The following is a 50377-nucleotide window of genomic DNA, read 5'->3' as shown; positions in this document are numbered from 1 at the left end:
TCTAACGGGTAACAGTTCACTACGAAGCAGAACGTCCTTCTTCTATCCGTCTTGCAGTTTTATCTTGGAACCCCGCTTAACAAGAAGCGATGCAGTCCCCCGATCAGACACACGCCCGCTGTTACAAAAAACGCAATGAAGTAGGAATGGTGCCAATTCCCCAGCAAGCCTGCCAATACTGGGCTCAATACCGCTCCGATCGACAACACCGCTGAGTAAATACTAAACACGCTCCCGTACAGCTCGCGGGGTGAATGGACCGTCAAAATCGTCGCAAAAGCTGGGAACAGCATACCAAAGCACGCACCGAAGAAAAACATCATGACGTGAATCGGAATAGCCAGCCCGATTGCCAGGGCGTACAAAAGAAGGCTAAGTACGCCCAGTCCAGCAAACGTTCTCGTCTCTACTGGGACGCGATGCAGCCAAAACTGCAACAGAATCGCAAGTGCCCCCAATCCTTTCAAGCTGAACAATATGCCGGTGACTGCCGGGGACAGTCCTTGTCTTTGGATGAGCAAGGGCACTTCATAGATGATCGTTCCCTGGGCGTAAATGATCGCAAATCCCCCAAGAAACGCTGGGTACAGCAGTCGATTTTCCAGGATGGCGGTAAGGCTCTGCTTTCCTCCCCCTTTCATCCGTGGCGCGGACGGCGTGCTTCCCTCTACTCTGTCCGGCAACATCATCCAAGCGAAAACGCCAGCAATGATCATCATGTAGCCGAGAATCACGAATGATTGACCATAACCGAACTGCACCGCCAAAAAGCTACCGACTGCCGGGGATACGATACCTGCCGAGGTAAGGACCAATCCTTTTTTCCCCATGATTTCACCCTGCTCAAGTGCCGTCTTCCCAGTTTCTCCGAGCAAGGCAGAACAAGCAGGAGATACAAACGCCATCAAAAACCCAAGCATCAGCCGAAAGGTAAAAAAGCCCGCAGTATTTTGCACGATGCCTTGACCAATCAGCATCACTCCAGCCAAAATCAAACCACCTGCGATAAACCATTTTTTCGGAAAGCGATCGAGAAAAGGCCCGGCGATCAGGTTGCCCGTCAAATTACTGATCGCATACCCGCCGAGTACGAAGCCGATCATCGCAGCGGATACACCCAATACGTTTAAATACGGCGCAAGAAGAGGCGTCTGCGCGTGCATGTCAAAGGCAACAAGAAACAAAACTACTAACAGGAGAGCCCTCAAAGCATTCCCTTCCTCTCTAACGGCCTGTCTTTGTCCCAGTATATGAAGGGAATTGTACAAGTAGGATAATAAAAGAAGAGGGAACATTCAGAATAAATGTAGCGATTATTTTTGTATTACCGTAATATTTATTGTAATACCGTAATTGTTTGAGCAGGAGGTGACTCATTGGAGCACATTTACAAAAAAATACGTGCGTTACGTGTGCAGCAAGAGCTTACTTTAAAAGACTTAAGTGAGAAATCAGGATTCTCCGTCAGTTTCTTATCACAAGTAGAGCGTGGCAACAGTTCGCTCGCTATTACCTCTCTGCAAAAAATTGCTGAATGCCTAGGTGTCCCCATTACGTACTTCTTTGAAGTAAAAGAAGATGTCACGTACCACACGCCCATTGAAAAGCGTCAAACGTTACAGATTGAAGGGTCACCTATGAAGTACGTTCGAATCGGCGGGAATTTCCCCGATAGGGCGCTTGAGCCCCTCCTCAACGTGTTGCCACCCGGACAGATGAAGCATGTCGCCTTTCAGCATCCCGGTGAAGAGTTTTACTACGTCGTAAAAGGATGTGTCACCATCGTCGTCGACGGAACGGAATACCATCTCGAACAAGGAGACACGATCCACTTCCCTTCCTCCCTCCTTCATACGTGGTACAATCCTTCCGCTGATGAAGAAGCCGAGATCCTGTCCGTTTTGACGCCTGTCATTTTTAGAAGCTAACTCAACGAGTCCCCTCAGCATTGTCTACCAATAAAAAAGGGTGATCTGGATGCAAGAAAGACTGGAAAAGCTGCACGCGTATATGGAAAGCAGGAAACTGGACGCATTGATTATAACGCATCCCAAAAACGTGTACTATTTTACCGGATTTTTGTCGGAGCCACATGAACGCTTTATGGGTCTCGTTTTGGTGAGAGGCCAATCCCCCTTCCTCTTCGTTCCACTGCTGGACGGTGAGAAAGCACGGGTGGCATGTCCTGGCATCCCGATTTATACCTATAACGATTCACAGGATGCACTAACCGTGCTTCAGCAATTGCTGCCAACTCCCCTCTCCCATCTTGGTGTGGAGAAGAATCATTTGACAGCGAAAACGTATGAGGCACTCATATCGATGGTGCACGCTACAGAAGCAGTGGATGTCGGAGAATTACTGTGTAGTATACGCGTGGCTAAAGATGAAACGGAAATCGCTACGATCAAGCGTGCGATTTGGGTGATGGAGGAATCTCTACGCCGTACGCTCCCTCTGATTTCCGTAGGGATGACGGAATTGGACGTCGTCGCAGAGCTGGAATACCAGATGAAGAAGCTAAAAGCCCAAGGCCCATCCTTTTCCACGATTGTGCTGGTTGGAGAAAGAGCAGCACTGCCCCATGGAGACCCAGGTGATCGAGTGATTCAGGCGGGAGAGGTTTTGTTGATTGACGCAGGGGTCTATGTCGATGGCTATGTATCAGACCTAACTCGTACTTTTGTTGTCGGTCAACTGGGTGCAGAATTGCTAGATATGTACGATATGGTCTTGCAAGCGAATCTGGCCGGGATACAGGCCGTTCGACCAGGGACTCCGATCGCAGATGTTGACCTAGCAGCACGAGCGGTCATTGCGGATAGAGGCTATGGGGAATTTTTCATCAATCGGGTAGGGCATGGGATCGGATTGGAGCTTCATGAAGCCCCGTATGTTCACAGCCAGGCAGCAGGAGAACTCATCCCAGGCATGGTCTTCACGATTGAGCCGGGCATTTACAACACGAAGATCGGTGGCATCCGCATTGAGGACAATGTGCTCGTCACGAAGGATGGCGTAGAAGTATTGACGTCTTTTCCCAAAGAGTTACAAATCATCGGATAAATGATAAAAGAAAAGGTTGGTGTCGTTCCTTTGAAAGTGCTGGAAACAGATCGCCTCATCCTCCGCTGGCAAACTGCCGAAGACGCTGATTTTGTTTTGAAACTGATGAATGAACCTTCTTGGATTCGATTTATTGGCGATCGTAATCTTCGTACGACAGAAGACGCCCGCAACTATATTTTGAATGGTGCTGTCGGGATGTACGAGAGTCATGGCTTTGGTCTGTATTTGGCAGAGTTGAAGGAAGGAAATGTTCCGATCGGCTTATGTGGACTGATCAAAAGAGATTCATTGGAAGATGTCGATATCGGCTTTGCCTATCTGCCCGCATATTGGGGCAAAGGCTACGCGTATGAGGCAGCCTCTGCCGTTCTTGCCCACGGAAAAGAAGTTGTCGGCTTAAAGCGCATTGTAGCTATTACCAACCCTGATAATGCATCTTCTGCCAAGCTCCTGAAGAAAATCGGTCTGCAAGAAAAAGGGGTGATTACCCTTCCAAATGATGCGAAGGAGCTCACGTTTTTTGCCATCGAGTTCTAGTCCATGCTGTCCAAGTGAGTCGTGGAATTGGTGAAATGGATCAGACGTCCGTATTCGTTATACTCCAACAAGTGGATGCCTGTGTCGCCTGTGCCAAAATAAATGTCGTGCAAGACAGGCAGTTGCAAGTAGCTTTCGATGATTCTGGAAATCATGCCGCCGTGGGAAACAATCGCAATTCTTTTATAGGAAGTGCTCAGATGTCTGATCGCGGAGTAGATTTGCTCCCCGCGTGCGCGGAATTCGATCTTGCTCTCGCCATCTCCGCCCAGCCTTTCGTGCGGCAAGATTCCCCAAGGAAATGGGACTTCCTCTAAGGGCTTGCCTGCCAGGTCTCCATTATTGTGCTCTTGCAGCTCGGGTATGTACTGAACGGGACAACCTACTGTGTCAGCCAAAATAGAAGCGGTCTCACTGGCTCGCTTGAGTGTGCTCGCCCAAATAAAGTCTGGAGGAAACTGCTCCAAAACGCGCGCTGCCATGCGCCGTGCCTGCTTGCGCCCTTCATCTGTCAAAGGAAAATCTGCCTTACCTTCATGTACATTCAAAATGTCAGCTTCGGATTGTCCGTGCCTAATTAACAAAATTTGCATTGTATTGCCTCCTCATGAGGGGATAAAGAGGGCCTCACCGTAATCGGGAGGCCCTGCATTTCCTTTTTTAATTAAGAATGGACGGTTTTCAAACCAAGAGAACTCTCATGGAACTTGATATTCGAGTACTTATCCATCGCTACACGCAGCTGGTACTCGCTCTCAAACAGCATAACCGGACGGCCATAACGGTCAGACACGGTTCTATTCTTTACAGCATCGAGGTCTGCTTTCTCCCCTTCGAGCCAGCGAGCGATTTGATACGGCATACGAGTCAGCATGATGTCTACCCCGTACTCGGCTTTCAATCGGTATTCCAGTACCTCGAATTGCAGCACGCCTACTACGCCAAGAATCAGCTCTTCCATCGGATGTGTACGGAACAACTGTACCGTTCCTTCCTCGGTCAACTGCATGATCCCTTTTTGGAATTGCTTGTGCTTCATCGCGTCCTTCACCATCACCTTGGAGAAAAACTCTGGCGAGAAGTGCGGCATTTCTTCGTACTCAAATGATTTTCCGACACAGAGTGTATCCCCGATCTGGAAAATACCCGGGTCAAAAAGACCGATGACATCTCCAGCGAACGATTCGTCGACTATTTCACGGTCCTGTGCCATAAACTGTACAGGCTGTGCCAATTTGATGTCTTTGCCAAGACGGACGTGCTTGACGGCCATCCCCCGCTCAAACTTGCCGGAGCAAATACGCAAGAAAGCGATGCGATCTCGGTGAGCCGGATTCATATTGGCTTGGATTTTGAAGATGAAGCCGGAGAACGCGTTCGTATATGGATCGATCAAGCCTTCTGTACTCTTCTTCGCAGAAGGTGCTGGCGCCATTTGCAGGAAGTTGTCCAGGAATGTTTGTACACCGAAGTTATTGATGGCACTACCGAAGAAAACAGGCGTCAGTTGCCCCTGGTTGATCAGTTCAGGATCGTATTCATCTCCTGCAACATCCAGCAGGGAAATTTCGTCCTGCAATTGCTGCCACAGTTCTTGACCGACACGATCCCCAATCAATGAATCTTCTGCTCCCTCTACAGGGAAAAAGGAGATTTCCTCGTGCTGTGTATTGCTTTGATACAGCTCGACACGAGACTTCATGCGGTCAAATACGCCGCTGAAGTAGCTACCCATCCCAATCGGCCAGTTCATCGGATAAGAACGAATACCCAATACGCGCTCAATTTCTTCCAAGAGCTCGAATGGATCTTTTCCGTGACGGTCCAGCTTGTTTACGAACGTAAAGATCGGAATACCCCGCATCCGACAGACCTTGAACAGTTTGATCGTCTGTGCCTCTACCCCTTTTGCTACGTCGATAATCATCACAGCAGCATCAGCAGCCGTCAGCGTACGGTACGTATCTTCACTGAAGTCCTGGTGACCAGGTGTATCCAAAATGTTGATATGGTGCCCGTTGTATTCGAAATCCATTGCACTGGACGTAACGGAGATTCCACGCTTTTTCTCGATCTCCATCCAGTCGGAGGTAGCGTGCTTGGAATTTTTGCGCCCTTTGACCACCCCTGCTTCACGGATGGCTCCGCCGTAGTAGAGCAGCTTTTCGGTCATTGTCGTTTTACCCGCATCCGGGTGGGAGATGATGGCGAAGGTACGGCGTTTTGCTATCTCATTTTCCCATTGGGGATTGGATTGACTCATCTTCATTCTCCTGTCATCGCAAATAAGTAACCACTTTCGTTTCCTCTACGATTATACCGACAAATGCTTGTCGCTTCCACCTCGTAATTTTTCATGTACGATCGGCCAAAATAATTATTTCATGGATGATCGTGTAAGGCCACGCCAAAGGCTTTGCATAGCCAAGTTTCCTAATAAACGTTATAATATTCAGTAGTAAAAATTTTTTGACTGCATGATTTACATATTGATTACCAGGATATGACAAACCTATAGGAGGAACCCTATGTCAACGACTGTCGAAACACGTGCGGCCGAATTCCGTGACTATGTGAAGAAAATAACCAGCTACTCGCAAGCACTGAGCGTTCTTTATTGGGACAAGGCTACACAAGCACCTCGCAATGGAATGGATGCCCGTTCCGAAATCATCGGGACATTGGCAGGCGAACAATTCAAGCTGGCGACATCTAAAGAAATGGAAGCGCTATTGGCGGAGCTAAGTGAGCCATCTGTTCTCGAAACATTGGATGAAATTACGCGTCACAGTGTGCTTGAGTGCAAAAAAGAATTTGACCGCAACAAGAAAATTCCTGCTGACAGGCATCAGGAGTACGTCGTATTGACCGCCAAAGCAGAAACGGTGTGGGAAGAAGCCCGTGCCAACAACGACTTTTCCCTGTTCCAGCCGTACCTGGAGAAAATCGTGAACTTCCAGCTCGAGTTCATCGAGTATTGGGGTCATGACGGCAAAAACAAGTACAACACCCTCTTGGACATGTATGAGCCTGGCATGACTGTCGATCAGCTCGATCCGATTTTCGCCACCCTGCGCGAGAAAACCGTCAAGCTGGTACAAGCGATTGCCGACTCCCCGAACAAGCCGGACACATCGTTCTTGACGAAAAACTTCCCAGTGGCTGACCAAGAAGCCTTCAGTCGCTTCATCCTAGAAAAAATCGGGTACGACTTCAAGGCTGGTCGCATGGATCGCAGTGCACATCCGTTCTGCACGACCTTCAATCCGGGTGATGTTCGCATTACGACGCGCTATGACGAAAATGATTTCAATTCCGCGCTCTTCAGTTGTATTCACGAGGCTGGCCACGCGATGTACGAGCAGAACATCAATCCAGACCTGCTGTTCACACCTCTGTGCGATGGTACCTCCATGGGGATTCACGAATCCCAATCCCGCTACTGGGAAAACATGGTCGGACGCAGTCTGCCATTCTGGGATCACTTTTTCGCTGACTTGCAAAAAGCATTCCCTACCCAATTCGAAGGCGTGTCTGTAGAAGATCTGCATCGTGCGGTCAACGCTGTTACTCCTTCCTTTATCCGGACAGAAGCAGATGAGTTGACGTACAATCTGCATGTTATGATCCGCTACGAAATCGAGAAAGGCTTGATCAATCAAACTATTCAAGTGGCTGATCTGCCGAAAATCTGGAACGAAAAAATGAAAGAATACCTAGGTGTCGAGCCACCGACAGATGCGCTTGGTGTCCTTCAGGATGTACACTGGTCAGGCGGAATGATCGGCTACTTCCCTACTTACTCGCTGGGTAATGTGTATGCGGCACAATTCGTCCACGTTATGGAGAGTGAGATCAGCGGCTACGAAGAGTTGATCGCAAAAGGCGATTTCGCCCCGATCCGTGAGTGGCTCAAGGAAAAAATTCATCAATACGGTAAAATGAAAAGTCCTCGTGAACTCGTTCAAGCGATTACAGGCGAAGGCACAAATGCGGCTTACTTGATGAATTACCTCGAGAAAAAATATACAGACGTATACAAGCTGTAAGCATTTCTACCCTTGCTAGCAAATGTTCTCCCTCCTTCTTGGGACAACATTTGCTAGTTACTTTTTGTAACCTACGTACATAAAAGTGCATCCTTCCCCCCTCGGATAAATGCTAGTACACTGCACACTATACATGAGATTCCTATTGTCTTGAAAAAGGAGTGTTATCGATTGGCTATCGATCTAAAAGGTAAAACAGCAATCATTACAGGAGCAGGCAAAGGCATTGGTCGTGCTACTGCCATTGCTTTGGCAAAAGAAGGCGTGAATCTTGGCCTCTTGGCTCGCTCAGAGGAAAACTTGAAGCAAGTAGCCAAGGAAGTAGAAGCATACGGCGTGAAGGTAGCGATTGCGACAGCAGACGTTTCCAACTACGATGATGTCACGACAGCCGTTACCTCTATCAAAAATGAACTGGGTCAAATTGATATCCTGCTCAACAATGCAGGCGTCGCTAAATTCGGTAAATTCCTGGAGCTGGAAACGAGCGAATGGGAACAAATCATCCAAGTCAATTTGATGGGTGTGTACTACGTGACTCGCGCAGTACTCCCTGGCATGATTGACCAAAACTCCGGTGACATTATCAACATCTCCTCCACTGCTGGACAAAAAGGGGCTCCTGTCACCAGTGCGTATAGTGCATCCAAGTTTGGTGTTCTTGGTCTGACTGAATCGTTGGCTCTCGAAGTGCGCAAACACAACATTCGCGTAACGGCGCTTACTCCTAGCACAGTAGCAACCGATATGGCAATTGACTTGGGACTGACCGATGGAAATCCTGAAAAGACCATGCAGCCTGAGGATATTGCTGAGTTCGTAGTCAGCCAGCTGAAGCTGAACAAACGCATCTTTGTGAAATCCGCTGGACTGTGGTCCACCAATCCATAGAAATGACACAGCAAAAAAGCGAACAGAGTCCGTTGGTACAGGCGGACTACTTTTCGCTTTTTTCTTTGGGAAAGGATTTGCCCTGTGAAATCGCTTCCTTTTTGTTCACGTTCTATCCACGATTTCTTCACGCCTTATTCACACCTACCCAACCAAAAATGCCCTCAACAGGAGTATGATGAACATGTAAAACATTTCCACAAAGTGGAGGGTATTCTTATGATACAAATGCTGTCGAATTGGTTGTGGGGTAATGAAGAACAAGAAGTCGTTCCATTCGAGACGAAAAGATACGTCCGGAATGAATTGGAGCAATTCGCCTTCAATGAGCCACAGCAAGTGCTGCCGTATCCGCATCCCCAATTATAAGATCCATTACTTGATCCAATATAACTTGAAGCTGCCGAATCTGGCAGCTTTTTTTGATCCTTTCTGAAAGCGCTCACTGATGTGCTACAATGTGGTAAACAGGAGGGGTTCGCTTTGGTCGAGTTCACAGAAAAATGGTTGCCCACATACATTCGCCGCGATTTGGCGGTCTTATTTTGCGGTATCAATCCAGGACGTATATCGGCTACGACGGGTTTCCACTACGCCAATCCAGCCAACCTGTTTTGGCGCGGATTGTACGAAGGAGGCCTGACACCTCACAAGCTGTTGCCCGAGGAAACCGCTACCCTCTTGAACTACAACTATGGCATTACCGATCTCGTCTCACGTCCTACCCGCTCCGCAACAGACCTGCGTAACGAGGATTATGCCGAAGGGGCAGAGCTGTTCGTTCAAATGATCCAGACCTACCGGCCTCGTGTTATTTGTTTTAACGGAATTACTGCTTTTCGTCACGCGACCCGACAAAAAAAAGAAGCCATTTCACTGGGGCTGCAGCCAATCAGGTACTTTGGGACAGAAGATTGGTCTGGCAGCTATGTGTTTGTCGTGCCGTCTACCAGTGGGGCTAACGCATCTTTTACACGCGAGGAACGGATCGCCAAGTTTTCTGAGCTCAGTCATTTTTTGCGCGAGATGAATTGGCACCCTCTTCCCTCGCCTGCTATGTAGATCCTTCAGTGTCAACCACTCCTCTTCTTCCGTACAATACTTGTAGCTCTGTACGCAAGGAGGGGCATCAGCAGTGGACGACCTCATCAAAAAAATCCAGAACAAATACGACACGACTGTTCTGCATCACAAAACCATTCGGGATACATCCAAATCTCTCGTCATTTACTTGGAAACAACCACTGGCAAATTCATCGGAAAAGCTTTTCCTCCACAAAAGGAACGTTTACATTTCATGCTGAATGCAGAAGCGCATTTGCGCAAAAACGGCGTACTCATCCCCGACGTTCAACGTACCAAGAATAATAAGCGTTACATAACCCATAAAGAAAAGCTTTTCGTTCTCCACCAAAGGCTATCCTGGCCAAATATTGCGTACAACTCCCCTATTCGAATGGAACGAGTCGGCATGGTATTAGGCAAATTTCATGCGAATTCTCTCGGTTTTTCCTCCAAGCATGGCAAACAATACAACGGCGCAGAAACATGGTCCGAGGAGTACAAGACAGACTTAGCTGCCCTTGATAAGTGGGAGCTCCGACATGCTGGAAAGAATGATCAAAAATACGCTGCCATCGCGGAATACCTTCCTTTTTTTAAAAAAGCGGGGATGACAGCCAAGGAACATTTGCTATCCTCTCCATACTTCTCGAAATGGAAAAAGGAACCACTGACCAACCACTTTCTCTGTCACGGAGATTTTAACAATGGGAATTTGCTCGTCAGTAATCAAAGAATTGCGATCATTGACTGGGAGGACGTTCGCTACGATTTTCCGTCCAAAGACATTGCGCGTATTCTATCCCTTGCTATGCGAAAAAAAGATCAGTGGAACGAGGAATTGTTCTCTCATATATTGAGTGGCTATCTCCAAGAAAATCCACTATCGATTGAGCAGCTGCATTTGCTCTTTGTCGATCTCGCTTTCCCGCATATCATTGAACGTTTTTTACGCAAGAAGCTGTATGCCCAGATGAGCCTTGCTGAGATTCAACAGTTTTGCAATAGGGAAGCACTCAAGACCGCCTTTATGTTAGACGAACTGAAGGCCCACGTATCTTAGACACAAGGCTATAGCCTGTCTATACACATGGGCCTTCCATATTTGACTCGCGAATACCTTTACGGCTGTGCCTGCTTCACCAATGAGCTTTGCTGGCGCGTATATTGAATGAGGTCTGCCGCCATCTCGTAATAATTGAAAGGTGTAATCAGATAGATGCCATTGAAGTAACTAACGGCCGTATCGACCAATTCCTTCGCGATTGCGATTCCTTCCTGTCGGGCGGCCTCTCCCTGTACCTTTTTCATGCGTTCCAGCGCTTCTGCCGACAGCTTGATTCCCGGCACTTCATTATGCAGGAACTCCGCATTGCGTGAGCTGGTCAGCGGCATGATCCCGATAAAGACAGGAATGCCGATATGCTTCGTCGCCTCGTACACATTTCGAATGGACTCTGCATCGTACACAGGCTGCGTCATAATGTAATCCGCGCCTGCCTCGACCTTCTTTTCCAAGCGGGCAACGGCAGCATCCATATTTCTGACATTCGGATTAAAGGCTGCGCCCACGATGAACTGAGCTTTTTGCTTTAACGGACGTCCTGAGAACGAAACACCCTCGTTCAACTGCTTCACCATGCGAATCAGATCAAACGAGGTCACATCAAATACCGAGCTGGCACCTGGCAAGTCACCAAAGCGCGATGGATCGCCAGTAATCACCAATATTTGGTCGATCCCCAAAGCATGCAGCCCCATTAAATGCGATTGCTGCCCAATCAGATTGCGGTCCCGGCAAGCAATGTGCAAGAGCGGATCGATTCCATGTCTGCCCTTCATGAGTGCCCCGAGAGCCATGTTGCTCATCCGCACTGTTGCCAGCGAGTTATCCGCCAACGTAATAGCGTCCGCTCCTGCTTTGTGCAGCTCGCAGCAACCGTGGAGAAACTGGTCTGCATCCAGATCTCGCGGCGGATCAAACTCGACAATGATTGTCGTTGCTGTTTTTACGCGCTCGACAATGCTCGGTTTCTCCCTCTCCCTCGTGTTCTGCACAGAAATCGAAGGACGATCTCCTGCTACGTTGGTCGGGTTCACACGCGCTTGCGGCTCAAGTGACTCCAGTGCATCCGCAATCGCCTTCACGTGTGCAGGTGTGGTTCCGCAGCATCCGCCAATCAACCGTACTCCCTGCTCACGCAAGCGAAGCGCACTCTGTCCAAAATATTCAGGAGATGATTTAAAAGCGTATTCTCCGTCCGTCATTCCCAGACGCCCCGCATTCGGAAATACCGATAAAAGTGCATCTTCTGGAATCACTGTATTTTCAAACGAACGAAGTAATTCAGCGGGACCAAGGCGGCAGTTTAGTCCAATCACGTCAGCGCCTGCAGCTTTCAGCTCGGAAAAAGCATCAGTCAACGCGTAGCCATCACGTGTGCGCCCTACTTCCAAAGTGGCTAACTGGGCGATGACAGGTACATCTGTGAGCGGACGGATGACTTCGATCGCCAGAAGCAGCTCCTCCAAGTCCAGAAACGTCTCCAGAATCAGTCCGTCTACCCCCGCATGCAACAGCGCAATGGCCTGTTCCTCATACTGGTCACGGTATTCATCCAAAACCTTTTTCTTCACCCGTCCAGCCAATATCGATCCGATGCTCCCAGCTACATAAGCATCATCCTGTGCGGCTTCCCGAGCAATGGCGACTGCGAGTCGGTTAATCCGCGCTACCTTATGCTCCAAACCGTAACGGCTCAACGCATCTCGGTTGGCAGAATACGTATTTGTCTCCAGGAAACGTGCACCGGCCTGATAGTAGGACGTATGAACGTCATGCACCAAACGCGGGTTGGACAAACACAGCTCCTCAAAGCTGACGCCAACCGGGACGCCCAGCCCGTGCAGCTGGGTCGCCATCGCTCCATCTCCGACTAGCAGATGGTCTTTCAAATAGGCTCGTAAATCTTTCTTGCTCGTCGTCAACTCAATCCCTTCTCTCCCATTTTCATTTATCTATTAGACCTCAAAAATAGATGGACCTGCATTGAAATAACGCGCTTCTGGGTGAGCAAATACCATCGCCGATACGGAAGCTTCTGGTTCCATCATGAAGCCCTCTGTCAACTGAACGCCGATATCCTCTGGACGCAACAGACGGAACAACTGCGCCTGATCCTCCAGGTTCGGGCAAGCAGGGTAACCGAAGGATACACGAATGCCCTGATATCTGGCACCGAAGCGCTCGAGCATCGTCATCTCAACCGGATCCGGTATGCCCCACACGTCGCGCATGACGTGATGAATTCGCTCAGCAAATGCCTCTGCCAGCTCCAATGCCATGGCTTGGAGTACGTGAGAGCGCAAGTAGTCACCACGCTCTTTTAGCTCTGTAGATTTTTCGCGAATCCCTCCCCCAGCCGTTACGGTCAGGAATCCGACATAATCCATTTCCTTGCTCTCCACTGGTCGCAGGAAGTCGGACAGGCAGAGATATGGTTCTTCCAGCTGACGCGGGAACGAAAAGCGCTCCAACAGCTTGCTGTGGTCTTTTGGATCATAGATCAAAATATCGTTACCGTCTGACTGGGCCGGGAAGAACTGATACACACCGTGTGTCGTAATGGTTCCTTTTTCCTTCGCTTCATTTAATAGCTCTTCCACAATGCCGTACAGTTCCAGTACCTTTTCGTCGCCAGCCTCTATCATTCTATCTACATTTCCGCGAACACCGAGATGCTTTCCGAGGAGCATCCGTAGGTTCAAATACGGCTGCAGGTGGCTGATCGGGTATTGTCGCAGGACATGTCGATCACAATCTGGCGGCAGATGGATCGGAACGGTTCTGCTGATGGCTGAGCGAGCTGGCAAAGTTACTTTTTTCTCCTCGACAACAGGCTGAGCCGTTGCGACTGCTTCCAGCAAATGCTGCTGTTCCTCTACCAAGCGATCACGTTCTTCCGGATTTTGCAGACGATTCACGAGATCCAAGCCATCCATGGCATCCTTTGCGTATAAAACAATTCCGCGGTATTCTGGTGCGATCCGGTTCGATGTGAACTTGCGCGTCAGCGCTGCACCACCAACCATCATCGGAACATCGATGCCAGCAACACGCAGGTCTTGTGCAGTAATAACCATTTGCTGCGCGGATTTTACCAATAGTCCAGACAGACCGATGGCATCTGGCTTTTCTTCTCTGCATGCGGCAATCAGTTGCTCTGGCGGTACCTTGATCCCCAGGTTAACGACATTGTAGCCGTTGTTTGACAAAATAATTTCCACGAGGTTTTTTCCGATGTCGTGCACATCGCCTTTGACGGTCGCTAGCAAGATTTTTCCTTTCGCGGCAACATCGTTTTTTTCCATGAATGGCTCCAGAAACGATACGGATGCCTTCATGACTTCCGCGCTCTGCAATACTTCTGCCACGATCAGCTGGTTGCCGTTGAACAGGCGCCCTACCTCTTCCATCCCAGCCATCAACGGACCGTTGATGATCTCGAGCGGTGTGTATTTATCCAAAGCCAGCTTCAGGTCTTCCACCAGACCATCCTTGGAGCCTTCGACTACATATCGGGCCAAACGTTCTTCGAGAGTTAGCGAGGAGACTTCCACACTGACTTCCTTTTTCTTTTGGCGATAAAATTCGGTGAAGGCTGCCAATGTCTCATCCGTTGTCTCGAATAGAAGGGCTTCTGCCAGCTTTCTCTCGCCTTCTGGAATCGAAGCGTAGCGCTCCAGCTTTTCCGTGTTGACGATGGCGTAATCAAGCCCTGCGAGAGTCGTGTGGTACAAGAAGACCGCATTCAGCACTTCCCTACCCGCAGCAGGCAAGCCGAAGGACACATTGCTCACACCTAAAATCGTCTTGCACGCTGGCATGGCTTGTTTAATTAAGCGAATTCCTTCTACGGTCTCTTTTGCAGAGCCGATGTATTGTTCATCCCCAGTCCCTACTGGAAAGACGAGTGGGTCGAAAATAATATCCTGTGGCTTCACGCCGTACTGGTTGACGAGAATGTCGTACGAGCGCTGCGCGACCTCCAGCTTCTTCTCGCGCGTGACAGCCATACCCGCTTCCTCGATCGTTCCGACGACAACCGCGGCACCGAATTTGTGAATAAGCGGCACCACTTCCTCAAAGCGCTCCAACCCGTCTTCCAGGTTGATCGAGTTGAGAATGGCCTTCCCTTGCGAATAGCGCAGTCCCAGCTCCATGACTTTGGCATCTGTCGAGTCGATCATGAGGGGTGCCTTTACTTTTTTCACAATGAACTGTAGGAATTTTTCCATATCTTCGTATTCATCACGATCAGGGTCAGCCAAGCATATATCGATGACATGTGCGCCGCGCTTCACTTGGGCCCGGGCAATATCAGATGCTTCTTCATAGTGACCAGCTGCAATCAGATCACGGAATTTTTTGGAACCGATGACATTGGTCCTTTCCCCTACTAGCAGAGGACGATTGTCATCTTCGACGTAAACGACTTCAATCCCGGAGACCGCACTCAGCGGTTCTACAGCTGCGCCGCGCGGCTGGCAGTCTTTCAACGCTTCTGCCATCGCTTGAATATGGTCAGGTGTTGTTCCGCAGCAACCGCCAGCGACGTTAATCCAGCCCTGTTCAGCGAACGCCCGTATTTTCGAGGCCAATCCTTGTGGCGTTTCATGGTAATGACCATTCTCGTCGGGTAAGCCTGCGTTCGGATAACAACTGACTGCACATTGAGCAATTCCTGACAACGTCCGCAGGTGATCACGCATGAACTCTGGACCTGTCGCACAGTTCAGACCAATGGAGACTGGCTTGATATGCTCCAAGGAGATGTAAAACGCCTCGATGTTTTGGCCTGCCAGTGTCGTGCCCATCGGCTCAATCGTACCTGACAGCATCACCGGGAGCTCCTGTCCAAGCTCTGCAAAAGCTTTGCGAATCCCGATTCCGCCAGCTTTGACGTTCAACGTATCTTGCGAGGTTTCCAAAAGAAGAACATCGGAGCCCCCGAGAATCAGACCTTTTGCCTGGCGATAATACGCCTCTACCAGTTCTTCGAAAGTGACGCCACCTGTCAACGCAAGGGTTTTGGTCGTAGGTCCCATCGCCCCTGCTACAAAACGCGGCCACTCCTCTGTGGAATAGACATCCACCGCTTCTCTGGCCAAGCGGGCAGCCGCTATATTAATCTCAAGATCTTTCTCAGCCACATCGTACTCGGCCAAAACGATGGAAGCAGCACCAAACGTATTGGTCTCGACAATGTCTGCGCCCGCCTCCAAATATTTCTCGTGAATCGAACGGATCACATCTGGTCTGGTCAAGTTCAGAAGTTCATTGCAGCCATCATAGGCCTCACCACCGAAATCATCAGCAGTCAGATTCGCCTGTTGAAGCATGGTGCCCATTGCACCGTCCAGAATCAGAATTTTCCGGGAAAGCTGTTCGCGAAAAGTTGGTTTCATTGACGTGCCCCTTTTCTCCCTTGCATCGGCTTATTCTTCTATAGTTGGGTAAAAAAAAAATCCTCTTCTTTGAAAGAAGAGGATTTGTCAGCAGATACGAAAACGCCTGAGACATCCTCTTATCTTTCAAAGCACGTAGCTTTGCTGGAATTGGCACCGGATTTTTACCGGTTGCCGAGGCTTCATCAGGCCAGTCCCTCTGCCTCTCTGGATAAGAGTCGTACACTTGTCATTAAGTTGTTTTACGAAATGTCTTGAATGTTTGCAAGTATCTTAACACCCCTCTTGTCTCCCCGTCAATTGTGAATTGTCTATTTTTTACTGCACCTCTTCTCTTTCGCGCCCAATTTTGCCTAAGCTGGGCATCCGCCCAGTCCAATATCGGCATTCGTGTATAGACTGGAGTATAACGGAAAGGAGGGGAAACAAAGATGAGTACATCTTACTGCGGTAACGGTTTCTTCGGTGACTGCTTCGCAATCGTGCTCGTGCTGTTTATCCTGTTGGTAATTATCGGGTGTTCGTGTGACGACTGTTAGATAAGAGTTTAAAAAAGGCTATCCCAAAAGCCATCAGGAATGGCTGCGGGATAGCCTTTTTTTCTTGTTAGTCGACGATGATTTTGCCTGTCACGGCATCAAGGGCCATAAATTTGTTCGCAAGCTTTTCCTCACTCCACGGCACATACGCCAGCTTTGGTTGAGGTAATTTTTGCCCATCCACATCTTTCATCAAATAGACCAGCTTCAAAGGCATGACGCGTAAATACTCCTCAACAGCCTTGTCTTTCGAGATGATCTTGTCGGATGCTGGAAGCTCCACCAACTCGTGCGTCTCTCTATAGTTATCAAACTTTGTCACTTTGCCCGTAGACGGATCGACCGTTACCGAATAAGCCGCTTTTTGCTCGCGATCCTGTACAGGAATGCCATCCTTGCTCATGAAAAATCTGAATTCCCATTCGCCCGTTGACACAGGATTCGCTTCGCCTGGCTGTATAACTTGTGCCAATTGCACTTCTTTTACACCTGGATCGACGTATTTATGCAGAAAGCCGAATGCAGCCTCTTCCGCTTGCTGGCGTTTGACTGTCACTGCTGTATCGGAACGCGGTGTTCCCAGCCCGACGACACTGCCTGTTTCTGCAATAACTTCTACGCCGATATACTTGTCATTTTTATCATACCAGACGTATTCCTTGCGTCCATCGCGCTCACGTACACTCTCTCTGTAGGTCAAGCCTTCTACCTGTACGCCGAACTCCGCTTGCAGCAGTGCTTTTGCCTCATCCTTGGAGCGAACCTTGACGTATTCTTTCGGAGATTCGATCGGATGTGCTTTCTTCGTATTCAGCTGATCATAGGCAAGCCCGTTATCTCCCGTTCCATACACAATCTTGCCACTGGTCGCGTCGATATGCCACTCCGTACCATCTTCACGTCCTCGTTGCATGAAGGAAACAGCTGGCGTGTACTCCAGAATGGGCTGCCACTTCTCTCCTTGTTTTGATTCTGGCCGTATTCTCGGATTCTGCACGTATCGAAGCTTCATATGCTCACTCAGCTCTTGGATGGCTACCTCTTCTGACACAGCAGTCGATACATCTGGGTATCGTGACGGCTCGAATGGTACGGGCTCCTTCCTGAAATATTGGACGTGGCCAGAGTCAGTTGTTACTATGCTTATTTCATCAGACAACACAGGCAGTCCGTTATAGTATCGCAGGTACAATCCTGGATTGTTACCGTCCAACAACCGATAGTTCTCGCTATCAGCCCCGAGCAGTTTGTTCAGAAACTGTCGCTCTTGCTCCAAGGCTTTTGCTCCTTCTGCTTCTTTCCGGCTTGCTGCTTCCTTTTCATCCCTATACAGAAGCATATACGATTCCAGTGCTTGACCTTTTCCATAGATCACAAGAGAAACCTGATGCCCCTCCTTGTTCATTTTCCCCAAGATTACTAACATGCCATCGTGGTTCTTTTCTTTATCCAAAAGAAGAAGGGACGGGTTCAAATCGGGCACGGCATCTGTCAGCTTGGTGAAAAAATCTTGTTCACTCTTGTTCAATCGCCCGAAAAACGCGACTTGCTCACGTTGGTCAATTCCAACCGACAATACGTCGAACGGAACTGGCTGGCCGTTTTCCATACGTTGATAATTCACGCTCATCCATGGGCCTTTTACCATGTGCTCGTCGGTATAGATCTGAGTCTCGATGTGCTGATAGGACTTGCTTTCCTCTCCCAAGAAAACTTGAAGAAATGCTTTTGCTGCATTCTCCGCAGACTTGGCTGATGGCAATTTCGCATCCTTCTGTTCTGTCCGATCACCGATCATTGTAAAGCTCTCAATTTGTCCTGTCTGTATATCATAAGCAACATTGGCACGCTCAGTATCGCCTTCCAGTAAAGTTAGTTCACTGAATCCATAGCTTGTACGATCCACTCTTATTGTCATCTTGCTCAAGGCTGGGATCGTCTTTTTCAATGGTAAAACAGCCTCTTCCGGCGACACCTTTACGCTGTTCTGATTTGCCTCTGTATTCTTTTTATTCGTTGTAGTTGTTGCGACCGCATTCGTTATATTTTTTCCACTCGGCATCTGTGGGAACCAGCCTTGCTGATGCAAGCCCACGGCTGTTACCGCCAAGCACGCAGCCAGCGATCCAGCCATAAATAATCTGTTTCGATTCTTGTGTTTATTCTGTGCAATCGCACCTCTGATCCGCGATTCCATCTCTTTTGTAAATCTCACTTCCTCCACCGATTCCTCACTTGCACTCTGTACCGCTTCACGAATTTGCTTATCTACGTCCATTCCAATCCCTCCTTTTCACACAATGCCTTAAAATGCTTTCGGGCCCGGGACAATTGGGTTCGTACGGTATCTTCTGAAATATCCAACACTTGTGCAATCTCTTTTATCGACAAATCTTCATAGTAATGAAGTACCATGACTTTTCGGTACAGCGGCGAGAGCTTCATCACCTGCTCCGCTACTTGTACCTTGCTCATTCGTCCGATAACTGCCGATTCAACATTTGCCGTGTCTACTTTTTCCGGTGGTGTTTCCTCTTTGGAGAGGTATGTAGAAAAAATTTGGCGAAAGGACCACGAGCGCAAATATTTGCGGGACTCGTTGATTGCGATTCGGTAAAGCCACGTTTTTACGCTACTCTGATGGCGGAACTGATCCAGACCCCGATACGCTTTTAAGAACACTTCCTGGGTAATGTCTTCCGCGATTCCCCGATCCTTGACGATCAAATAAGCGAGCTGCACGATGTTGTCTCCGTACTCGCCCATGAGTCTCGTCAGCTTCTCCTCGTTAGTCAATTGAAGTGTCCAGTCCGCATCGCTACTTTTGGCACTTGCATTCACGCGCTGTTCACCTCCTTGTTCCGTGTTGATATGTATTTGATCCAGCTGGCTCGTTTTTGTGACAAGATTATCCAAATCTTTTATTCATCGTCCCCCTGCTACACTCGGTTGCCCCACTTTCATTGTCAGAGCACACTGCTTTTGCTATCATGAGGCTTATTGTAGAGCGAAAGGAACGATACAATCATGGATGCCTTGCAAGCACGTGAAAAAGACAAATTTCTGTCCTGTTTGGAGATCATAAAAGAACTATCCACATCCGATTTTGAAACATATTCCATCGTTAAGAATACCGAAACCGGGGAACATTATCTCCACTATTTTTTGTCCCACATTAACTTATCCGAAGGAGGCAGAAAAGACGATTACGATCATTTCCTGCCGATTGAATCCGACGATATTTTAGGGATTATGTTTGGCGAGCAGCCGTATCAGTTTCCGGAGAACTGGCGCTCCTCCTACTTGCGCAGTGGTAACGACAATCGATTGATTCCGTTCGATCCATCGGAAAATTTCGATCTGGACGAGGCCGCTGTTGCCGAGCTGGCCATGCTCGAAAAGCTGGAACAGTACAAAGAGCAAATGATGAACGCGGATAACCTCAGCGCGGAAGAAAGAGAAGAACTGACCAAGCAGTATTTCGCGGAATTAGATAAGATTTTAAAAAAACCTTTATCGAGGCCCTTTCAAGGGTGAGCGACCGCGTTTTAGTGGAATGTTTTTATGCGCTCCGGAAAAAAAACCGGAACAGTGAGTTGCATCCTGACAGACAAAACAGCTATAATTCTAGAGAAACAACGAATCGTTGATGAGGAAAGTACTCCTGGTGCGAGGACGAAAGCGAGTCGGGGACGGTGTGAGCCCGATGCCAAACCATGTGAGGAAGCGCCCCTCGGAGATGCAACCTGAACATCCTACGCCAGCCATCATGGGCAAAGGATCGTGTAGGGCTATGCCGGGACTGCCCGTTACAGCAGATCAAGCGGTTTTTTGCCTTCCTGTTTCATGGGAGGGAAAAACAACAAGAGTGGCACCGCGGGAGTATAACCTCTCGTCTCTTTTTCACAGGAGACGTGGAGGTTTTTTTATTTTTGAAAGGGGAATTTTCAAATGAGCTACAAACACCAAGTCGCTGAAAAGATTACCGCTACGCTCTCCTCGATGGGCGTAGACACACTGACCAAAGAAGCCGTATACGGCATGCTGGAAACACCACCAAACCCTGCGATGGGCGATGTTGCTTTCCCTTGCTTCCAATTGGCAAAAGCATTGCGCAAAGCTCCACCGATGATCGCAGCTGAGCTGGCAGGACAGCTCTCCGGTGCACCCTTGCGCGAATCACAAGCAGTGGGTCCGTACGTGAACCTGTTCCTGGACCAAGAAAATGTGGCAGAGCAAGTAATCGGAACCATTCTTACCCAAGGCAGCACATACGGAAACAGCAGCATCGGTCAAGGACGCAAAGTACCAATTGACCTCTCCTCCCCTAATATCGCGAAGCCGTTTTCCATGGGTCACCTGCGCTCTACCGTTATCGGTAACGCGATCGCCAACATCATGGAAAAGCAAGGCTACGAGCCAGTGCGCATCAATCACTTGGGTGACTGGGGAACGCAGTTCGGTAAACTGATCGTTGCGTATCGCCTCTGGGGTGACGAAGCAAAGGTAAAAGCAGAACCGATCAAGGAGCTGCTCAGCCTCTATGTCCGTTTCCACGAAGAAGTCGAGAACGATCCTACTCTGGAAGACCAAGGCCGTGAATGGTTCAAAAAGCTCGAGGATGGCGACGAAGAAGCACAGTATTTGTGGAAATGGTTCCGTGATGAATCTCTCAAGGAATTCATGAAGATCTACGACCTGATGAACGTAGCCTTCGACTCCACCCACGGTGAAGCATTCTACAACGACAAAATGGATCGCGTTGTTACGCTGCTCGAGGAAAAAGGTCTCTTGACTGAATCCGACGGTGCGATGGTCGTGAACCTCGACGAATACAATATGCCGCCATGCCTGATCAAAAAATCAGACGGCGCTACCCTGTACGCCACGCGTGATTTGGCTGCTGCCCTCTTCCGCAACGAATCGTACGATTTTGCAAAAGCACTCTATGTCGTTGGAAACGAGCAACGACTCCACTTCCAGCAGCTCTATAAAGTGTTGGAAAAAATGGGCTATGCGTGGTCCGCAGATATGCACCACATCCCATTCGGCATGATGCTCAAGGACGGCAAGAAAATGTCCACGCGTAAAGGGAAAGTCGTTCTCTTGGAAGAAGTGTTAGCACAAGCCATTTCGGATGTCCAAAAAGTTATCGAAGAGAAAAACCCAACGCTGTCCAATAAAGAAGAAGTCTCTCGTCAAGTCGGGGTTGGCGCAGTTATTTTCCATGACTTGAAAAACTTCCGCCTGAATGATGTCAACTTCTCCTGGGAAGAAATGCTGACCTTCGAAGGGGAAACAGGACCATACGTGCAATACGCACATGCGCGTGCATGCTCGCTCTTGCGCAGAGGTGGCTATCAGCCTGCAACGACAATGAACCTGGCTTCCGGTGCACTCGACAGCAAAGAGGCTTGGGCCGTTATTACCCTATTGAACGCGTTCCCAGAGGTAATCGAACGTGCTGCCGACAACTTCGATCCGTCGCAAATCGGCAAGTATGTGATTGACCTGGCGCAAACGTTCAACAAGTTCTATGCGAATGTACGCATCCTGGCTGATGAGGAAGATTTGAAAGCATCCCGACTCCAGCTCGTAGCAGCAGTCGTTGCTGTGCTGAAGGAAGGTCTGCGTCTGCTCGGTCTGGCGGCACCAGAAGAGATGTAAGAAAGAATACGAAAAGCCGGTTGCACTCCGCTTATGGGGAAGCACCGGCTTTTTTGATTGTCCTGTGTCATCATCAATCATCTGTGGAACTATGGTAGATGAAGGAGGTGAGCAACGATGGGAAGAAGTGTACATTTCGGCAAGACGGATTTTACCTTGCGTCTCACTGGCTTGCATACGCTCTTAGCCTTAAAGGGCACTATCACGTTACCTTATCAATCGATCAAGCATGTCGAGGTCGGTTCTTTTATTCCGCCAAAATGGATGTTGCGCTTACCAGGGACGTCTTTTGGACCTTTGAACATTTATGAAGGAAGCTTCCAACATAGAAATGAATGGTACTTCCTTTCTTTTACCCAGACTGATTCGTTGTTGATCCTAGTAGTAGAGGGACATGTCAAATATCAGCATGTCATTGTACAACTGGAAAACCCAACAGAAGTAGCTGCCACATTGCGAAAATACTTACGCGAACAAAAGGCCCCCTAATAAGCGATCACGCTTTCATGGCAAAAAGCCCCGACATATCAACGTTCGGGGCTTTTTCATTTGCGCATGTGGAGTTTACATCGTCAAATTTTCATAGATCACTGACATCCCCATGCCACCTGCCATGCACAGCGTCACCATGCCATACTTCTCGCGTCTGCGCATCATTTCATTCATCAACGTCACAGTCAGTTTGGCACCAGTTGCCCCCACAGGGTGACCCAAGGCAATCGCCCCTCCATTGACATTCACCTTGCTTGTGTCCAGCTCCAGGCATTTGATCACAGACAAAGCCTGGGCGGCAAATGCCTCGTTCAATTCGATGAGCCCAATGTCACCCTGCGTCAATCCTGCTTTATGCAGTACCTTTTGTGTGGCAGGTACTGGTCCGATTCCCATCACGTCAGGTTCGACTCCTGCGCTGGCAAAAGCCTTTATTTTCACGAGCGGAGTCAAACCCGCTTCCTCCGCCTTTTCACGAGACATCATCAATACAGCGGCTGCGCCGTCATTCATTGGACATGCATTTCCGGCAGTGATGGTCCCTTCTTTTTGAAAAACACTTTTCAGCTTGGCTAGCTCTTCTAGCTTGATATCATGGCGCACGGATTCATCTTGCGCAAAAACCCGAGTGCCTTTGCGATCCTTGATTTCAATCGGTACGATCTCACTCGCGAACGTGCCCGCTTCGATTGCTGCCGCTGCTCTTACGTGGCTCTCGTAGGCATAGTGATCCTGCTCCTCACGGGAAATACCGTACTGTACAGCCAGCCGTTCTGCGGTCATACCCATATGCTCACCGGTCAGCGAGCAGATCAATCCATCGGACAAGAGAGCGTCCTCCATAGACAAGTTGCCGAATTTGCTGCCCCAGCGGTTCTTCACGAGGTAGGGAACACTGCTCATGGACTCCACTCCACCCGCAATCACCACATCCTCTTGACCTGCTGCAATGGCTAGCGCACCGTTGCCAATCGCTTTCAATCCTGAACCACAAGCTTTAATAACGATATGACCATAGACATTGCGAGGAAATCCCGCCAGCTGCGAGCTGATACGAGCAGCATTGAGTCCTCCCCCATGTACGTAACCATTGCCAAAAATCACTTCATTGACTTCTTCCTTCGGCAAATCAACCTTTTTCATCAAGCCTTCCAATACTTGCCGCCCCAGCTCTGTTGCCGGTACGTCACGCAGACTTTTACCGAATGCACCCACTGCACTGCGCACACCCGCAACAATGACCACGTCTCTCATGCCCCAGCTCCCTCTCGTTTTTACGCCATTACAGTACACGGTTCAAAAATTCTCTCGTGCGCTCTTCTTTCGGGTTGTTGAAAATTTCTTGGGGCCTAGCCATCTCGATGATCTTGCCTTGATTCATAAACGCAACCCAATCGGCCACTTCCTTGGCAAACCCCATTTCGTGCGTCACAATAATCATCGTCATCCCTTCTTGCGCGAGCTGCTTCATTGTCTCCAGCACTTCCCCAACCAGTTCTGGGTCAAGCGCTGAGGTGGGCTCGTCGAAAAGCATGATCTCAGGCTTCATCGCCAGCGAACGAGCGATTGCCACGCGTTGCTTTTGTCCACCGGAGAGGCTAGCCGGGTAGACATCTGCTTTTTCAGAAAGACCTACCTTTTGCAGCAGCCGAAGTGCTTCCTGCTTCGTTGCTTCTTTGTCCGCTTTCTTTGCAATCAGCGGTGCCTCCATGATGTTTTCCAGAACCGTTTTATGAGGAAACAGATTGAAGTGCTGGAACACCATGCCTACCTTTTGTCGTACCTTGGTCAAGTCATCTTTTTTCGGGTCGATACTTTTTCCTTCAATATAGATCTCTCCGCCGTCCTTGATTTCAAGAAAATTAATGCATCGAATTAATGTGCTTTTACCCGATCCACTGGCACCAATCAAGACGACGACCTCGCCTTTTCCGACTTGCAGGGTAACATCCTTGAGAACTTCCACTTTTCCGAAGCTTTTCTTCAAATTTTGCACGCGTATCATTTCTGTTTGCTTTTCCATCGTCTTTCCCCTCCGCTTTACGCCTCTCCTTTGGCCAGACGCTTCTCCATGATGTAGACCACATACGTAAACACCATGACAATGATCAAGTAATAGAGCGCCACAATCAAAAAGTACGTCATTTCATCAAACGTTTCCGCAGACAAGCGGCGGGCCAGTGAGAACAGCTCATCCATGGCAATGAAAGCGGCCAGAGATGATTCCTTCAAAGACAAAATAAACTGGTTGCCAAGCGGCGGGATCGATCTTTTCATCGCTTGCGGTAAAATGATCCGACGCATGGTCTGACGAGCGGACATGCCCAAAGACAGACCTGCCTCCATTTGTCCTTTATCAATCGACTGAATAGCGCCCCGGAAAATCTCTGCGATATAGGCTCCGCTGTGAATCGCCAGAGCGAGCGCTGCCGACCAAAATTGACCGAGGTCAATGATTTTGTAAAAGCCAAAATACAAGACGAAAATTTGTACGATCAGTGGCGTACCGCGAATGATCATGATGTACGCGTTGGCTACGAACCGTGCAACTGGAAGCTTGGATACCTTTAACAAAGCGACAAACAACCCGATGATCGAGCCTACGATAACAGAAGCGATCGTCAGCTGAAACGTCAGCAGCAACGGCTTCCAAAAAAACGGCAGTGTACGGAGAAATTCTTCTGTCAGATGGGCAATACTGGGCACTTGATGCCACCCCTCGCTCGTAATGGAATATACCTGTCATACCAACTCACTATTCTGCTTTGCTGATGTCGCGATTAAAGTACTTTTCGCTCAATTTGAGGTAGGTACCATCTTCCACCATTTGCTTGAGCACTTCGTTGATCTTGTTCAGCAATTCCGTATTTCCTTTGCGCACCGCGATTCCATGCTGGACTACCGAGAGTGGCGTCCCGCTTTTCTTGAGCTTCAAGCCTTGCGCAATGGCAATTTCCCCTACGACACTATCTGTAATCACGACATCATGTTTTCCTTGCTCCAAGGCACGCAGAGCCGTTACATCGCTGTCATACGTTTTGATGTTATCCGTATACTCCCTTGCCATCTTTTCATGTGTAGTGCCAAGTGCAACTGCCACTTCCTTGCCTTTCAATCCTTCCAGCGTGCTTATGGTCCCATCCGGTCGCACGAACAGTTGACCACCGGACAAGTAGTATGGATCTGCGAAATCAACCTGCTGTTTCCGTTCTTCTGTAATTACATGGCTGGCAATCGCCGCATCGTAACGCCCTTCCTTTACCCCTGCGATAATGCCAGAAAAAGGCGATGTGACTGGCTTTGGCTCAAGTCCCAAGCGCTTGGCGATCTCATTGCCGATCTCCACATCAAATCCGGTCAATTGAGCATCCTTGAAGTAGCTAAATGGCTGATATTCCCCTGAAGCCGCATATACAAATACGCCTGCCTCTTTTGTCATGGACGATGCATTTCCAGCAGACGCCCCACCTGCTTGTCCTCCCGTACTGTTTGTGGAAGCGCCTTGGCTACATCCGCTTACAAGTAGTGACAAAGAGAATACGACTCCTGCGATCGTTTTCCATGTTTTTTTCATATGTTCCATCCCCCAATTCTATATGTTCGCGCTTACATTTTTCATTACTCTACCATTTGTAAATTTTCTGAAATCATCAGAGGTGCTCCGGTATGTGTGATGACGTTTTCCAAGGTGTACGGGTACATTACCTCTGTCAAAAGCAAGCCTCTTTGCGTAACCTCAATAACGGCCCTCTCGGTGATAATGAGATCGACGCAGCCCTTCGCCGTCAGCGGCAATGTGCACTCCCTGCGAATTTTGGGCTCTCCTGCCTGATTCACATGGCTCATGAGCACAATCACTTTCTTTGCGTAATAGGCCAGCTCCGCTCCTCCGCCAATTCCATGAACCCGTGAGCCAGGAACAATCCAGTTTGCCAGATCTCCGCGGCGATTCACCTGCAAAGCCCCGATAAACGCTGCATCCAGCTTTTTTCTTCGGATCATGCCATACGCTATAGTGCTATCGAAATACGATGCCCCCGGTACAACGGTAACAGGTGCTCCTCCTGCATTGGAAATATGCTGGTCCTCTTCTCCCTTTAACGGTGTAGGTCCGACTCCCAAGATTCCATTCACCGAGTGAAACATCACTTGCCATTCATGCGGGATAAAATCAGCGACAAGCTCAGGTATCCCGATCCCCAAGTTCACTGCCATTCCGGGAGCGACCTCTTTGGCTGCTCGCCACGCGACCATATTTCGCTGATCCATTTCCAGCCCCATCAGCTGTTCCCTCCGCCGCGAACCACGATATAATCCACAAAAATGCCTGGCGTCACGATTTTATCCGGGTCCAGCTCTCCTGCGGGAACGATCTCTTCCACCTCAGCGATCGTGATATCCGCAGCCATCGCTACGAGCGGATTCAGGTTTCTTGCGGCCTTGTCATAAATGAGATTCCCGTAGGTGTCCGCCTGTTTCGCATAGACGATCCCTACTTCCGCTGAAAGGGCGGCTTCAATACGGCAAGTTCTTCCGTCAAAGGCAAACGGCTCTGCTCCTTCCATTCGCTCTCCACTCACATGCGCATCCACAACGATTCCCGGAATACCAACACCTCCTGCACGAATCTTTTCTGCGAAAATTCCTTGTGGACAGAATGTCACTTCCAGCTTCCCTTCCATCATCTGTTGACCTGCCTCAGGATTGGAGCCAATATGTGTAGTAATCAACTGCCTCACCCGTCCATGACTGATCAGCTTACCGATTCCGACTTTCGGATACCCGGCATCAATTCCGATGAGTGTCAAGCTTTGCACGCCTTTGTGCAAGATCGCATCAATCAAGTTTGCCGGAGAGCCAATCGTGCCGAATCCACCATACATCAGCCGGGTGCCATCCAGAACATGCTCCACTGCTTGTTCGTGCGTCACCAGTTTTGATAACATCGCATGCCGTTCCTTATCATTTATTCTTGGGTAAATTTTCTTACGTTCCTCTATCGTAATAGCAACTCTTGTGCCAAGCTTCAAAACAGCAAGAATACGGGATCAAGTAAAAAGCAATTTCCTCTTGCTGAGTCGAAGTAGATTCACTTTTGAATCAAAAAGTAGGAAAAGTCTAACTTTTTTCATGAATCTATTTCGACTCACCTATTTTTAATTTCGATTCACTATACAACGATCGATTTGATCTTGTACAATCAGTTGAAAAATACAGGGAGCTAATCAACATGGAAAAAGCTGCGGAGATACTAGCACTGTCTTCTGTTGATCGTTTTATTGACATCCTGAACACACTGGCTGATGGCATATTCATTGCTGATGCGCAGGGAACTACTTTATGGTTAAACAATGCTAGTGAAAACCTGTGTGGCCTACCAAAAGCCGAACTCATCGGGCAAAACGTATCTGATCTCGAAGAAATGGGGATTTTCAGCCCTTCTGTCACCCGCTTGGTTTTGGAAACGGGAAAACCGACCACAACCATTCAACTCGTCAATAATAAAGGGAAGTTCCTGGTGACCGGACATATCATCCCCGATGAGGATGGGAGACCGGAGCTGATCGTTTCCCACTCACGGGATATCACTGAGGCTGCCCGTGCCAGTTCGCAGCTGGAAGAGACAGTTGCTTTGCTAAAGCGGTACAGCGAAGAGATTCAGCTTATGAAGTGGGAAGCGAGCCAGAGCTCCTCCCAAACCTTGATAGGCAACAGCCGTTCCTATCTCGCCCTGTTGGAACTGATGAAAAAAGCAGCCCCTGTCGACACGACCGTGTTTATTACAGGTGAAACAGGCGTAGGAAAAAGCTATCTGGCGGAGCAAATCCATCAGTTGAGCGAGCGAAGCAGCGGGCCGTTCGTCCATGTCAACTGTAGCGCCATTCCCGAAACCTTGATCGAGTCGGAGCTGTTCGGCTACCACAAAGGGGCGTTTACGGGGGCGAGTCACTCGGGGAAAAGTGGATTAGTGAAAATGGCGGACAAAGGGACGCTTTTCTTGGACGAAATCAGCGAGCTTCCCTACCACTTGCAATCGAAATTATTGCTGCTCCTGCAAAACAAAACGTTTATGCCGATCGGCGGCACCAAAACATACACAGCTGACATCCGCATTATAACGGCAACCAATGCCAACCTTCAGGAGCTCGTGCGGTTGGGAAAATTCAGACACGACCTGTACTATCGCCTTAATATTTTGCCAATCAACGTTCCGCCATTACGGGAGAGAAAGGACGATATTTTCCCGTTACTCCACCACAATTTACAGCGATTCAATAGCAAGCATAACCAAAAACGGCGTTTTTCCCCGGAAGCTCTGGATGTTTTGCACCAATACGAATGGCCTGGAAATGTACGGGAGCTGGAAAATTTGGTAGAGCGGATCGTCATCACGTCGAAGCTGGATGAAATCCAAGTCAGTGATTTGCCAGAAGAGCTGCGGAGTATTCGTGAGCTCGAGGACGGTATTCTCACACTCGGTTCGCTTTCGCTTACAGAGCGGATGGAGAAAATAGAAATGGAATTTATTCTGCAAGCATTGCGGACACACAAAACGACCCGCAAAACAGCAGCCGCTCTAGGCATTACCCAGTCGCTTCTCATGCGCCGGATTAAAAAGTATGAGATTCAATTGGAGTCTGAGGACGAGTGAGTCAACATAGTGGAGGAGAAGAAAAAGCGCAGTTCTCTTCGACTCTGACACGCCCGCAAGGGGGATTGACTGTCCGTCTCCACTTAAAAAAGGGGACCGTCGAGCCAAAGCCACCCTATGGGCGGATGTTTCTCAAGGAAGAAGTGTTCGACAAGCGTGGTCCCCTTTTTTAAGTTCCGACTGGGTAGGCGTTGTCAAGGTCTGCGAGCCCTGCGCTTTTTCTTCTCACCAGCTTTGTTTGTCATCGATCCTTTTAAAAAACGTAGGAAGAACATCCTTATCTTTTTAGATTGGTATATAAAAAAGGAGCGCTATCTCGCAGCGCTCCTTCCTTTCTTCGATTACTCTTCAATCTTCTTCGCTTTTTTGCCAAACCACGTATTTGCAACCAGCTCGACGACTTGCTTCGGCAATGATTGTGGTGCTTGTATTTCGGTTCCAGCCTTGTCCACTGTGCGATACAGCAAAGCCTTGTCATCCGCCGGGTCAGACATGGTTTGCAGTGTCCACTCGCCCATTTGTCCGGCGTTTGTCCACTCCTCGATCATCAGCTGATACTCTCCCGGAGCTAGTTCGATGTAATCCTCGTCAGTCACATCTACAATCGCATATCCATCATGCTCGATTTCAGCATCGTATGTATTTCCGTTCGCCGCTTCGTACAGAGCGAGCTCCTCTCGGTTATTCAAGTTTTCTGCAAGCGGAGCAAAATCCGCAATCGTCACCTTAATACGCTTTTTCATAGGTACCCCTCCCGTGTTGAACACATCCTTTCACACTCTACCACAACATGGTCAGCCCTGCCAATTGTCTCTGAGCAGACGAACATGCTTGATTTCTTCGCCATGTCCCCCTTCTGAGCCTCTCGCCGTTTCCAAAACGATGGGAAGTCCTTGCAATTCGGGTGTTTGCAAAAAAGCAGCAATGGCTGCATCACCGATCATCCCTTTTCCGATGGAGGCATGTCGGTCTCGAAAGGAGCCACTCGTATAGACGGAATCGTTCAGATGAACGGCCCGCAAGCTCGTAAAATAATCAAGCTCTCGCATCCGATCGGCTACTTCCCCCCAATCATTCCCACTCCACAATCCGCTGGCAAATGCATGACACGTATCCAGGCAAAAGCCTACCTTCTGTGGCTCGGCAAACAATTGTCGAACCTGCGTAAGCTCTTCGAGTGTCGTGCCCATTCGGTTGCCTTGTCCGGCATTGTTTTCGATTAACAGCTGGGCATTTCCATTCCAGCCATCCAGTATTTGATTGACCATCTGGATCATGATTTTATAGCCGGTAAGTACATCTGAGCCTTTATACTGTCCAAAATGAACGACCACGCCCAACGCTCCACAAGCTTCGGCAATTTCAAGGTCATTTCGTACGGAGCCCACTGTGACTGCAAATAACTCCTGCTCCTCGACGCAAAGGTTCACTGGGTAGGGTGTATGAGCGATCGAGAGCATGCCTTTTTCCTGACAAAAAGCGCGACAACGCTCTGCGTCACGGGCATCGAATTGCTTGACACCCAAGCTTCGCGGATTTTTCGGGAAGAATTGATATGACATAGCTCCTTCTTTGTAGGCTGATCTCGCCGCCTCCTCGTACCCATGACGAATACTGACATGACAGCCGATTTGCAAAGCAATCCCTCCCCTCACTCACTTTCCTACCATTTTTCCCTCTGTCCCTTCTTCTAATCGAATGAAGCAAGAGCACTTGCACTTCCCTGTCAAATCGAATAAACTAAAACTAAACCGAACGTTCAGTCTAGAAAAAGGAGTCATCGTAAAATGTCAAAGCGTCGTCTCGATGGGGAGAAAACCAAACAACATATTGTAGAGAAAGCAACCGAGTTATTTTCTCAGAAAGGCTACTCAGCCACTTCCATTGAGGACATATGCCAAGCAACTGGAGCGAGTAAAGGCAGCCTCTATTACCACTTCAAAAACAAGGAGCAGTTGTTCCTGTATTTGCTGGAAAAGCAGTACAACGAATGGATAGATCTGTGGCAGGAAAAAGAAAAAGAATTCGAGACATCCATCGATAAACTATACGGCTTAGCTGCTTTTTTCTTGGAGGATTTTTTGTCCCACCCTCTAAAAAAAGCAGGCGAAGAGTTCTCCGGTAGCCAGCTCGCCGATCCAGTCATTTTGGAACAAGTGCTGGAAATGCTCGGCTCCACGTATACCCTCTATACTTCACTCTTCCAAGAAGGAATCGACCGAGGCGAGTTCGCTCCGTGCGATCCCGAAGAAATGGCGATGATACTGGAAGGGCTCATGAATGGAATCATTAACGTAGGTTATCAAATGGAAGACGAGCGTCTTCATGCTCTGCTGAAGAGGAGCATTGACGTTTTGCTGCATGGCATTGTTGCCAAGTAGCATTTTTTTCATCTTTAATTAGACCGGACGTTCGGTATAATTTTTCAGGAGTGATATAACCTATGAAAGGTCTTTGGGGAAACAAAGTTTTTCTCACCGTTTTTATTTCGGATACATTCGAAAATATCGGTATATGGATTCGTAACATGGCCTTACTCTACTATGTGATGGAGACGAGCGGCAACAATCCGACCGCCGTATCGCTTTTGACCGCCATCGAGCTTGCGCCGATCTTGGTTTTTTCGATTATCGGCGGGGCATTGGCTGATCGCTGGAATCCGAAGCGAACGATGATAGCCGGGAACCTGTTAAGCGCCCTCTCTGTTTTGGTTATCGTCTATTTGCTCTGGCAAGGGATGTGGATCGCTATCTTCTTCGCGACATTTATCTCGGCTGTCGTGTCGCAGTTCTCTCAGCCTTCTTCTGCCAAGATGATGAAGCGCCATATTCCTGATGAACACGTTGCAGCAGCCGTGTCTATTTCACAAAGTACGGGTTCGATTTTTCTGCTGGTTGGCCCGATTGTTGGTACCTTTTTCTTTGAACAGTGGGGCATCTACCCTTCCCTGTTAACGATGGCCTGCCTCTTCTTCGTCTCGGCACTGATCCTCTTAACACTCCCTACCTCAACTGCTAGTGCAACAGAGGAAGACGGAACTCTCCTTTCTGAGATTAAAGCAGGTTTTGCCTATGTAAAAAAGCGACCAGCCTTGCGCGGGCTTGCCGTTACCTTTGCGTGTCTGGGGTTATCCTCGGGTCTTATCAATTCGTTGGAGGTATTTGTCGTCACGGATCGTCTTTTACTTTCCAAGGAATCCATTCAATGGTTTAACGCGTTAGACGGATTAGGTATGTTGTTGGGCGGCATTTTGGCTTCCATTTATCTGGATCGCCTGAATGGTCGCTGGGTCATAACAGGTGGATTGATATTCTTCGCTCTCTCAGTCGCCGTAGAAGTTCTCTCTGTGTGGGTATACGTAACCGCAGCGATGCGCTTTTTCACCGGAATTGGGATGGCATTTTTACAGATTGTGATCGGTATGTTCATGATCAAGCTCGTGGATGAAGCGTATATCGGACGGGTGAATGGAACGATTTCACCGCTCATGGTCGGACTCATGATGGTCGGTTCCTTTGTTGCAGGTCCGCTCATGCAGATGACTTCGCTGATCACGGTTTTTCTGATCGCATCCGTAATCCTACTGCTCACTGCATGGGGATGTACACGAATCAAGTGGGATTCGGCAGAAGTTACACAAGATGGAGCTAACCATCTTCTCGAGCAAAAACAAGCGCAAACTCTATCGTAAGGGAATGCGCCCAAGCAAAAAAAGCTGCCCACGAAGCGGACAGCTTTTCTAGCAACATGCTATGTTTTCACAATGAGGAGTGGTGTTTTCGTACGATGAATTGTTTTAAATGTGACACTGCCAAGCAGCGTACCTGCCACTGCACCTTGGCCATGATGACCGAGTACTACCAGTCCTGCGTCGATTTCTTCAGCCGTCTGGCGGATCACAGTAGCTGGATCTCCTACTACGACCTTGCTTTCATAAGGCAGCGATGCAGCTTCAAGCAACTCTTCGCATGGTTTTAACGTTTCACGTCCCCAGCCTTCGAGTGTATTCATGTTATCCCAGCCTACGCCATACACACCTGCGTACGTGACTGGCGGGATGACAACGGAGAGAAGCGTAAAAGATACATCGGGAAGGTGCTGGCCCATCTCGATGGCTTTTTTCGCAGCTTCCATCGAATGATCGGAGCCATCTACTGCAATGAGTACTTTATTCCAAGGGAAGCGGCTCTCATCTGTCTCCTCCGCAATGAGGAAGACCGGAACTTTGACATCGTGGAGTGTCGGATAGCTGACGCTCTGCAACAGGAAGCCAGTTATACGACCGTAACCATGTGTTCCCATCACGATAGCAGCATAGTCATTCGCAGCATGCTTCGCAATGACTTCATGCGGCTCTCCGAACTCAATCTCCAGTTCATACGTGATACCAGCTTCTTCTACGATCGCCAGGAATTTTTTCAGATCATCTCTTGCTTCATCCAATTGATAATCTTCTACGACATCTCGTCCCAACCTTCTGACAACATTTCGTGAAGGGAACGGCGAGATGGCATGGAGCAAAGTGATTTCATGCTTATTTTTGGCGTAGGCCAGCGCGAACCGGACCGCCTGAATGGACTGCGCTGAGAAATCGACAGGGACTAGAATACGGGACATAATGACACGTCCTTCCTCTTTTTCATCTGGCAAATGTGGTGTAACTGTATGTATCCATCTGCCTTGAGTCCATTGTAGTCCTGTGGGTACTTAAGTGTATGTAGGGGTTTTCCCTGATCTTGGTAGGGATATTCCCTGATAGGGAGTCCTATTCTTCCAATGCCCTACTCCATGACAGCTGTAATAAAAATAGTAGGCTTTTCACTCAAATCAATGTCCGTGATCTCATGATCATCCACCATCCGACGATTCGTCTGCTGGTCTCTTCGAATGACCCGAACTACCGGGCGCGAAGGCAAGCCTCTATTTTGGTCAATGATCACACCGATTTCTCCTGTCGATAGCTTCAGCGAGGTTCCTGTCGGGTACATGGCAATCGAGCGTAAAAAGTGAATCACCATTTTATGATCAAAGCGTTTCTCCGCAAGTCCCATGACTTTTTCGCAAGCCTCATACGCCGGCAACGGCTCTTCTTCCGCTGAAAAAGGAGAAATGAGATTATCGTAGTAGTTACAAATCGCAACAATCTTGGCGAAATCATGAATCTCATCGCCAGTCAGGCCTCTTGGCTGCCCACTTCCATCCACCCATTCATGATGCTGCAAAGGGATGTGTGCGGAAACAATACTCATCTCATGTTTTTTTCGCAACAGATCAAAGCCTAGCCACGTATGATGATTGGTTTTGCTGTTCTTTTTGTAGGCAGGAGCTTCCTTATCGACAGACAGCTTTCCAACGTCATGCAAGAGCGCTCCGATGGCGAGCTCTTTTAATTGAGCGGTGTTATAGCCTAGTCCTACTCCCATTACTGTCGCCATCATACACACATTCAAGGAATGAATGTACATCGCGTTATCGGTCGTGCGAATTTCTCCCAGATTCAAGAGCACGCGGCGATTTCTCAAGGTTTCGTCGATGATACTTCCCACTGATTTTTGAATGCCGCGAACATCAAAATTTTTACCAGACTGCACACACGAAATCGCTTGTGACAGATTGCGGATCGCGTCCTTCCGAGTGGTCTCCGTGACGACCTCCTGCTCTTTCACTTCATCGAGTAACGGGTCCTTGATGCTTAGCATCGTGACGCCAAACCGACGCAATTTATTAATCATTCCGACAGTCAGCTGAACACCTGCATGCAAGAGCGTCAAGCCCTCGCTTGTATAAATACTTCGAGCCAAAACGTCCCCTGGCTCAACTAGTTCTACATTCACATATTTCATGGGGTCTTTCCTCCTGATTCCATCCTCCCCTGATGCTTCTTCCCTATCTTCGCATGGGAAAAACCTGTTTCGTGTGATTTTGCCGAAAAAACATCCGTGGTACCAGATGCCTCTCCATTTTTCACTCGTTCCTGCCGAGACCAAGCCAAGCACTAAGCCCAGAAAATTGGGTACGTGCATCGTAGTAGCCTTGTCTGTAATAATGCTCCAGCTTTTCCTCTTGACGTTCAAAACCTCGTATAAAGATACCATCTGAAGGTGCGATGACAAACGCCCTCCCATCCTTCTGCATCTCTTTGACCTGCTCGATAGCCTCGTAATAGATACGAAAATGACGAATGAATGCTTGGCACAAGCGCGTACTTCTCGAAAAAAGACGCTCGACACACGAAAGCTTGCGCATCCAGTCCCCTGTCGGACAAGAAGACGTAAGCACAATAATATGTTTTTGATTGCCATCAAGCATGGACTTTAGGAAGGGTATCGGATGCACGATGCCCCCGTCCCATAGCTTGCGCCCATTAATCGTAACCTTGGGGGATAAAAACGGAAGACTGCATGAAGCCCGAATCACTTGGAAAATATCCGCACAGTCGTCTTTCGTAAAGTAAACGGCTTCCCCTGTCACGCAATCCGTTGTGACGACGAGAAACTGTTCCTTCGCTTCACGAAACCGATCAATGGCGAACGGTTCCAGCTTGTAAGGCATCTCATTGAAAATAAAATCCATGCCAAACAGCGAGCGCTTCGTGATCAAATTTTTACAGTGAAAGTATCGGGGGTCCCGGATGTATTTCGTATGATAAATCTTGCCCAATCCGCGCTGCCTCGCCAAGTATGCCGCCCCATTACACGCACCTGCTGACACGGCAATCACATACGGAATGTATAGCTCCTGCTCCATGAAGTAATCTAAAACGCCAGCGGTATAAATTCCACGGCTACCCCCTCCCTGCAAAACGAGCCCGACCTTTTCCATTCCTATCACCCATTTTGATGTCGTTTACTCGTAGTATGAATGGTTGCCTAATGAAACATGCAGGGCTCGATCGTGCCAATCAAAAAACGACCCTCAAAAGGGCCGCCACTCAATCGTCTTTTTTCATCATACTGTACTGATCGCGAACCATGGCCACATTCTCCCCTTGCTGCGTCAACTCCAGCTTATAGAGGATATCGGCAAGTACCGCTGCATAGATCAACATTAATTCCCCGGTATTGGTCGGCTCTCGAAAGTAGCTCCCGATCATCTCATAGCCTTTTCGCTTATAGGATTCGGTATCTTCCTCTTCCAGTGCCTCACATAGCTCTCCAATCAGATCATCCAGTGCCAGCCTTGCACGCTCATAGACATCCGGCTGGTCATGTGATAAAGCGTCAGTCTCTTTGGTCGTACCCAATTGCCCCCTCCTCCTTCTCCTCTTAGAGTGGGGCAGGTGAAGGGGCTTTATGCAGATTCTTGTTCCGTTTTCTTGCCAGGTGGAACTCGAATTCCCGTCAACGCCTGAAACAGTACGCGTTGATACTTCATCTCGGCATCAGGATCAGGTCGATCCAGCAGTGTTCCGAGCACAGCCCCTAAAAAGCCGAGTGGTATGGAGACCAATCCAGGATTCGTCAGTGGAAATAGTGGCTCCGCACGAATAAGTCCGGTCAGTGGACTCATAACAGTCGGCCCCAAAATGACCAGTACCACTGATGCAGTTAAACCTGTCAGGACTCCACAAATCGCTCCGCGTACGGTAAACCGCTTCCAATACAACGTAAACAACAGAAGTGGCAAATTGGATGAGGCTGCTACCGCAAACGTCAGCGCAACGAGAATCGCCACGTTCATTTTTTCTGCACCGATAGCCAGCCAAATGGAGATCACGCCCACCGCTACTGACGAAAGCTTTGCCATGGTGACCTGTTCTTTTTCCGAAGCCAACCCTCGTCTGATCAGATGACTGTAAACATCATGCGCGAACGCAGAAGAGGCGGAGAGCACGAGTCCTGTCACTACTGCCAATATCGTCGCAAAGGCCACAGCAGCAATATACGCCATCAAAAACTCTCCGCCGAGAGCATCTGCCAAGAGCGTGACCGTCAGATTACCCCCGAATCCCACATTCTTCAACGCCTCGTAGCCTACAAACGTGCTCGCCCCAAATCCGAGGAAGATCGTCATCAAATAAAAGGCGCCGATGACCCAGGTAGCGGTGTATATCGAATTTCGAGTCGTCTTGGCGTCCTTGACTGTGAATAACCGGGAGATAATATGTGGGAGCCCGGCGGTACCGAGAATCAAAGCCAAATGCAGTGAGATCGTTTCCAGCGGATCATGAAGTTGATTTCCCGGCTGTAAGAACTGTTCCTGAAGAGGTGTAATCGTACTCACATGTGAAAACATTTCGGATAAGCTCCAATCAAAACGGGCAAAAACGATCAGACTGAGGATCAACGTCCCTGTTAGGAGCAATATCGCTTTAATAATCTGAACCCAGGAGGTCGCCACCATCCCGCCGAACACGACGTAAAATGTCATCAGGCTCCCGACAATCAGGACAGCCGTATCGTAACGGACTCCCAATAAATAATGAATGAGGGCACCTGCCCCAACTAATTGCGCCAGCATGTAAAAAATCGTAATTAATAGTGTCGTACAGGCTACAACGCCACGTAGCCAAAGGCTGTCAAATCGGACGGCAATCGCGTCTGCCAACGTATAGCGCCCCAAATTATGCAACGGCTCCGCAACTAAAAACAAAATAATCAGATAAGAGACAAAAAATCCTATCGCATACACGAACCCGTCAAAGCCGTACATTGCAATGGTTCCCGCAATCCCCAAAAACGAGGCAGCACTCATGTAATCGCCTGCAATGGCAATGCCATTTTGTAATCCATTCAAGCGATTTCCTGCTGCATAGAAGTCTTTCGTCGTTCCTGTCTGTTTGGCAGCCGAATAAGTGATGGCCATCGTTCCGATAATGACAGCAAGGAAAAAGATGATCGTCGTCATGGACAATACTTCTCCCATCTTGTAAAAATGAAAAAAGACCAGGGGTTAACCCTAGCCTTCTCTTCGTGGCATGAGCTTCCTACGTTTACTGTTTCTACGCTGAATCTTTCATTCCTGTATTCGCTTTCACCAAAATTTCATCGTACTTCTTATCGTCACGGGAGCTGGACAACATGGTTCCGATCCATGCTGCCAAAAAACCTAACGGGATCGAGACAATGCCCGGATTCGGCAACGGAAACAGCGCTTCGCCGACCAAAATGGCTTTTCCAGCTACAGGATTCCAAACGTTCGGACTCAACGCAACTAGAATGAGAGAGCTGAACAAACCGACGAGCATCCCGCTGATTGCTCCTGCCGTATTGAACCTTTTCCAGAAGATCGTGAACAAAATCACAGGAAGATTTGCACTCGCCGCTACTGCAAAAGCCAGCGCAACAAGGAAGGCTACGTTCAGATTTTGCGCAAACAAGGCGAGCAAGATGGAGACAATCGAGACACCGACAGACGCCCATTTAGCCATTTTCATTTGCTCTTTTTCTGTTGCTTTTCCTTGTCGTAATACGTGTCCGTAAAAGTCGTGCGCGAAAGCAGAAGCAGCAGTCAGCACCAGCCCAGCCACTACCGCGAGAATGGTAGCGAAGGCAACCGCAGATACAAAGGCGAACAGGAAGTTACCACCTAGTGCTTGCGCTAATAGTGGAGCTCCCATGTTGCCCGCAGGGTCCATTTTCCCCGCTCCTACAAACGCTGCCGCCCCGAAGCCGAGAAAGATCGTCATGACATAGAAGGCACCAATGATCCACGTCGCGTACACAACCGATTTGCGAGCAGTCGTTGCATCTTTGACGGTGAAGAAGCGAATCAAAATATGCGGCAATCCAGCAGTTCCGAGGACAAGCGCGAGATTCAGCGAAATGGTATCGAGCCCCACTTTAAACTTGTTGCCAGGATTGAGGAACTGCTCTCCCAATGGTGTCACCGTCTTCATTTGCTCGAACATTTTCAAGAGATTAAAATCGAATTTGGCAAAAACCATCATCGAGATGATGAATGTACCGACCATCAGCAAGACCGCTTTCACAATCTGCACCCACGAGGTTGCCGTCATTCCGCCGAAAACGACGTAGATCGTCATCAATGCGCCTACGATCAAGACAGAAGTCGTATAATCCAGACCCAAAAGCAGCTTGATCAAGGCCCCTGCTCCGACCAATTGCGCGATCATGTAAAAAATCGAGATGGCAATCGAATTGAGAGCGGCGACACCACGAACTTTTTTATTGTCAAAACGTGCGGCTATCATATCAGCCATCGTGTATTTTCCTAAATTACGCAAAGGTTCTGCTACCAAGTAAAGCACAACGAGATACGCGACAAGAAAGCCGATACTGTAGAAGAAGCCATCAAACCCACTCAGCGCTATCATCCCAGCAATTCCAAGGAAGGAAGCAGCCGACATGTAATCTCCCGCAATCGCGAGGCCGTTTTGCCAACCCGTCAAGCCTCCTCCAGCGGTATAAAACTCACTGGTCGTGTTCGTCTTTTTGGAAGCGTAGAAGGTAATGACAAGTGTTAACAATACAATGCCGAGAAAGAGTAAAAATGCAGTTACGTTCATTAGCTCCTTCCACCTGCCTCTTGTTTGATTTTCTCAACAAGTTGATCAAACTGTTCTGCCCGCTTGGTGTACAGGATACAGAGACCCCACGTCATGACGAACTGAGCAAAGGCGAATACCCACGCCCACGAAATGGCTCCAAACGCTGGTTGATTCAGTACGGTGAAGTAGGAGGTTAAAATCGGAAGGGTAAAGTAAAATACGAAGAAAAAAATAGAAGATGGCAAAATAAACGCTTTTTTTCTTCTCAAGAGCTCTTTGAAAGTGGCTGACTGAATCACTGCTGCATAATCAACAGTATTCTTCTTCTGATCCTCGGCTTTTTTTGCCGAAGCGGATTTGCCCATGGGAACCTCCCCCTCATCAACAGAAATGTAAGCGCTTCCTACATTGTAGAGAATCCTTTTCTATCCGTGTATTTTTCTGCGTAAGATGTCGGGGAGAGTGTGTCAGTGGCAGATTTTTCACCACGATCTGCAAACGATTGATCACCAAGCTTACTCCTCAAGACGTTTGAGTAAATCCTTAGCGGAGGTCCGAGATACGGGAATGTGCGGTCTTCCGTCTCCCTTCAAAATCAAATTGTAGGCACCGTTGAACCAAGGTTCGAGCTCGCTTACGTATTGAAGATTAACCAGATAGCTTTTATGGGTACGGAAAAAGTCGTATGCAAAAAGCTTTTCCGCCAGTTGTGTCAGGGTCATCCGCGTCGAGTAGGTAGCCGTTTGGGTGACGATTTGCACATATCGCTCTTCTCGTACCGCATAGACAATGGTCGCTGGATCAATCACCACTAATCTGCTATTGTCTTCTACCAACAGCTTGGTTCGTTTTGTCTGGACAGGCTCTACTTTGGGCTTGACCAGACGCTCTCGTATCCGTTGCATCGTTTCTACCAGCCGCTTGGGCTCCGTAGGCTTCAGCAAATAATCGACGGCGTACAGCTTAAACGCATCGATGGCAAATTCCTCATACGCGGTACAAAAAACGATGAGGGGATGCTGCTTGCGTGATGCGAGCATTCTTGCTGCCTGCGCCCCTTCCAGCTCAGGCATTTTCATATCCAGGAAGACGACATCCGGTTCGTGCACATCGACCATTTCCAACAGCTCTCGCCCGTTGGTGGCATACGGCAGCAGTTCTACGTCTCCTTCTTGTAGCAGTAAATAGCTCAGCTCTTCGCGTGCTAGTCGCTCGTCTTCTGCAATCATGACGCGTATTGGCATCAGGCACTCACCTCTTTTGTAATCGGAATGGTAAAGGTAATCGTACTGCCACCTTCTCGTTTATTGGCAAAATGAAGTTGGGCATCCTGTCCGCACAAGCTGATCAGACGTTGGTTGACATTATGGATGCCAATTCCGTTACCCTCCTTACTCTCCAATGGCACCTTTCCCAGAACTGGCAGCAAGTTGTCAGGAAAGCCTTCGCCATTATCTTCGATTTGAAAAGCAACGTGCACATCCTGCCGTTTCACATGGAGGATGATCTCACCGCCGTTCGTGATGTCGCGAACACCATGCTGAATGCAATTCTCAAATAACGGCTGCAACGTACCAGGAGGAATAAGGACTTCCTCTACCCCCGCATCAATGATCGTGCGAACGGCGAATTGCTCGGAAAATCTGATTTTGATAATTTCCAAATAAGCATGCAGGTGATCCAACTCCTGTCTCACGGTGACAAGCGGACTCGCCGTGAGTTTTAGGTTGAATCGCATGAACACGCCAAGCTGAATGGTCATATGTCGGGCTAACTGCGGATCGATTCGTATCAAGGTCACAATTGAATTTAGCGTGTTGAACAAAAAGTGAGGATGAATCTGCGCCTGCAACATCCGCAACTCAGCGTCCTTCATTAAACCTTTCATTTGCTCCGTGAGAGATAGTGTCAATTGATTGGAGATCAGGTTGCCAAGCCCTTTCGCTAGGGCTTCCTGGACTTTTCCTATTTGTTGCGGCCTCCGATAATAGAGTTTGATCAGACCGACGACGCTGTCCCCCTCTTTAATCGGCACGAGAATCGCTGCATGCAGGTTACAATTTTTTCGCTTGCAGCCTACGCTCTCTCGCGTCAATCCCTTGTCGATTCCACCGCCATACAGGGCCCGCTTATCGAGCTCACTACTGAGCGCTTCTCCCGGATGATGATGATCTGCCCCCACTCCTACATGCGCAAGAAGCCGTTCTCGATCTGTTACTGCAACGGCTGCTGCCTTCGTTTCTTTTTGTAAGACGAGGGCTGCTGACTGAGCCGTCTGCGGTGTGAGCCCCCTTTTTAGGTGTGGCAATATTCTTTCCGCTATCGTAAAGGAACGCTCCGCCTCAATGGCAGCCGAACGTTCTGCCTCTTGCAAGGCAACCCGTATCATCGTCGTAAAGATCGCAATCGAAACACTGTTCGTCAGTACCATCGGAATCCCGATCACGTTGACCATGGTTCGCGCCAACTCGGGCGGAGCTGACAGGATCAATAAAAGTGACATCTGAATAATGGGCGCGAACATGCCGATAAACATGGCTTTGGACGGAGAAATAACCCGCTCCTGCGAGAAAAAACGCGCTACGTATCCCGCCAACAATCCCGTGATCGGGACCGACAAGCCCATCGATGCTGCGGCGAATCCCCCCAATTGGAAGACATGAAGACCAGCAATGACACCTGCCCCCAGGCCAACGAGAGGCCCTCCGAGCAAACCTCCAATAACGACCCCTACCAAAGTAGAATTGGCGATTATTTCGTCATACGACAAACGAAAAATCCAAAAAGCAGGGAGATAGCTCTCCCCTTGCACGACCACTCCTGCATATGTACCTGCAATCCCAAACAACCCGAACATGACGGAAAATGCGAATGACGTCCCTACGTGCAATTCGCGATCTAAAAGCTGGCGAAACAACGGTGTCCTTGTCAAAATAAATGCCAGCGTCAAAAGAATGCCCATCCTTTCGATGAGCAATAACGTGAGATTGTCCACCGCAGCCTCCCTTAGTTTAAATCTTCTATAAATTCCGCATATTACTCTCAATTCCCTGCTGGACAGACAACCTCGCTAGGCTGATTGCATACGCTGTGTGTGCAATGCTTCAGGAGAAGGGTGATCATACAATGTGTGGAATTGTAGGCTGGATTGATTGGGAAAAGGACTTATCTGGTGAACGTGATGTGCTGCAAAAAATGACCCAATGCCTCAAGGATCGAGGCCCTGATGCAGAAGGCTTTTGGCTGACTCCGCGTGCGGCACTCGGTCATCGTCGCCTTGTGGTCGTAGACCCTGCTGGCGGACAGCAGCCTATGTCGGCTCTCAAAAACGAACATGCCTGCACCATGATTTACAATGGTGAATTGTATAATACCGAGGATTTGCGAGCAGAACTGCTTGCTTGCGGACATACCTTTCAATCTCACTCGGATACGGAGGTGCTTTTGCACACGTATTTGGAGTGGGGCCCAGATTGTCTGTCAAAGCTGAACGGTATCTTTGCTTTTGCGATCTGGGACGAACGCGAACAAAGATTGTTTGTCGGCCGTGACCGTATGGGGGTTAAGCCATTATTTTATGCGCAAAGAGGCCGTTCATTTCTGCTCGCCTCCGAGCTAAAAGCCTTGCTCGCTCACCCTGAAGTCAAACCAGAGCTCTCTCGTGAAGGCTTGGCGGAGGTTTTCGGAATCAGTCCCGCTCGCACACCTGGTCATGGTGTTTTTCACAACGTACACGAGGTGCGACCTGGCTCCTATATGTTGGTGACGCGTGATAGCGTCAAGCAAATACGCTACTGGCAGCTCGAAAGCCGTCCACATACGGATGACCTAAAGACAACTGCTGAGCGTGTCAGGGAGTTAGTCACGGATTCCATTGAACGCCAATTGGTTGCGGATGTACCCGTTTCGACGCTCTTGTCAGGCGGGTTAGACTCGAGCATAATAACAGCCGTCGCGGCAGATCATTTTCAAAAAACAGGCCGTGGAACCCTGCACAGCTACTCCATCGATTATGTCGACAACAGAAAGCATTTCAAGGCGAGTGCTTTTCAACCGAATGAGGATGAACCTTATGTTCAGCTCGTTACAAAGTTTCTCGGAACCCAGCATCACACGATCGAATTCGATACAGACGATTTAATTGAATCCCTGAAAATAGCAACACTCGCCCGCGACCTGCCGGGGATGGCTGATGTGGATGCATCCCTTTACCTGTTTTGCCGCGAAATAAAAAAAGAGACGACCGTGGTCCTCTCTGGAGAATGCGCAGATGAAGTATTTGGCGGGTATCCGTGGTTTCATCGTGAAGACCTGTTGAATGCCGGAACGTTCCCTTGGTCGAGAGCGACGAAAGAACGTGCCTCCTGGCTATCACCTGATCTTCGTGATTGGGTCAAACCCGAGGAATACGTCGCCATGCGATATGAAGAATCTCTCGATGAAGTCCCACATCTTCCAGGCGAAGATCCGATTGAAGCTCGCCGACGGGAAATGTTTTATTTGAATATGACGTGGTTCATGAACACACTGTTGGATCGCAAAGACCGAATGAGTATGGCGGCCAGTCTGGAAGCGCGCGTCCCGTTCTGTGACCACCGCATCGTGGAATACGTCTGGAACATCCCATGGGATATGAAAACGCATGGGAATCGAGAAAAAGGAATTTTGCGAAAAGCTATGGAAGGAATCTTGCCGGACGAGGTCCTGTATCGCAAGAAAAGCCCGTACCCGAAAACACACAATCCAGCCTATACAAAAGCCGTTCGCTCTTGGCTGCTGGATATTATAGACGACTCTTCCTCTCCGCTGCTTCAACTGGTAGACGTACCAACCATTCGAAAAATTGCCGAGTCAGATGCACAGGCTTCGAGCATCCCGTTTTTCGGTCAGCTCATGAGTACACCCCAGTTGTTTGCCTATCTCGGCCAGCTGGATTATTGGCTGCGGGAGTACCGTGTTTCTATCCGTGCCTAACGAAAACAAAAGCTCCTCGCCCCTTTTGATTACAGGGGATTAGAGGAGCTTTTCGTTACTTTTTGGATTTTCCCCGTTGCTTGGGTCTAGGTGCGGGTTGTGACTTTGGGTTGAGGGGAATGGTAGCATGAGGTTGATATCTCAGATCAAACTGCTCGCCTGAGCGTTTCATAATCGTGAACGTTTTGGTTGCGCCGACTCGGATCATACGGTAGTCCACACGTGTTTTATTCCCTCCCCCGCTCAGTATCGCAGCCACGGTCCGATGATCCGGCAGATTCACTTTTATCTGCAACGACAGCACCGTTGCAGGAAAAAGTGGGATGTCACGATAAGGAACACAGAGCTTTCCTTTCAGCATCCGCAAATGGAGATTCCGAATCATCACTTCCGTCAGTTGCTTCCCCCAATAGCGGCGGAAAATACGGGAGATTTTTCGTTTGGTGTTGTATTTTTCGGGCAATGGCGTGTAATCCACACCGTTTACGGTATAAACAGGCTTTCCTCTCGGCGAATTCGCGATCTGAGTCCAGACATGCTCTGCTGAAGTAATAAACTGCTTGAGCCTCTGCAACTCATCCAAGGATTTCACCTCCTCCATAAACCGTATGGTGGTGGGCTTATGCTAGTACGCCCGATTTCAGCGTTCCAAACGTAATGGATAACAATTCTGAACATACATATAAATTGCAATCATATTATCGAGATGATAGAATATAAACCGCTTTCACTTCTCTTGTCGGGAAGTGCGTTTTTTTGCCTTTTAAGTTTAGCAATATTTAATTTCTTGGAGGTTGTAATGAATTTCATCATTCCCATCGCTGGCTTACTCATCGTGATCGGGTTAGCATTGTTAGGAAGCAATGGACGTAAAAAGGTTAAATACAAGCCGATCATCGTCATGATTGCTCTGCAATTTTTGCTTGCCTTTCTTCTTCTGCATACCAAGTTTGGGTTTATATTCGTTTCAGCCATTTCCAAATCGTTTGAAAAGCTTCTCGCCTTTGCTGCGGAAGGAATCAATTTCGTATTTGGCAATCTGGTAAACGACGGACAAATGTCCTTTTTCCTTAGTGTATTGCTCCCAATCGTTTTTATTTCCGTCCTGATCGGTATTTTGCGACACTTCAAGATTTTGCCGATTATCATGAAGGCAATTGGCTTTGTTCTGAGCAAAATTAACGGCATGGGTAGACTGGAGTCTTACAACGCTGTCGCTTCCGCTATTGTCGGTCAAAATGAAGTCTTCATCACTGTGAAAAAACAGCTTGGTTCCTTGCCGGAGCACCGTCTGTATACGTTGTGCGCGTCAGCCATGTCGACTGTTTCGATGTCGATTGTCGGTGCGTACATGACAATGATTGAGCCGAAATACGTCGTCACTGCACTGTTCCTGAATCTGTTTGGTGGCTTCATTATCGCTTCTATCATCAACCCTTATACGGTGGAGGAAGAAGACGATTTGCTTGAGATTCAAAGCAATGAGAAGCAATCCTTTTTCGAAATGCTCGTCGAGTACATCATGGACGGCTTCAAGGTAGCGGTAGTCGTAGGCGCAATGCTGCTCGGTTTTGTTGCCTTAATCGCAGCTGTGAATAGCTTGTTCGGCATGATTTTCGGCTGGACGTTCCAAGAAATACTCGGCTTCGTCTTCGCTCCTTTTGCCATCCTGATGGGCATTCCTTTTGCGGAAGCGATGACGGCTGGTAGTATCATGGCGACGAAGCTCGTTACAAACGAATTCGTGGCCATGATCGAGCTGGGCAAGGTCGTATCCGAACTGAGCCCACGTACAGTAGGAATTCTCTCTGTCTTCCTCGTTTCGTTCGCGAATTTCTCCTCCATCGGCATTATCGCTGGTGCGGTGAAAGGGCTGAATGAGAAACAATCCAATGTGGTCGCTCGCTTTGGGTTGAAGCTGTTGTTCGGTGCCACGCTGGTTAGTCTTTTGTCTGGTGTCGTTGTCAGCTTTGTCCTGTAAGTAAAATGAAAAGTGTCCCTCTGCCATGTGCAGTAGGGACACTTTTTTTGTATGCAAAGGGTATGGCTAAGATCAGCTCGTCCTCTGTATGCGGCTGCTGTTCTGCCCCACGAGTTGGACAATCCTCCTCATCGCTTATTTTTCAACTTTGTAATAGCGATCCCCGGTCTTCGGATTGAAGTATACACGACGCTTTTCCTGAGTTACCGGATCGATTGTCACTTCATTTGTCGACTCAAATCCGGGCGGGACGATTTCTCCGTGGTCTTCGTGCAGTCGCTTGTCCTTGAATTTAGAAATGATTAGCAAGGTGATGAAAAGCAAGATCTGAAACAAGATGTAATAAAGAACATAAATCATTCATTACACCTTTTCAACGACTACTGCTGTACCGTATGCGACAACTTCACCCATATTTCCTATATTTCCAGAGTCGTAACGACACATTACCACAGCGTTAGCTCCCATGGCAGTTGCGTTTTTAATCATGCGGTCAAGCGCCTGTTTGCGCGCGTCCTCCAGGAGCACCGTGTATTCCTTGATTTCTCCGCCAACTACTGAACGAAGACCTGCCATGATGTCTCCCCCAATTCCGCGTGCTCGAACGATTAAGCCGAATGTTGTTCCTTTTACTTCAACGACACGATATCCTGGAATATTTTCTGTTGTTACGACTATCATTTACTTCGCCTACTTTCTACTGTTTTATTTTTCAAGATCACATGTAGCACAATGTCAGCGCTAAAATGACTAATGATCGCAGCTTCTAAACCGTATCGCCAATATAGGAAGCCAAACAAGATACCCAAGATGCCGTTTAGCAACAACGTCCATACAGTGACCACGTTGCCTTTTCCGTACGTCATGTAATTGGTTGGGAGATGGGATACAGCGAAAACAATGGCGGCGACACAAATGCCCAGCCAATAGGAAATTCCCATCAATCCAATCTTCTGTTCCAAAAATACGACAACAGTCATAACCCCTAGACGCATGAGCACTTCTTCGCAAACCCCTCCGTAAAAAGACGAGAGAAAGCCGAAGAACCGTGATGAAATCGGTTCTTTACCCATTATTGTGGTCATGTGTCGTTGAAAGAAATAACGGTCCATCCATTTTACCAAGAGGCCTACCGCGATACCTGAACCAATAGATACGGCCCAAAACGACCAGATGGAAAAAGGCAGCTCCGCTCCGGACACCCAGTGATCGAGAATCCAGAGTCGAAGACCTGTGGAAGGCATGAGCCATAAGCCTATAGCAGTCGCCAGAGCCAGAAATACACAACTCTGAATGATCATAATCGCAACCAAGACGGAAATAGGCGGGACTTTGTTATTAGGAGCGAAGGCGGCTTGCAGCTGTACATGTTGGCGAATCGTGTTGGATTGGATCGGTATAGCGCATAGAGCGCACAGTACACTAACCAACCAGATCAGCCAAAAATGTTCCATTTCTACGCCTCCTCTTTAGATTTCTGATCGTTCTAAAAAGTACCAGCCCATAAAGAAAAACACGATGTTGAGTGTAAAGACACCTGCGAGGCCCGGTAAACCTGTGATGACCGCTTGAGCCAGAGTTGAGTTTTCTTGAATCATCATCATCGCCGCATTTGACAATCCACCTGGAGATACCATATCCAAAAATTTACCGAGAAATTGTGGAACTGTGAAGATCAGGATATTGAATACCAGCGAGGCCCCACCAGCACCAACAGCATTGCTAAAAAAGCTAGAGGCGCAAAGAGTTGTTGTGACGACAAGAAATAGATTCGGTATGTACATCAACGTACCTATCCATACATGGGTCCAATCTAGTTTTCCGAAAAGGATCTCAGTATAGTAGGCGGTTATCGCCATCCCGATCAACATGCTTGCCATTGTCAAAGTGTAGTAGGTAATGGCTTTGGCGAGATAGTATTTGGCTCGACTGATGGGCTTAACGAATACCATGGATGCTACCCCAGAGGCTTTCTCTCCTGCAATTGATCCCATGACGATAAGGATTAGCACAAACGTGCCGAGTGAGCTAAATTTGCTAATCGCCGTCGAGAGTACTTCCGGAGCAGACGGGGTTGGAATTTTGATGACTGCCCCTTCCGGCAGTCCAGTGGAATTGGCCAAAATATCTGGGAGCATTTTCATCGTAATCGGCTGTGTAATCATTAAAGCAATAAACACAATCGGGATAATGAGAATCTTGTAGGTTTTGACCAATTCATTAAATTCTTTTCTGATCATTGGGTGGGAAGTCATCAGTTATTCACAACCTTTAGGAAAATATCTTCGAGGGTCGATACGGACAAGTGATAATACGCCAGTGTCCCGCCAGTTTCCAGAAGAATGTGAGGCAGAAGTGCCTTGGCTTTTTCCATGTCATTGGTAAGAACTTTGTAAATACCGCCGTCTAGGTTCCATTCCCTAATCCAGGTTAGCCCATTCAATACATCGGTTAAATCTATGTCCTGTTGATCAAGCTTGAACTCAATCAGTGGCTCCACATGGTTTGCTCGCAGCTGTTCCAAACTGGACGACAGCACCACCGTACCGTCCTTGATAATGACGATATGGTCGGCGATTCTTTCGATGTCATCCAAAATATGGGTCGACATGAAGACAGTCATATGTTGCTTCAACTTTTCTATTAGCAGTAAGACGTCATATCTGCCCATAGGGTCGAGCGCGGAAACTGGCTCGTCCAAGACGAGTAGCTTGGGGTTGTGGATGAGCGCCTGGGCAATCCCCAGACGCTGTTTCATCCCTCCGCTGTAACCGCTTATTGGGCGGTTCCTCGCCTCATTGATTCCGCATAACTCCAAGAGTTCATCTGTCCGCTGCGCAATTGTGTGCTTGTCCAATCCATAAAGTTTACCCACCCAATGCATCCACTCTGTCGCTGTCATGTAGTTGTAAAAGGCTGGAATTTGTGGGCAATACCCTACTTCACTTGTGACTTTATTGCGGTCGGTCACTACGTCGTAGCCTACTACTCTCACTTTTCCTCCGGTCGGTGCAGCCAATCCGGTTAAGATGCGGATGGTTGTCGTTTTCCCGGCACCATTCCCCCCAAGAAAACCGACACAACCGATGCCATCGACGGAAAAGGTAACGTTCTTTAACGCTTTATGGTCTTTATATTCCTTTGTGAGGCCTTCACATTCAATTACTCGCAAAGAATGTCAACCCTTTCCTCGGTTCTCTTGAGCTAGTCTTTTCTGCCTACAAAGAAATACACGATCGGACCTAAGGTATTTATAAAGATAATGCCGAGAGCCCACGGCCATTTTTTCCCACCTGCAACTCGGTACGCTTCGCGTCGAGCCAAATCAATTAAAGCAATAACTGCCAGTATCAATTGAATAGCAATGATAGGTGCAAGAAGCTGAATGTCGAATGGCATGGATAAAACCTCCAAATTTTATAGTTATTTTAAAGTTTATCATTATTTTGATTCTTTTCCCACCCGCCACCATGAAATGAGGTGACGGATGGGCATTTATTTTTTTATAGCTGGGCTTGTTCCCGTAATTTTAGTTGTCCGCTTCTG

At 48.5% G+C, this 50377-nt stretch carries 49 protein-coding genes, 1 riboswitch and 1 other annotated feature; of the genes, 18 read left to right on the top strand and 31 right to left on the bottom strand.

From position 1 onward, the window contains the following. Positions 1-59 precede the first annotated feature (59 nt). Positions 60-1208 (bottom strand): MFS transporter, encoded by a 1149-nt coding sequence (locus C7R93_RS18840; RefSeq protein WP_106840262.1) that lies wholly within the window; start codon positions 1206-1208, stop codon positions 60-62. Between the two features lie 168 nt (positions 1209-1376). On the opposite strand from C7R93_RS18840, the gene C7R93_RS18835 reads away from it, so the two are divergent. Genes C7R93_RS18835 through C7R93_RS18825 form a run of 3 tightly spaced genes read left to right on the top strand, consistent with a single transcriptional unit; the run spans position 1377 to position 3606 of the window. Continuing rightward, on the top strand, positions 1377-1928 hold the full coding sequence (locus C7R93_RS18835; RefSeq protein WP_106840261.1) for a helix-turn-helix domain-containing protein: 552 nt from the start codon (positions 1377-1379) through the stop codon (positions 1926-1928). A gap of 49 nt (positions 1929-1977) precedes the next feature. Then, positions 1978-3066, top strand: a complete 1089-nt coding sequence (locus C7R93_RS18830; RefSeq protein WP_106840260.1) for a M24 family metallopeptidase — start codon at positions 1978-1980, stop codon at positions 3064-3066. Beyond that, positions 3067-3606 carry a GNAT family N-acetyltransferase gene (locus C7R93_RS18825; RefSeq protein ID WP_106840259.1) on the top strand — a complete coding sequence of 180 codons (540 nt, stop codon included), beginning with the start codon at positions 3067-3069 and terminating at the stop codon, positions 3604-3606. Here C7R93_RS18825 and C7R93_RS18820 read toward each other — a convergent pair. Next, complete coding sequence (locus tag C7R93_RS18820) at positions 3603-4199, bottom strand: histidine phosphatase family protein (RefSeq protein ID WP_106840258.1); 597 nt, start codon at positions 4197-4199, stop codon at positions 3603-3605. The two genes, C7R93_RS18825 and C7R93_RS18820, sit on opposite strands and share 4 nt — an antisense overlap. 71 nt (positions 4200-4270) lie before the next feature. Next, on the bottom strand, positions 4271-5869 hold the full coding sequence (locus C7R93_RS18815) for a peptide chain release factor 3 (RefSeq protein WP_106840257.1): 1599 nt from the start codon (positions 5867-5869) through the stop codon (positions 4271-4273). 265 nt (positions 5870-6134) lie between these two features. On the opposite strand from C7R93_RS18815, the gene C7R93_RS18810 reads away from it, so the two are divergent. The 5 genes from C7R93_RS18810 (at position 6135) to C7R93_RS18795 (ending at position 10671) form a co-directional block, all read left to right on the top strand. Next, positions 6135-7655, top strand: a complete 1521-nt coding sequence (locus tag C7R93_RS18810) for a carboxypeptidase M32 (protein ID WP_106840256.1) — start codon at positions 6135-6137, stop codon at positions 7653-7655. A gap of 171 nt (positions 7656-7826) precedes the next feature. Further along, positions 7827-8546, top strand: a complete 720-nt coding sequence (locus C7R93_RS18805; RefSeq protein ID WP_048032431.1) for a 3-ketoacyl-ACP reductase — start codon at positions 7827-7829, stop codon at positions 8544-8546. A gap of 219 nt (positions 8547-8765) precedes the next feature. Beyond that, positions 8766-8915, top strand: a complete 150-nt coding sequence (locus tag C7R93_RS30365) for a hypothetical protein (RefSeq protein ID WP_167402480.1) — start codon at positions 8766-8768, stop codon at positions 8913-8915. A 114-nt stretch (positions 8916-9029) separates the two neighbouring features. Beyond that, positions 9030-9608 carry a mismatch-specific DNA-glycosylase gene (locus tag C7R93_RS18800; RefSeq protein WP_106840255.1) on the top strand — a complete coding sequence of 193 codons (579 nt, stop codon included), beginning with the start codon at positions 9030-9032 and terminating at the stop codon, positions 9606-9608. 73 nt (positions 9609-9681) lie between these two features. Further along, positions 9682-10671, top strand: a complete 990-nt coding sequence (locus C7R93_RS18795; RefSeq protein WP_106840254.1) for a phosphotransferase — start codon at positions 9682-9684, stop codon at positions 10669-10671. A gap of 59 nt (positions 10672-10730) precedes the next feature. On the opposite strand, the gene C7R93_RS18790 is transcribed toward C7R93_RS18795, so the two are convergent. After that, positions 10731-12596: a bifunctional homocysteine S-methyltransferase/methylenetetrahydrofolate reductase gene (locus tag C7R93_RS18790; RefSeq protein ID WP_106840253.1), complete on the bottom strand. Its 1866-nt coding sequence runs from the start codon at positions 12594-12596 to the stop codon at positions 10731-10733. A 33-nt stretch (positions 12597-12629) separates the two neighbouring features. Continuing rightward, positions 12630-16076: a methionine synthase gene (gene metH / locus C7R93_RS18785; protein ID WP_106840252.1), complete on the bottom strand. Its 3447-nt coding sequence runs from the start codon at positions 16074-16076 to the stop codon at positions 12630-12632. Between the two features lie 116 nt (positions 16077-16192). Continuing rightward, a riboswitch (SAM riboswitch) is annotated at positions 16193-16294 on the bottom strand. 213 nt (positions 16295-16507) lie between these two features. Between metH and C7R93_RS18780 the strand changes: the two genes are divergently transcribed. After that, on the top strand, positions 16508-16615 hold the full coding sequence (locus tag C7R93_RS18780) for a YjcZ family sporulation protein (protein ID WP_083995026.1): 108 nt from the start codon (positions 16508-16510) through the stop codon (positions 16613-16615). Positions 16616-16682: 67 nt separating this feature from the next. On the opposite strand, the gene C7R93_RS18775 is transcribed toward C7R93_RS18780, so the two are convergent. Both C7R93_RS18775 and C7R93_RS18770 read right to left on the bottom strand, forming a co-directional pair. After that, positions 16683-18893, bottom strand: a complete 2211-nt coding sequence (locus C7R93_RS18775) for a YcdB/YcdC domain-containing protein (RefSeq protein WP_106840251.1) — start codon at positions 18891-18893, stop codon at positions 16683-16685. Next, positions 18884-19456, bottom strand: a complete 573-nt coding sequence (locus C7R93_RS18770) for a sigma-70 family RNA polymerase sigma factor (RefSeq protein WP_106840263.1) — start codon at positions 19454-19456, stop codon at positions 18884-18886. The genes C7R93_RS18775 and C7R93_RS18770 overlap by 10 nt, the downstream gene beginning before the upstream one ends. Positions 19457-19642: 186 nt before the next feature. Between C7R93_RS18770 and C7R93_RS18765 the strand changes: the two genes are divergently transcribed. The 3 genes from C7R93_RS18765 to C7R93_RS18750 all read left to right on the top strand — a co-directional run bounded on the left by C7R93_RS18765 (position 19643) and on the right by C7R93_RS18750 (position 22771). Then, positions 19643-20152, top strand: coding sequence for a hypothetical protein (locus C7R93_RS18765; RefSeq protein WP_106840250.1), 510 nt, complete (start codon positions 19643-19645; stop codon positions 20150-20152). Positions 20153-20252: 100 nt separating this feature from the next. Further along, positions 20253-20518 (top strand) — a binding site (T-box leader). 48 nt (positions 20519-20566) lie between these two features. Next, positions 20567-22282, top strand: a complete 1716-nt coding sequence (argS, locus tag C7R93_RS18755; RefSeq protein ID WP_106840249.1) for an arginine--tRNA ligase — start codon at positions 20567-20569, stop codon at positions 22280-22282. 117 nt (positions 22283-22399) lie between these two features. Then, positions 22400-22771: a hypothetical protein gene (locus C7R93_RS18750; RefSeq protein WP_106840248.1), complete on the top strand. Its 372-nt coding sequence runs from the start codon at positions 22400-22402 to the stop codon at positions 22769-22771. Between the two features lie 75 nt (positions 22772-22846). Here the strand turns inward: C7R93_RS18750 and C7R93_RS18745 are convergent, their stop codons facing one another. From C7R93_RS18745 to C7R93_RS18720, 6 genes are read right to left on the bottom strand one after another with little or no spacing between them, the layout of a single operon-like run. Continuing rightward, the gene (locus C7R93_RS18745) at positions 22847-24028 is read right to left on the bottom strand and encodes a thiolase family protein (protein ID WP_106840247.1); all 1182 of its coding nucleotides are present in this window, start codon (positions 24026-24028) and stop codon (positions 22847-22849) included. A 28-nt stretch (positions 24029-24056) separates the two neighbouring features. Further along, the gene (locus C7R93_RS18740) at positions 24057-24797 is read right to left on the bottom strand and encodes an amino acid ABC transporter ATP-binding protein (protein ID WP_106840246.1); all 741 of its coding nucleotides are present in this window, start codon (positions 24795-24797) and stop codon (positions 24057-24059) included. 17 nt (positions 24798-24814) lie between these two features. Then, the gene (locus C7R93_RS18735) at positions 24815-25480 is read right to left on the bottom strand and encodes an amino acid ABC transporter permease (RefSeq protein ID WP_106840245.1); all 666 of its coding nucleotides are present in this window, start codon (positions 25478-25480) and stop codon (positions 24815-24817) included. A gap of 49 nt (positions 25481-25529) precedes the next feature. After that, entirely contained in the window at positions 25530-26348 is an 819-nt protein-coding gene (locus tag C7R93_RS18730) for a transporter substrate-binding domain-containing protein (protein WP_106840244.1), read from the bottom strand. 44 nt (positions 26349-26392) lie between these two features. Next, positions 26393-27055 carry a 3-oxoacid CoA-transferase subunit B gene (locus C7R93_RS18725; protein WP_106840243.1) on the bottom strand — a complete coding sequence of 221 codons (663 nt, stop codon included), beginning with the start codon at positions 27053-27055 and terminating at the stop codon, positions 26393-26395. Then, positions 27055-27720, bottom strand: a complete 666-nt coding sequence (locus C7R93_RS18720) for a CoA transferase subunit A (protein ID WP_106840242.1) — start codon at positions 27718-27720, stop codon at positions 27055-27057. The genes C7R93_RS18725 and C7R93_RS18720 overlap by 1 nt, the downstream gene beginning before the upstream one ends. Before the next feature lie 284 nt (positions 27721-28004). Between C7R93_RS18720 and C7R93_RS18715 the strand changes: the two genes are divergently transcribed. Continuing rightward, complete coding sequence (locus C7R93_RS18715) at positions 28005-29426, top strand: sigma-54 interaction domain-containing protein (protein ID WP_106840241.1); 1422 nt, start codon at positions 28005-28007, stop codon at positions 29424-29426. Continuing rightward, positions 29423-29599: a hypothetical protein gene (locus C7R93_RS30360; RefSeq protein ID WP_167402479.1), complete on the top strand. Its 177-nt coding sequence runs from the start codon at positions 29423-29425 to the stop codon at positions 29597-29599. The genes C7R93_RS18715 and C7R93_RS30360 overlap by 4 nt, the downstream gene beginning before the upstream one ends. A 168-nt stretch (positions 29600-29767) precedes the next feature. On the opposite strand, the gene C7R93_RS18710 is transcribed toward C7R93_RS30360, so the two are convergent. Together C7R93_RS18710 and C7R93_RS18705 are read right to left on the bottom strand one after the other, a co-directional pair. After that, a complete protein-coding gene (locus tag C7R93_RS18710; protein WP_106840240.1) occupies positions 29768-30169 on the bottom strand; it encodes a hypothetical protein in 402 nt (133 codons plus the stop codon). Between the two features lie 51 nt (positions 30170-30220). Then, on the bottom strand, positions 30221-31063 hold the full coding sequence (locus C7R93_RS18705; protein ID WP_106840239.1) for a deoxyribonuclease IV: 843 nt from the start codon (positions 31061-31063) through the stop codon (positions 30221-30223). Between the two features lie 150 nt (positions 31064-31213). On the opposite strand from C7R93_RS18705, the gene C7R93_RS18700 reads away from it, so the two are divergent. Next, on the top strand, positions 31214-31807 hold the full coding sequence (locus C7R93_RS18700) for a TetR/AcrR family transcriptional regulator (protein ID WP_106840238.1): 594 nt from the start codon (positions 31214-31216) through the stop codon (positions 31805-31807). A gap of 62 nt (positions 31808-31869) precedes the next feature. Beyond that, positions 31870-33117 (top strand): MFS transporter, encoded by a 1248-nt coding sequence (locus C7R93_RS18695; protein WP_106840237.1) that lies wholly within the window; start codon positions 31870-31872, stop codon positions 33115-33117. A 59-nt stretch (positions 33118-33176) separates the two neighbouring features. On the opposite strand, the gene C7R93_RS18690 is transcribed toward C7R93_RS18695, so the two are convergent. The 9 genes from C7R93_RS18690 to C7R93_RS18650 all read right to left on the bottom strand — a co-directional run bounded on the left by C7R93_RS18690 (position 33177) and on the right by C7R93_RS18650 (position 42871). Further along, positions 33177-34043 (bottom strand): universal stress protein, encoded by an 867-nt coding sequence (locus C7R93_RS18690; RefSeq protein ID WP_106840236.1) that lies wholly within the window; start codon positions 34041-34043, stop codon positions 33177-33179. A 164-nt stretch (positions 34044-34207) separates the two neighbouring features. Then, a complete protein-coding gene (locus C7R93_RS18685) occupies positions 34208-35269 on the bottom strand; it encodes an HD-GYP domain-containing protein (protein ID WP_106840235.1) in 1062 nt (353 codons plus the stop codon). 121 nt (positions 35270-35390) lie between these two features. Continuing rightward, positions 35391-36248: a patatin-like phospholipase family protein gene (locus tag C7R93_RS18680; protein ID WP_106840234.1), complete on the bottom strand. Its 858-nt coding sequence runs from the start codon at positions 36246-36248 to the stop codon at positions 35391-35393. Positions 36249-36357: 109 nt separating this feature from the next. Then, positions 36358-36669, bottom strand: coding sequence for a hypothetical protein (locus C7R93_RS18675; RefSeq protein WP_106840233.1), 312 nt, complete (start codon positions 36667-36669; stop codon positions 36358-36360). Between the two features lie 47 nt (positions 36670-36716). Next, positions 36717-38279, bottom strand: coding sequence for a solute symporter family protein (locus tag C7R93_RS18670; protein ID WP_425266739.1), 1563 nt, complete (start codon positions 38277-38279; stop codon positions 36717-36719). An 88-nt stretch (positions 38280-38367) separates the two neighbouring features. Continuing rightward, positions 38368-39894: a solute symporter family protein gene (locus C7R93_RS18665; RefSeq protein ID WP_106840231.1), complete on the bottom strand. Its 1527-nt coding sequence runs from the start codon at positions 39892-39894 to the stop codon at positions 38368-38370. Continuing rightward, complete coding sequence (locus tag C7R93_RS18660; RefSeq protein WP_106840230.1) at positions 39894-40241, bottom strand: DUF485 domain-containing protein; 348 nt, start codon at positions 40239-40241, stop codon at positions 39894-39896. Before C7R93_RS18660 ends, C7R93_RS18665 begins: the two co-directional genes overlap by 1 nt. Before the next feature lie 150 nt (positions 40242-40391). Continuing rightward, positions 40392-41120 carry a LytR/AlgR family response regulator transcription factor gene (locus tag C7R93_RS18655; RefSeq protein WP_106840229.1) on the bottom strand — a complete coding sequence of 243 codons (729 nt, stop codon included), beginning with the start codon at positions 41118-41120 and terminating at the stop codon, positions 40392-40394. After that, a complete protein-coding gene (locus tag C7R93_RS18650; RefSeq protein WP_106840228.1) occupies positions 41120-42871 on the bottom strand; it encodes a LytS/YhcK type 5TM receptor domain-containing protein in 1752 nt (583 codons plus the stop codon). The genes C7R93_RS18655 and C7R93_RS18650 overlap by 1 nt, the downstream gene beginning before the upstream one ends. 131 nt (positions 42872-43002) lie before the next feature. Between C7R93_RS18650 and asnB the strand changes: the two genes are divergently transcribed. Continuing rightward, complete coding sequence (gene asnB, locus C7R93_RS18645; protein WP_106840227.1) at positions 43003-44850, top strand: asparagine synthase (glutamine-hydrolyzing); 1848 nt, start codon at positions 43003-43005, stop codon at positions 44848-44850. 55 nt (positions 44851-44905) lie between these two features. Here asnB and C7R93_RS18640 read toward each other — a convergent pair whose 3' ends face one another. After that, a complete protein-coding gene (locus tag C7R93_RS18640) occupies positions 44906-45442 on the bottom strand; it encodes a hypothetical protein (RefSeq protein WP_106840226.1) in 537 nt (178 codons plus the stop codon). 207 nt (positions 45443-45649) lie between these two features. Here C7R93_RS18640 and C7R93_RS18635 point away from each other — a divergent pair, with 207 nt between their 5' ends. Beyond that, positions 45650-46831, top strand: a complete 1182-nt coding sequence (locus C7R93_RS18635; protein WP_106840225.1) for a NupC/NupG family nucleoside CNT transporter — start codon at positions 45650-45652, stop codon at positions 46829-46831. Between the two features lie 135 nt (positions 46832-46966). Here the strand turns inward: C7R93_RS18635 and C7R93_RS18630 are convergent, their stop codons facing one another. The 6 genes from C7R93_RS18630 to C7R93_RS18605 are packed head-to-tail and all read right to left on the bottom strand — an operon-like array spanning position 46967 to position 50230. Beyond that, on the bottom strand, positions 46967-47191 hold the full coding sequence (locus C7R93_RS18630) for a hypothetical protein (RefSeq protein WP_106840224.1): 225 nt from the start codon (positions 47189-47191) through the stop codon (positions 46967-46969). Positions 47192-47194: 3 nt separating this feature from the next. Beyond that, on the bottom strand, positions 47195-47512 hold the full coding sequence (locus C7R93_RS18625) for a heavy metal-binding domain-containing protein (protein ID WP_106840223.1): 318 nt from the start codon (positions 47510-47512) through the stop codon (positions 47195-47197). Further along, positions 47509-48285, bottom strand: coding sequence for a CPBP family glutamic-type intramembrane protease (locus C7R93_RS18620; protein WP_106840222.1), 777 nt, complete (start codon positions 48283-48285; stop codon positions 47509-47511). Before C7R93_RS18620 ends, C7R93_RS18625 begins: the two co-directional genes overlap by 4 nt. 15 nt (positions 48286-48300) lie before the next feature. After that, entirely contained in the window at positions 48301-49086 is a 786-nt protein-coding gene (locus C7R93_RS18615) for an ABC transporter permease (protein WP_106840221.1), read from the bottom strand. Further along, a complete protein-coding gene (locus tag C7R93_RS18610; RefSeq protein ID WP_106840220.1) occupies positions 49086-50003 on the bottom strand; it encodes an ABC transporter ATP-binding protein in 918 nt (305 codons plus the stop codon). Before C7R93_RS18610 ends, C7R93_RS18615 begins: the two co-directional genes overlap by 1 nt. Before the next feature lie 32 nt (positions 50004-50035). Continuing rightward, positions 50036-50230, bottom strand: a complete 195-nt coding sequence (locus C7R93_RS18605) for a PLD nuclease N-terminal domain-containing protein (RefSeq protein ID WP_007729128.1) — start codon at positions 50228-50230, stop codon at positions 50036-50038. Positions 50231-50377: the final 147 nt, after the last annotated feature.

The organism is Brevibacillus fortis (assembly GCF_003013395.1).
Taxonomy (GTDB): Bacteria; Bacillota; Bacilli; order Brevibacillales; family Brevibacillaceae; genus Brevibacillus; species Brevibacillus fortis.
Note: the sequence above shows the minus strand (reverse complement) of the source record. Positions and strands in the feature narration are given on the sequence as shown.

Excerpts from the sequence above, each read along its gene's own strand:
- C7R93_RS18830 (WP_106840260.1), top strand. The coding sequence starts at position 1,978 with ATGCAAGAAAGACTGGAAAAGCTGCACGCGTATATGGAAAGCAGGAAA.
- C7R93_RS18825 (WP_106840259.1), top strand. The coding sequence starts at position 3,067 with ATGATAAAAGAAAAGGTTGGTGTCGTTCCTTTGAAAGTGCTGGAAACA.
- C7R93_RS18820 (WP_106840258.1), bottom strand. The coding sequence starts at position 4,199 with ATGCAAATTTTGTTAATTAGGCACGGACAATCCGAAGCTGACATTTTG.
- C7R93_RS18815 (WP_106840257.1), bottom strand. The coding sequence starts at position 5,869 with ATGAGTCAATCCAATCCCCAATGGGAAAATGAGATAGCAAAACGCCGT.
- C7R93_RS18810 (WP_106840256.1), top strand. The coding sequence starts at position 6,135 with ATGTCAACGACTGTCGAAACACGTGCGGCCGAATTCCGTGACTATGTG.
- C7R93_RS30365 (WP_167402480.1), top strand. The coding sequence starts at position 8,766 with ATGATACAAATGCTGTCGAATTGGTTGTGGGGTAATGAAGAACAAGAA.
- metH (WP_106840252.1), bottom strand. The coding sequence starts at position 16,076 with ATGAAACCAACTTTTCGCGAACAGCTTTCCCGGAAAATTCTGATTCTG.
- C7R93_RS18780 (WP_083995026.1), top strand. The coding sequence starts at position 16,508 with ATGAGTACATCTTACTGCGGTAACGGTTTCTTCGGTGACTGCTTCGCA.
- C7R93_RS18775 (WP_106840251.1), bottom strand. The coding sequence starts at position 18,893 with ATGGACGTAGATAAGCAAATTCGTGAAGCGGTACAGAGTGCAAGTGAG.
- C7R93_RS18765 (WP_106840250.1), top strand. The coding sequence starts at position 19,643 with ATGGATGCCTTGCAAGCACGTGAAAAAGACAAATTTCTGTCCTGTTTG.
- argS (WP_106840249.1), top strand. The coding sequence starts at position 20,567 with ATGAGCTACAAACACCAAGTCGCTGAAAAGATTACCGCTACGCTCTCC.
- C7R93_RS18750 (WP_106840248.1), top strand. The coding sequence starts at position 22,400 with ATGGGAAGAAGTGTACATTTCGGCAAGACGGATTTTACCTTGCGTCTC.
- C7R93_RS18745 (WP_106840247.1), bottom strand. The coding sequence starts at position 24,028 with ATGAGAGACGTGGTCATTGTTGCGGGTGTGCGCAGTGCAGTGGGTGCA.
- C7R93_RS18740 (WP_106840246.1), bottom strand. The coding sequence starts at position 24,797 with ATGGAAAAGCAAACAGAAATGATACGCGTGCAAAATTTGAAGAAAAGC.
- C7R93_RS18730 (WP_106840244.1), bottom strand. The coding sequence starts at position 26,348 with ATGAAAAAAACATGGAAAACGATCGCAGGAGTCGTATTCTCTTTGTCA.
- C7R93_RS18725 (WP_106840243.1), bottom strand. The coding sequence starts at position 27,055 with ATGGGGCTGGAAATGGATCAGCGAAATATGGTCGCGTGGCGAGCAGCC.
- C7R93_RS18720 (WP_106840242.1), bottom strand. The coding sequence starts at position 27,720 with ATGTTATCAAAACTGGTGACGCACGAACAAGCAGTGGAGCATGTTCTG.
- C7R93_RS18715 (WP_106840241.1), top strand. The coding sequence starts at position 28,005 with ATGGAAAAAGCTGCGGAGATACTAGCACTGTCTTCTGTTGATCGTTTT.
- C7R93_RS18710 (WP_106840240.1), bottom strand. The coding sequence starts at position 30,169 with ATGAAAAAGCGTATTAAGGTGACGATTGCGGATTTTGCTCCGCTTGCA.
- C7R93_RS18700 (WP_106840238.1), top strand. The coding sequence starts at position 31,214 with ATGTCAAAGCGTCGTCTCGATGGGGAGAAAACCAAACAACATATTGTA.
- C7R93_RS18695 (WP_106840237.1), top strand. The coding sequence starts at position 31,870 with ATGAAAGGTCTTTGGGGAAACAAAGTTTTTCTCACCGTTTTTATTTCG.
- C7R93_RS18690 (WP_106840236.1), bottom strand. The coding sequence starts at position 34,043 with ATGTCCCGTATTCTAGTCCCTGTCGATTTCTCAGCGCAGTCCATTCAG.
- C7R93_RS18685 (WP_106840235.1), bottom strand. The coding sequence starts at position 35,269 with ATGAAATATGTGAATGTAGAACTAGTTGAGCCAGGGGACGTTTTGGCT.
- C7R93_RS18680 (WP_106840234.1), bottom strand. The coding sequence starts at position 36,248 with ATGGAAAAGGTCGGGCTCGTTTTGCAGGGAGGGGGTAGCCGTGGAATT.
- C7R93_RS18665 (WP_106840231.1), bottom strand. The coding sequence starts at position 39,894 with ATGAACGTAACTGCATTTTTACTCTTTCTCGGCATTGTATTGTTAACA.
- C7R93_RS18660 (WP_106840230.1), bottom strand. The coding sequence starts at position 40,241 with ATGGGCAAATCCGCTTCGGCAAAAAAAGCCGAGGATCAGAAGAAGAAT.
- C7R93_RS18655 (WP_106840229.1), bottom strand. The coding sequence starts at position 41,120 with ATGCCAATACGCGTCATGATTGCAGAAGACGAGCGACTAGCACGCGAA.
- asnB (WP_106840227.1), top strand. The coding sequence starts at position 43,003 with ATGTGTGGAATTGTAGGCTGGATTGATTGGGAAAAGGACTTATCTGGT.
- C7R93_RS18635 (WP_106840225.1), top strand. The coding sequence starts at position 45,650 with ATGAATTTCATCATTCCCATCGCTGGCTTACTCATCGTGATCGGGTTA.
- C7R93_RS18630 (WP_106840224.1), bottom strand. The coding sequence starts at position 47,191 with ATGATTTATGTTCTTTATTACATCTTGTTTCAGATCTTGCTTTTCATC.
- C7R93_RS18625 (WP_106840223.1), bottom strand. The coding sequence starts at position 47,512 with ATGATAGTCGTAACAACAGAAAATATTCCAGGATATCGTGTCGTTGAA.
- C7R93_RS18620 (WP_106840222.1), bottom strand. The coding sequence starts at position 48,285 with ATGGAACATTTTTGGCTGATCTGGTTGGTTAGTGTACTGTGCGCTCTA.
- C7R93_RS18615 (WP_106840221.1), bottom strand. The coding sequence starts at position 49,086 with ATGACTTCCCACCCAATGATCAGAAAAGAATTTAATGAATTGGTCAAA.
- C7R93_RS18605 (WP_007729128.1), bottom strand. The coding sequence starts at position 50,230 with ATGCCATTCGACATTCAGCTTCTTGCACCTATCATTGCTATTCAATTG.